This is a genomic window from Neptunomonas sp. (assembly GCF_016744175.1).
Taxonomy (GTDB): Bacteria; Pseudomonadota; Gammaproteobacteria; order Pseudomonadales; family Balneatricaceae; genus Neptunomonas.
On record NZ_JADGEV010000004.1, the window covers coordinates 1 to 57,671 of the forward strand.

At 41.8% G+C, this 57,671-nt stretch carries 56 protein-coding genes and 1 pseudogene (1 of these 57 running past the window's edge); 36 read left to right on the forward strand and 21 right to left on the reverse strand.

The genetic code is table 11. The features are described from left to right. Window positions 1-201: 201 nt before the first annotated feature. The 6 genes from QZZ55_RS02435 (at window position 202) to QZZ55_RS02460 (ending at window position 6,493) form a co-directional block, all read left to right on the forward strand. Window positions 202-498 (forward strand): hypothetical protein, encoded by a 297-nt coding sequence (locus QZZ55_RS02435; RefSeq protein ID WP_293264946.1) that lies wholly within the window; start codon window positions 202-204, stop codon window positions 496-498. Between the two features lie 112 nt (window positions 499-610). Then, window positions 611-880, forward strand: coding sequence for a hypothetical protein (locus QZZ55_RS02440; protein ID WP_293264948.1), 270 nt, complete (start codon window positions 611-613; stop codon window positions 878-880). Window positions 881-996: 116 nt separating this feature from the next. Further along, window positions 997-1,413 carry a hypothetical protein gene (locus QZZ55_RS02445; protein WP_293264950.1) on the forward strand — a complete coding sequence of 139 codons (417 nt, stop codon included), beginning with the start codon at window positions 997-999 and terminating at the stop codon, window positions 1,411-1,413. Between the two features lie 825 nt (window positions 1,414-2,238). Beyond that, entirely contained in the window at window positions 2,239-2,730 is a 492-nt protein-coding gene (locus tag QZZ55_RS02450; RefSeq protein WP_293264952.1) for a type VI secretion system amidase effector protein Tae4, read from the forward strand. 1,541 nt (window positions 2,731-4,271) lie between these two features. Continuing rightward, entirely contained in the window at window positions 4,272-5,654 is a 1,383-nt protein-coding gene (locus QZZ55_RS02455) for a sodium:proline symporter (protein WP_293264954.1), read from the forward strand. Further along, window positions 5,654-6,493, forward strand: a complete 840-nt coding sequence (locus QZZ55_RS02460) for a metallophosphoesterase family protein (protein WP_293264956.1) — start codon at window positions 5,654-5,656, stop codon at window positions 6,491-6,493. Before QZZ55_RS02455 ends, QZZ55_RS02460 begins: the two co-directional genes overlap by 1 nt. Window positions 6,494-6,559: 66 nt before the next feature. Here QZZ55_RS02460 and QZZ55_RS02465 read toward each other — a convergent pair whose 3' ends face one another. Next, the gene (locus QZZ55_RS02465; RefSeq protein WP_293264958.1) at window positions 6,560-7,627 is read right to left on the reverse strand and encodes a substrate-binding domain-containing protein; all 1,068 of its coding nucleotides are present in this window, start codon (window positions 7,625-7,627) and stop codon (window positions 6,560-6,562) included. Between the two features lie 311 nt (window positions 7,628-7,938). Here QZZ55_RS02465 and QZZ55_RS02470 point away from each other — a divergent pair, with 311 nt between their 5' ends. From QZZ55_RS02470 to QZZ55_RS02495, 6 genes are read left to right on the forward strand one after another with little or no spacing between them, the layout of a single operon-like run. Then, a complete protein-coding gene (locus QZZ55_RS02470; protein WP_293264960.1) occupies window positions 7,939-8,430 on the forward strand; it encodes a formate dehydrogenase subunit gamma in 492 nt (163 codons plus the stop codon). Beyond that, window positions 8,430-10,001 (forward strand): formate dehydrogenase beta subunit, encoded by a 1,572-nt coding sequence (locus QZZ55_RS02475; protein ID WP_293264962.1) that lies wholly within the window; start codon window positions 8,430-8,432, stop codon window positions 9,999-10,001. The genes QZZ55_RS02470 and QZZ55_RS02475 overlap by 1 nt, the downstream gene beginning before the upstream one ends. 1 nt (window position 10,002) lies before the next feature. Beyond that, a complete protein-coding gene (fdhF, locus tag QZZ55_RS02480) occupies window positions 10,003-12,873 on the forward strand; it encodes a formate dehydrogenase subunit alpha (protein WP_293264964.1) in 2,871 nt (956 codons plus the stop codon). Further along, complete coding sequence (gene fdhD, locus QZZ55_RS02485) at window positions 12,873-13,754, forward strand: formate dehydrogenase accessory sulfurtransferase FdhD (RefSeq protein WP_293264966.1); 882 nt, start codon at window positions 12,873-12,875, stop codon at window positions 13,752-13,754. The genes fdhF and fdhD overlap by 1 nt, the downstream gene beginning before the upstream one ends. Window positions 13,755-13,812: 58 nt before the next feature. Then, on the forward strand, window positions 13,813-14,052 hold the full coding sequence (locus QZZ55_RS02490) for a formate dehydrogenase subunit delta (protein ID WP_293264968.1): 240 nt from the start codon (window positions 13,813-13,815) through the stop codon (window positions 14,050-14,052). Window positions 14,053-14,071: 19 nt separating this feature from the next. Then, window positions 14,072-14,467, forward strand: coding sequence for a hypothetical protein (locus QZZ55_RS02495; RefSeq protein ID WP_293264970.1), 396 nt, complete (start codon window positions 14,072-14,074; stop codon window positions 14,465-14,467). Window positions 14,468-14,569: 102 nt separating this feature from the next. On the opposite strand, the gene metH is transcribed toward QZZ55_RS02495, so the two are convergent. The 3 genes from metH to QZZ55_RS02510 all read right to left on the reverse strand — a co-directional run bounded on the left by metH (window position 14,570) and on the right by QZZ55_RS02510 (window position 19,594). Further along, window positions 14,570-18,277: a methionine synthase gene (metH, locus tag QZZ55_RS02500; RefSeq protein WP_293264972.1), complete on the reverse strand. Its 3,708-nt coding sequence runs from the start codon at window positions 18,275-18,277 to the stop codon at window positions 14,570-14,572. 203 nt (window positions 18,278-18,480) lie between these two features. Next, window positions 18,481-18,942: a YHS domain-containing (seleno)protein gene (locus tag QZZ55_RS02505; protein ID WP_293264974.1), complete on the reverse strand. Its 462-nt coding sequence runs from the start codon at window positions 18,940-18,942 to the stop codon at window positions 18,481-18,483. Window positions 18,943-19,072: 130 nt separating this feature from the next. Continuing rightward, window positions 19,073-19,594 carry a cytochrome P460 family protein gene (locus tag QZZ55_RS02510; protein WP_293264976.1) on the reverse strand — a complete coding sequence of 174 codons (522 nt, stop codon included), beginning with the start codon at window positions 19,592-19,594 and terminating at the stop codon, window positions 19,073-19,075. A 229-nt stretch (window positions 19,595-19,823) separates the two neighbouring features. Between QZZ55_RS02510 and QZZ55_RS02515 the strand changes: the two genes are divergently transcribed. Then, window positions 19,824-20,567 carry a M48 family metallopeptidase gene (locus tag QZZ55_RS02515; RefSeq protein WP_293264978.1) on the forward strand — a complete coding sequence of 248 codons (744 nt, stop codon included), beginning with the start codon at window positions 19,824-19,826 and terminating at the stop codon, window positions 20,565-20,567. Window positions 20,568-20,678: 111 nt separating this feature from the next. Here QZZ55_RS02515 and QZZ55_RS02520 read toward each other — a convergent pair whose 3' ends face one another. From QZZ55_RS02520 to QZZ55_RS02550, 7 genes are all read right to left on the reverse strand, one after another. Further along, window positions 20,679-21,416 carry an NRDE family protein gene (locus QZZ55_RS02520; protein WP_293264980.1) on the reverse strand — a complete coding sequence of 246 codons (738 nt, stop codon included), beginning with the start codon at window positions 21,414-21,416 and terminating at the stop codon, window positions 20,679-20,681. Then, the gene (locus QZZ55_RS02525; protein ID WP_293264982.1) at window positions 21,416-21,934 is read right to left on the reverse strand and encodes a DinB family protein; all 519 of its coding nucleotides are present in this window, start codon (window positions 21,932-21,934) and stop codon (window positions 21,416-21,418) included. Before QZZ55_RS02525 ends, QZZ55_RS02520 begins: the two co-directional genes overlap by 1 nt. A gap of 42 nt (window positions 21,935-21,976) precedes the next feature. Then, on the reverse strand, window positions 21,977-23,242 hold the full coding sequence (locus QZZ55_RS02530; RefSeq protein ID WP_293264984.1) for a hypothetical protein: 1,266 nt from the start codon (window positions 23,240-23,242) through the stop codon (window positions 21,977-21,979). Continuing rightward, the gene (locus QZZ55_RS02535) at window positions 23,242-24,150 is read right to left on the reverse strand and encodes a cyanophycin synthetase (RefSeq protein WP_293264986.1); all 909 of its coding nucleotides are present in this window, start codon (window positions 24,148-24,150) and stop codon (window positions 23,242-23,244) included. The genes QZZ55_RS02530 and QZZ55_RS02535 overlap by 1 nt, the downstream gene beginning before the upstream one ends. Window positions 24,151-24,173: 23 nt before the next feature. Further along, the gene (locus QZZ55_RS02540; protein ID WP_293264988.1) at window positions 24,174-24,926 is read right to left on the reverse strand and encodes a hypothetical protein; all 753 of its coding nucleotides are present in this window, start codon (window positions 24,924-24,926) and stop codon (window positions 24,174-24,176) included. A 73-nt stretch (window positions 24,927-24,999) separates the two neighbouring features. After that, complete coding sequence (locus tag QZZ55_RS02545; RefSeq protein ID WP_293264990.1) at window positions 25,000-25,521, reverse strand: hypothetical protein; 522 nt, start codon at window positions 25,519-25,521, stop codon at window positions 25,000-25,002. A gap of 39 nt (window positions 25,522-25,560) precedes the next feature. Next, entirely contained in the window at window positions 25,561-26,025 is a 465-nt protein-coding gene (locus QZZ55_RS02550) for a YHS domain-containing (seleno)protein (RefSeq protein WP_293264992.1), read from the reverse strand. A gap of 546 nt (window positions 26,026-26,571) precedes the next feature. Between QZZ55_RS02550 and QZZ55_RS02555 the strand changes: the two genes are divergently transcribed. Together QZZ55_RS02555 and QZZ55_RS02560 are read left to right on the forward strand one after the other, a co-directional pair. Beyond that, window positions 26,572-28,464: a propionyl-CoA synthetase gene (locus QZZ55_RS02555; protein WP_293264994.1), complete on the forward strand. Its 1,893-nt coding sequence runs from the start codon at window positions 26,572-26,574 to the stop codon at window positions 28,462-28,464. A gap of 167 nt (window positions 28,465-28,631) precedes the next feature. Next, the gene (locus tag QZZ55_RS02560) at window positions 28,632-29,489 is read left to right on the forward strand and encodes a hypothetical protein (protein ID WP_293264996.1); all 858 of its coding nucleotides are present in this window, start codon (window positions 28,632-28,634) and stop codon (window positions 29,487-29,489) included. A gap of 14 nt (window positions 29,490-29,503) precedes the next feature. Here the strand turns inward: QZZ55_RS02560 and QZZ55_RS02565 are convergent, their stop codons facing one another. Next, a complete protein-coding gene (locus QZZ55_RS02565) occupies window positions 29,504-30,199 on the reverse strand; it encodes an RES family NAD+ phosphorylase (protein ID WP_293264998.1) in 696 nt (231 codons plus the stop codon). Next, the gene (locus tag QZZ55_RS02570; protein ID WP_293265000.1) at window positions 30,193-30,594 is read right to left on the reverse strand and encodes an antitoxin Xre-like helix-turn-helix domain-containing protein; all 402 of its coding nucleotides are present in this window, start codon (window positions 30,592-30,594) and stop codon (window positions 30,193-30,195) included. Before QZZ55_RS02570 ends, QZZ55_RS02565 begins: the two co-directional genes overlap by 7 nt. Before the next feature lie 121 nt (window positions 30,595-30,715). On the opposite strand from QZZ55_RS02570, the pseudogene QZZ55_RS02575 reads away from it, so the two are divergent. Further along, window positions 30,716-30,971, forward strand: a pseudogene (locus QZZ55_RS02575) (redoxin domain-containing protein); the annotation flags it as partial. 144 nt (window positions 30,972-31,115) lie between these two features. On the opposite strand, the gene QZZ55_RS02580 reads toward QZZ55_RS02575, so the two are convergent. Next, the gene (locus tag QZZ55_RS02580) at window positions 31,116-31,595 is read right to left on the reverse strand and encodes a thioesterase family protein (RefSeq protein ID WP_293265002.1); all 480 of its coding nucleotides are present in this window, start codon (window positions 31,593-31,595) and stop codon (window positions 31,116-31,118) included. A gap of 153 nt (window positions 31,596-31,748) precedes the next feature. Here QZZ55_RS02580 and QZZ55_RS02585 point away from each other — a divergent pair, with 153 nt between their 5' ends. Together QZZ55_RS02585 and QZZ55_RS02590 are read left to right on the forward strand one after the other, a co-directional pair. Then, window positions 31,749-32,396: a glutathione S-transferase gene (locus tag QZZ55_RS02585; protein WP_293265004.1), complete on the forward strand. Its 648-nt coding sequence runs from the start codon at window positions 31,749-31,751 to the stop codon at window positions 32,394-32,396. A gap of 77 nt (window positions 32,397-32,473) precedes the next feature. Continuing rightward, window positions 32,474-32,689, forward strand: coding sequence for a hypothetical protein (locus QZZ55_RS02590; protein ID WP_293265006.1), 216 nt, complete (start codon window positions 32,474-32,476; stop codon window positions 32,687-32,689). Window positions 32,690-32,790: 101 nt separating this feature from the next. Here QZZ55_RS02590 and QZZ55_RS02595 read toward each other — a convergent pair whose 3' ends face one another. Further along, complete coding sequence (locus QZZ55_RS02595; protein WP_293265008.1) at window positions 32,791-33,591, reverse strand: ion transporter; 801 nt, start codon at window positions 33,589-33,591, stop codon at window positions 32,791-32,793. A 113-nt stretch (window positions 33,592-33,704) separates the two neighbouring features. Next, window positions 33,705-34,466 (reverse strand): DUF4197 domain-containing protein, encoded by a 762-nt coding sequence (locus QZZ55_RS02600; RefSeq protein ID WP_293265010.1) that lies wholly within the window; start codon window positions 34,464-34,466, stop codon window positions 33,705-33,707. Window positions 34,467-34,692: 226 nt separating this feature from the next. On the opposite strand from QZZ55_RS02600, the gene QZZ55_RS02605 reads away from it, so the two are divergent. Beyond that, window positions 34,693-35,688 (forward strand): TAXI family TRAP transporter solute-binding subunit, encoded by a 996-nt coding sequence (locus QZZ55_RS02605; RefSeq protein ID WP_293265012.1) that lies wholly within the window; start codon window positions 34,693-34,695, stop codon window positions 35,686-35,688. On the opposite strand, the gene QZZ55_RS02610 is transcribed toward QZZ55_RS02605, so the two are convergent. Then, window positions 35,681-37,267, reverse strand: coding sequence for an ATP-binding protein (locus QZZ55_RS02610; protein WP_293265014.1), 1,587 nt, complete (start codon window positions 37,265-37,267; stop codon window positions 35,681-35,683). The genes QZZ55_RS02605 and QZZ55_RS02610 overlap by 8 nt on opposite strands. A 301-nt stretch (window positions 37,268-37,568) precedes the next feature. On the opposite strand from QZZ55_RS02610, the gene QZZ55_RS02615 reads away from it, so the two are divergent. From QZZ55_RS02615 to QZZ55_RS02625, 3 genes are all read left to right on the forward strand, one after another. After that, window positions 37,569-39,719, forward strand: a complete 2,151-nt coding sequence (locus tag QZZ55_RS02615; protein ID WP_293265016.1) for an adenosylcobalamin-dependent ribonucleoside-diphosphate reductase — start codon at window positions 37,569-37,571, stop codon at window positions 39,717-39,719. 131 nt (window positions 39,720-39,850) lie between these two features. Beyond that, window positions 39,851-40,618, forward strand: a complete 768-nt coding sequence (locus tag QZZ55_RS02620) for an NrdJb (protein ID WP_293265018.1) — start codon at window positions 39,851-39,853, stop codon at window positions 40,616-40,618. 110 nt (window positions 40,619-40,728) lie between these two features. Beyond that, window positions 40,729-41,148, forward strand: a complete 420-nt coding sequence (locus QZZ55_RS02625) for a group II truncated hemoglobin (protein WP_293265020.1) — start codon at window positions 40,729-40,731, stop codon at window positions 41,146-41,148. A gap of 41 nt (window positions 41,149-41,189) precedes the next feature. Here QZZ55_RS02625 and QZZ55_RS02630 read toward each other — a convergent pair whose 3' ends face one another. Further along, window positions 41,190-42,071 (reverse strand): LysR family transcriptional regulator, encoded by an 882-nt coding sequence (locus QZZ55_RS02630; protein WP_293265022.1) that lies wholly within the window; start codon window positions 42,069-42,071, stop codon window positions 41,190-41,192. A 141-nt stretch (window positions 42,072-42,212) separates the two neighbouring features. Between QZZ55_RS02630 and QZZ55_RS02635 the strand changes: the two genes are divergently transcribed. From QZZ55_RS02635 to QZZ55_RS02685, 11 genes are all read left to right on the forward strand, one after another. After that, window positions 42,213-42,518 (forward strand): monooxygenase, encoded by a 306-nt coding sequence (locus QZZ55_RS02635; RefSeq protein ID WP_293265024.1) that lies wholly within the window; start codon window positions 42,213-42,215, stop codon window positions 42,516-42,518. 380 nt (window positions 42,519-42,898) lie between these two features. Next, window positions 42,899-43,957 carry a TRAP transporter substrate-binding protein DctP gene (gene dctP, locus QZZ55_RS02640; protein ID WP_293265025.1) on the forward strand — a complete coding sequence of 353 codons (1,059 nt, stop codon included), beginning with the start codon at window positions 42,899-42,901 and terminating at the stop codon, window positions 43,955-43,957. A gap of 43 nt (window positions 43,958-44,000) precedes the next feature. Further along, window positions 44,001-46,271, forward strand: a complete 2,271-nt coding sequence (locus tag QZZ55_RS02645) for an EAL domain-containing protein (RefSeq protein ID WP_293265027.1) — start codon at window positions 44,001-44,003, stop codon at window positions 46,269-46,271. Window positions 46,272-46,491: 220 nt separating this feature from the next. Then, window positions 46,492-47,367, forward strand: coding sequence for an alpha/beta hydrolase (locus tag QZZ55_RS02650; protein WP_293265029.1), 876 nt, complete (start codon window positions 46,492-46,494; stop codon window positions 47,365-47,367). A gap of 123 nt (window positions 47,368-47,490) precedes the next feature. Then, window positions 47,491-47,784, forward strand: coding sequence for a hypothetical protein (locus QZZ55_RS02655; protein ID WP_293265031.1), 294 nt, complete (start codon window positions 47,491-47,493; stop codon window positions 47,782-47,784). Between the two features lie 3 nt (window positions 47,785-47,787). Then, entirely contained in the window at window positions 47,788-48,231 is a 444-nt protein-coding gene (locus tag QZZ55_RS02660; protein ID WP_293265033.1) for an RDD family protein, read from the forward strand. Between the two features lie 348 nt (window positions 48,232-48,579). Next, complete coding sequence (locus QZZ55_RS02665; RefSeq protein ID WP_293265035.1) at window positions 48,580-49,689, forward strand: high-affinity branched-chain amino acid ABC transporter substrate-binding protein; 1,110 nt, start codon at window positions 48,580-48,582, stop codon at window positions 49,687-49,689. 198 nt (window positions 49,690-49,887) lie between these two features. Further along, a complete protein-coding gene (locus tag QZZ55_RS02670) occupies window positions 49,888-51,024 on the forward strand; it encodes a fatty acid desaturase (protein WP_293265037.1) in 1,137 nt (378 codons plus the stop codon). 114 nt (window positions 51,025-51,138) lie between these two features. Continuing rightward, the gene (locus QZZ55_RS02675; RefSeq protein WP_293265039.1) at window positions 51,139-51,663 is read left to right on the forward strand and encodes an NAD(P)H-dependent oxidoreductase; all 525 of its coding nucleotides are present in this window, start codon (window positions 51,139-51,141) and stop codon (window positions 51,661-51,663) included. Between the two features lie 190 nt (window positions 51,664-51,853). Then, window positions 51,854-52,447 carry a peptide-methionine (S)-S-oxide reductase MsrA gene (gene msrA, locus QZZ55_RS02680; protein WP_293265041.1) on the forward strand — a complete coding sequence of 198 codons (594 nt, stop codon included), beginning with the start codon at window positions 51,854-51,856 and terminating at the stop codon, window positions 52,445-52,447. Between the two features lie 21 nt (window positions 52,448-52,468). Next, the gene (locus QZZ55_RS02685; protein ID WP_293265224.1) at window positions 52,469-52,861 is read left to right on the forward strand and encodes a GFA family protein; all 393 of its coding nucleotides are present in this window, start codon (window positions 52,469-52,471) and stop codon (window positions 52,859-52,861) included. A 29-nt stretch (window positions 52,862-52,890) separates the two neighbouring features. Here QZZ55_RS02685 and QZZ55_RS02690 read toward each other — a convergent pair whose 3' ends face one another. The 3 genes from QZZ55_RS02690 to QZZ55_RS02700 are packed head-to-tail and all read right to left on the reverse strand — an operon-like array spanning window position 52,891 to window position 55,380. After that, window positions 52,891-53,751, reverse strand: a complete 861-nt coding sequence (locus tag QZZ55_RS02690; RefSeq protein WP_293265043.1) for a pirin family protein — start codon at window positions 53,749-53,751, stop codon at window positions 52,891-52,893. After that, window positions 53,748-54,740, reverse strand: a complete 993-nt coding sequence (locus QZZ55_RS02695) for a glutathione S-transferase family protein (protein WP_293265045.1) — start codon at window positions 54,738-54,740, stop codon at window positions 53,748-53,750. Before QZZ55_RS02695 ends, QZZ55_RS02690 begins: the two co-directional genes overlap by 4 nt. A 40-nt stretch (window positions 54,741-54,780) precedes the next feature. Continuing rightward, a complete protein-coding gene (locus QZZ55_RS02700) occupies window positions 54,781-55,380 on the reverse strand; it encodes an NAD(P)H-dependent oxidoreductase (protein ID WP_293265046.1) in 600 nt (199 codons plus the stop codon). A gap of 126 nt (window positions 55,381-55,506) precedes the next feature. Between QZZ55_RS02700 and QZZ55_RS02705 the strand changes: the two genes are divergently transcribed. The 3 genes from QZZ55_RS02705 to dbpA form a co-directional block, all read left to right on the forward strand. Next, on the forward strand, window positions 55,507-56,418 hold the full coding sequence (locus QZZ55_RS02705) for a LysR family transcriptional regulator (protein WP_293265047.1): 912 nt from the start codon (window positions 55,507-55,509) through the stop codon (window positions 56,416-56,418). Window positions 56,419-56,426: 8 nt separating this feature from the next. After that, window positions 56,427-56,990, forward strand: coding sequence for a methyltransferase domain-containing protein (locus QZZ55_RS02710; RefSeq protein ID WP_293265049.1), 564 nt, complete (start codon window positions 56,427-56,429; stop codon window positions 56,988-56,990). A 148-nt stretch (window positions 56,991-57,138) separates the two neighbouring features. Next, window positions 57,139-57,671: the beginning of an ATP-dependent RNA helicase DbpA gene (gene dbpA, locus QZZ55_RS02715; protein ID WP_293265051.1), read on the forward strand. Its footprint extends 850 nt past the window's final position; only the first 533 of its 1,383 coding nucleotides appear in the window; the start codon lies at window positions 57,139-57,141; its stop codon lies beyond the right edge, outside the window.

A 57,671-nucleotide genomic window follows, 5' to 3' on the forward strand; every position in this document is an offset into this window, starting at 1 on the left:
ATGGTGGGATCGTGGAGATGGCCAAACTGAAAGTCACAGCTTGTCATTGTCTTCTGCTGAAATGGAACTAGTGTAAGATGTCAGTTCCAGAAGTTAACAAGTCAAAGCACTCGGATTTGGTAAAGCTGTCACTTTTTTTGCAAAAAGCGCAAAAAAACCGCCAACTTTCCCAATCCGGTGTTTGAAGCGTTAAGTGAAACCATGAATCTCAAGGATCAGAGTTTAATCACTAATTTAAGAGCTGCATCTAAGCTTCTTGTAGATGGTCAGTTTGACTGTGTGTTTTCTACGTTCTCTAGCGTTGAGCAGTTCGCGTCCGAGCTAGATTCTTTGTCCAAATCGATTGAGAATGGTACTCAAAACCCTATTGCGTGGATTAAACTATTTGCTGCACGTAAACGGGCAAAGTTATGGTTTGTACCAACAGGTGACTGGGATGACATTGCAGAGGGCGAAGAAGCTATAAAACTTGGTGGTTTAATCTATGAAAACCTCTAGAAATCACTTAACAAAAGCAAGAAGCCGGAGCGGTTTTAAGCTGCTTTCACTTCGTTCAAACAACTTAAAACACGCCCGCTGTTACTGGCGTTAAGTTTCAATAAGGAATATTGTGAAGCCTCGAAAGCAATCGGTAATCGCAGCACTTGGTATTGCTTTAGTTATAGCTTTATTTTCAAGCTGGGTACTTATTGAAATAGTGCTTTTCTTTGTAGTAATTCAGTTTGCTCGAAGAGGTGTAATTTGGCCAAAGCTAGATTTACCTGAAAATACAGTTTGGTTTGGTTTATTCTGGGGCTTATTAGTTGGTATTTTGGGTTATCCGCTTTGGTTTCAAAGTGGTTTTAGTAATTTAATTCCAAAATTATTTGGGTTGGTATAGGTGTTCCAATGCGACAGAAACTTAACCAGTACATCAATGCTTGCCCACAAAAGAGCCGGTGGGCTGGACTTTCACTACTGCGTAGTTCGGCCCATTATGTCTATAAGTGTTGAGCAATGATAGAAATTGAATTTGAAGAACCCAAACATGAGAAGTGTGAATGTTGCGGAAACACTACTACTCAATTAACTCGGTTTGTGTACCAAGATGGTGATGCGTTCGCTGTATATTATATTTTGTTTACCGAAGGGCATGAGGATAAAGTCGCTTACTCATTAATCGGCTTGGGTGAGTGGGGTGAAGGTGGTGAGCCCGAAATGCGTACAGCCTTTGCCGTCAATATTTGGGACAACGATGACAACTGGGCAGTAACAGTTACCGATAAAGAAGAATCGCCTTGGAGTCATGTAGAGTTCCTCGGCAAAATTGTTAACCGCGAAGAGGCGCTTCTGCATCATTGGATCAAAGATGTTTATCATATCACTGACCATATAGTTGCTGAAGATAAGTTGGTAATAGAGTTCTTCGCATGAGCCTTGTTTGTAATCAGGTAGCCGAGGGTCTCTAACCCTCAGCCCCCACAACACCCTGTACCCCCTTCGGGTATGCAAGCACACATCCGCACAGGGCGTTTCCTGAAAATATTTAAAGTAAGCTGGCCGATTAGCTCCGACTAACTCCAATGCTGGTTTCTGCTTTTGCGCCAATGTTTCTCAACCCGATCGGGCATGAAACAGTTGAGCTGCGCAGGCTCCTCATTGATTTTCAGGTTCGGGCCTTCACCCTATCTCACCCATTACGGTGAGCGTTTGGCTACTATGCCGTCTGCTGACTTCTGCTTAATCACTCAGCGGGTTGCCCCACAAAACGCTATCGGTTTTCATCGCGTTTGCTCAAGCAGGGTGATGAGGCCTGCTTGCAGAGCCTGTTGAAACCAGTGGCTGAGAACTGGTAATTTACCGATCGCTTGTTAAGTAGATCTCCCCAGATAAGAGCATGAACTGTCCCTGCACCCCAAGAGTACTTTGTCACTTCGCTCGGGCTCGCAACCGCATCATTTACGGAGGCCGTTAGATCACATGGCTTCGTCGTCTTGTGCCAACTCGCCTCCAGCCTACGCCTCATATGATGTTTTTGTTCATCAGCTCGCAGTTTCCCTTCGAAGGGCCTATTCTTGGTGCGTCCGGCTTCCTCCGGACCAAACCTCACGGTTAAGCCCTTGCCATTCGCTAGTAGTTAACATCTAATGGCGATATAAATCGCTATGGATGGTGACCTTCCTGCAGAGGGCTTTCACCTCATTAGTTCATGCCCATGCTGGCGGCGTTATAATTCACACAAACTTAAAGGAGTAAGTTTTGAATAAACTACCAAAATGGAATATTCTAAAATCACATTATCCAGCACAACCAGCCCCTACGGTGTTTAAACAAATAGGAGGTAAAGTTGAACTGAATTTTGATATGGGTATTTTTGGAAATGCATGTGCAACAAGAGTCTCAAAAGCATTAAATGGCTCTGGCGGATTGCACTTAATCCCTTTCTACAAAGCGATTGGCCCTAACGGAAAATTTGAGGGACAGGTTTCTTCGGGTAAAAACAAGAGATGGTATATTTTTAGGGTAAAAATATTGACTAAGTACCTTACAGAAAAATACGGTAAGCCTGACAGTTATTCCCCTTCTGAACACATATCAAAGTTAAAAAACCGTAAAGGTATAATTGTCTATGAAGTTAATGGCTGGTCTGATGCAACAGGTCACGCTGATTTATGGGATGGTAATAAATGTGTATTTAAAGGTTATGGTAGTATTTCACATAAAGTACATTTTTGGGAAACACCGCAATGAGACACCTTCAATTATTAGTTTTAGTGATTGGTGTATTTACTCTTTCATCTTGTAGTACAACCAAACCCTTACAGGAAAACAAAGATCTTTTAGAGTTCGCTAAAGCTAATTGCTTTTTTTGGTACTTCAAGTCCCAAGACATTAATACCAATGACATTAAAAAGATCACATCCGGGATTGTCGAAATGAGCACATATTCTGCAGATAAATTTCAACAAGTTGCTTTTTTAGTTAAGAGTTACTCCCCCGAAGTTTCTAGTAAAAATTATATTAATAATGAGTTGCATAAATGTTTTACCTTAGACTCTGACAAAGAGTTTATTAGTAAACTACATGGGATAAGTGAATTATAACAAGAAACTATGGCTTCAATAGCTAACTTAGGCTTTTGGCGCATCTCACATGACACCGTCTCTGAGCATCGAATTTAAGGTTACAACCATCTTTCTGATACAGGCAATAATGTCAGCTTCGGATCGAAAGATGCCATGCTCTACCGTTTGCTTTAGGAATTTAGATAGCTAGGCAAGGGGTCTTGGGAGTCAACGGTCATAACGCTATCCATTTTAAGACTGGCAAACTTAAAAAGGTTTTTTACGCGAGAATGTTTAAGATTACGTCGATACATAGCACTGCCACCATCTTCGTAGTATTACTACAAAAAATAATGCTTATGCAGTTTTTTTGTGCAAATTATGCAAACTTATACGGATTTCATGCCGACTTATACTGGAAATGACACTTTTAGTGTTAATGGATAACACAAGGAAGGGGCACTCAGCGGTTGCTTTCTTTAATTATTTCTAACGGTATTCTTTACTTCGAAAGTACTTATGCTTTTTTTCATAGTTGGAATACTTCCTCGCTCTAATAGGTCTGTGTGCATCATTCCTATGGTACTGCCAATATTGCTGCTTATATCCTTTCTTGTTGTGTTCTCTGTTATTGCGTGTTTGATATTTCACTCTGGGTGAATAAGGATAGTGTTTATAGGATCGTTTAAGTGGTCTCTTCGTAACGAGATAAGTGCTTGAGTAGTTTTGATGAGAATAGTGATGCTGCTGATATCTAGATGAGCGGCGTATTTCTCGATCGCTATGTAGGTAAATGGGCGTTCCCAGCGAAATAGATATGGCTCCATGTGAGAAGAAAAAATTCAGTGCGCCGTTGGTTACAATATCAACCTCGGCCCTTGCAGGCACAACCATCAACAGTGAAATAAATAAAGTAATGCTTAAGCGATAAGGTAAATTGTATATGCTACGCATAATGGTTACCTCCTTACTAATAGCACCTAGGTATTTAGGTGCTATTCTCAGAATATCCCTTAATAGTTACTACTGTCAGTTATAGTATTGCTAAGAAATGTAAAGTTTTGTTAAGAGGATATTCCCTATTCATTGAGACGCTTCAAGACGAAATCTGTCTTGTTATTCGTTAATCTCATAAAAAACATAATCTTAATCGCTTAACGGAACTAAAAAACGTTCATGTAATCACATCATCCAAAGGGGGTAATTTAGCCCCAATAAGGAGATTTTATGGAGCAATCGCTCGCCATTGCTGTTGGTTTTGTTGCTGTACTCTCTCTACTGCTATCGCCAAAAGCGAAAAGTGACGGGGCATTTTTTAAAGGGTTATCTCCAACAGGCGAACAACCCGGGCTATTGCTCCTTATCTTTTCACAAGTGACAACATGGATTTTTGCACGCTCCTTACTTAATGCTGCAATCCTAGGTTTCTATTATGGGGTTTGGGGCACATTAGCCTATGCCGCATACTATTTATCATTTCTTACCGGCGCTAAAATTATTGACTCGGTACGTTTTCAACACGGCTTCAGTAGCATTCAGGCGTTTCTAGATGATCGTTTTGGCGCTTGGGGTGCCCGCTGCTATAACTTTGTTGTTGGAATCCGGCTAGTCAGTGAAATTTTTGCTAACATTCTGGTTATAGGCATTTTATTTGGTGTTGCTGGCAGCAGTTCGTACATGTTTGCCGTTATTGCCTTTGCCGTTGTTACGCTTGTTTATTCAATGTTGGGAGGCTTGCATGCCTCTTTGCGTACAGATCTCATGCAGATGATACTGTTTCTTATTGTATTGGTTGCACTCACCATCTTAGTTATCGGCAGTGGTAACGCCACGTTAGACAACTTACTGTTTAAGCCTTTTGAAATCTCTGATCCTGGCCCTATTTTATTGCTGGTCGCTTTGCTGCAAGTATGGAGTTACCCAATGCATGACCCTGTCATGATGGATCGCGGCTTTTTGGCTGATCGAGACACCACACGAAAAAGCTTTTTGCATGCAGCATGGATCAGCGTCATATGTATTACTCTTTTCGGATCTTTCGGCGTAATAGCCGGTGCTCAAGCAGAATCTGGAGAAGCTATGAATACTGTTTTACTGCGTATTCTGGGTGAGGCTCCCATGTTGCTATTCAATGTAATGCTAGTGATTTCAGCTATGTCTACATTAGATAGTACGCTATCGAGTTCATCAAAATTGGTCGCTGTTGATATGAAATGGGTCACACCTAATGTGAAAAATGGTCGGATGACGATGGCTACCTTTATGCTGGTTGGGTTGCTATGTGTTTTCTTAGGCAATAAAGATCTGTTTAGTGCCGTTGCTGTGAGCGGTACAGCTTCTATGTATCTTGCACCGGTTATTTTCTTCTCTTTATGGGGCGGAAAAACTGATATTCCAGTATGGAGTTATCTGGCCACATTCATGCTCGCATTAACGGGAGCAACGCTCTATTTTGTTGAGTCAGCAGGGCATACACAGCTACTTGGTGAATATCATAAGTACACTAAATTATTGTTTATTTCGGCTTCAATCTTAATAGCTGGTTGCTTGTTCTTCTGGCTAGGTTCATTAAGTAATTCACAAAAACAACGTGTAGAAGTAGCAGTATAATGACAATATTTACCCCAACATCAACACACCCTCTTCTTGTTTTTGGAGGGGCTTATAGTAATGTTCAAGCCACTAAAGCATTAATTGATGAAGCTCAGCGGTTAAGCATTCCGCCAAGTAATATTCTGTGCACAGGAGACCTTGTTGCTTATTGCGCCTCACCTCAAGAAACAATAGATTTAATTAAAAACTGGAAAATTGCTGTGGTTATGGGGAACTGCGAAGAGTCATTCGGCAATGATGCAGACGATTGTGGCTGTGGCTTTGAGGAGGGGACTGCTTGTGATTTACTCTCAGAAGGCTGGTTTAACTTTTCCAAGCCCCGAATTAGCGTAGCGAATAAACAGTGGATGAAAGCGCTGCCTCGTTCTATTGAGTTTAATTTTTCAGGGTTTCGTTGCGAGGCAATACACGGTGGAGTTGATCAGATTAATCAGTTCATCTACACCTCTGATGATAAGGAAATCGTTCAGCAATTAGATAAAGCGGGTGTTGATATCGTCTTTGGTGGTCATTGCGGAATCCCATTTGGTAAGCGCTCGCAAAACAAAACGTGGCTAAATGCCGGAGTTATTGGGATGCCCGCTAACGATGCTACTCAAGACGGCTGGTTTATGCTGGTGACATCTGCACAAGATGGCTTGAACGTTGAGTGGCGCCGCTTGCCATATGACGCACAGTCAACCGCCGATACTATGCAAAGAGAAGGCTTAAATACTGGCTATAAAGATGCTTTGCTGACAGGTATTTGGCCAAGCATGGATGTGTTACCAGATAAAGAGCGAGCTGCTTCCGGGCAACGATTGAGTGTAGAAAGTCTTTATTTGTATCGTAAATAGATAAATAGGGCATGCCTAGTCAAGCACCCCAGAAAAAGCACATACCTTTCAGGGTGTTTAATTTTTTTAACGTGGCATAAAGACTGATAAATCTTCTATTTTGCCGCTTAGCTCACTTTTATAGCCTGCAAGGTTCTGCACTTTATTATTGAATAGATCACTTTTTATGATCTCTATGAATTGGCTCACAGCGGCCTTTTGAAGGCTTTTTTGGTGACAAACAAACACATAATCTTCGCTACATATAGGAATAAATCCTAGCCCAAATTGATGCGCTGCTTGCTCAACACCAAAGCCCACATCAGCCATACCTGCAGCAATATACGCAGCCACCGCTGAATGAGTGAACTCGCGATTGTTATAACCTTGGATATTTTCGGCAGAAATGCCCTCATTAGTAATAAGTTGATCCAATAATGCACGTGTGCCTGAGTCTTCTTGACGATTAATAAACCTTATATCTTTGTGTTTTAAATCGTGTATTGAGTGGATGTTTAAGGGATTGTCTTTTTTGATCATTAACCCTTGCTGGCGTGATATAAAACGAATGATTTTGTGAGAGCGGGGCTTTAAAAGTTGCTGATAGCGTTCAATAAGAGAGGGGATAACAACACCGGCAGGCATATGAAATCCTGCAATATCGCAAGCATCACGGTTGAGTGCAGTCAGCGCCTCTAAGGGGCTGCTGTATTGCAGGTCAAGCTGTAAACCGGCACAAACATCAGGCAAAAGGGCTACGGCATAACCGTGGCTTGCTTGGATACGCAGCAGGGGAGTGAGATTAACGAGTACTTTTTGTATTTCTACATTGAGTTCTGATGCCAGGTTAGCCATTTGTGGCTGAAAACGAGCCATCACGCGCTGCTCGGCCCACAGCAGTTTTTCTCCTAAGGGAGTCAGTGTTGCTCCTCTGCCTTTTTCGAGTTTAACCAAGGGAGCCCCAAAAAAGTCAGCCCATTTATTGAGCATATTCCAAGCATGACGGTAAGAAATACATGCAGACTCAGCAGCGGCTGTCAGTTTTTTGTGTAAGTGAATGGCTGCCAATAAACGAAATAGTTGTGGATCTAATGTATTTCCAGCCTCATCACGGAATGCCCAAGTAGGGTCTATATGTATTCTTTTACCGGTCATTTACATATCTCATTCTTACAAGATTTATTAAATAATAAGTGGTTTTAAATAGGTAATTAAATGCATATATGATGATAATTTATCGATTTATCAGCGTTTAATTAGTGTATTTTCACATAAAATCATAATATGCACAAAAATTCATATTTTTTGTATCTCTTGGGAATGGTAATTTATCAGGTAGATAGTATGACCGGTGGTTTTATAGGGATTTAGTTATGAAATATTCTCCCCACAAGAAAGCCTGTCTGTAATAAAGCTATTGACCTAATAACAAGATTTTTGACAGAAACTGAGCAGGTACCAAACGTATGAGTGACAAGGCCAAATGGGATCCCCAGGCAGTACAGGGCATCATTGCATCGCTGCAACACAAACCCGGTGCTTTATTGCCCATTTTGCATGGCATACAGAATGCTTTGGGTTATATCCCACCGGATTCAGTGCCAATGATTGCTGATGCTCTACAGCAGACTCGTGCTGAAATACATGGCGTTATTACTTTTTATCATCATTTTCGTTTAACACCTCCTGGGCGCATCAAGCTAGAAGTTTGTCGTGCAGAAGCCTGTCAGGCGCGAGGGTCTCGTAATCTTGAGTCTCATGTTAAAGAGAAATTAGGTATCGACTATCACCATACAACCTTGGATAGAGAGTTTAGTTTGGAGCCAGTTTACTGTTTAGGAAACTGTGCTTGTGGTCCAACGATCCGTGTTGATGACGATATAATAGGCCGTATCACACCTGAAAAGTTTGATCTCCTTGTTGATGAGCTAACAACCACTGCGTTGGAGATAAGATAATGAGCCATAAAATTTTTATCCCACGTGATACAACTACGCTAGCGCTAGGCGGTGAGAGAGTCGTCAAAGCCATTCTAAAAGAAGCTCAGGAACGCAAATTAGATATAGAGATTGTTCGTAACGGTTCACGCGGCATGTTCTGGCTTGAGCCTCTTGTAGAGGTAGAAACAGCTCATGGACGTGTTGCCTTCGGCCCTGTAGAAGCGCGTGATGTTACCGCTTTGTTCGATGCGGAGTTTTTCAAGGGTAGTACTAGCCATCCTTTAGCACTGGGAGATCCTGAAGAAATTCCCTATCTAAAAAAACAGCAGCGTTTAACGTTTGCCCGTGCGGGTATTACCGATCCGGTTTCTATTGAAGATTACAAAGCACACGATGGCTTCAAAGGTTTAGAGCAGAGCCTAACACTACCCGGTCAAGCTATTGTTGATGAAGTCAAAGCATCGGGGTTGCGTGGTCGTGGTGGTGCCGCATTCCCAACAGGTATTAAGTGGCAAACTGTACACAACTGCAGCGCTGACCAGAAATATATTGTCTGTAATGCAGACGAGGGAGACTCAGGAACATTTGCCGATCGCCTTGTTATGGAAGCTGATCCGCTTATGCTAGTGGAAGGGATGATCATTTCAGGCTTGGCGGTTGGTGCAACGCAGGGGTATATCTACTTACGTTCTGAATACCCTGTCGCTCATCAAGTGATGAATGAAGCCATTGCAAATGCTTACGCCTCAGGTTATCTAGGTGATGATATTCAAGGAAGCGGCAAAGTATTCGATTTAGAAGTGCGCTTAGGCGCGGCTGCTTATATTTGTGGTGAAGAGACCTCTTTGCTTGAAAGCCTTGAAGGTAAGCGTGGTTTAGTGCGCTTTAAACCACCACTGCCTGCAATAGAAGGGTTGTTTGGTAAACCAACGGTCGTTAATAACGTACTGTCGTTGGCGGCTGTACCTTTTATTATGGATAAGGGTAGTCAAGCTTATGCTGATTGCGGCATGGGGCGCTCTCGCGGAACGTTACCCTTCCAGCTAGCTGGAAACCTTAAACAAGGTGGACTAGTTGAGTTAGCGTTTGGTCCAACACTACGAGAGCTCATTGATGATTTTGGTGGAGAAACCGAATCTGGGCTGCCAATGCGAGCAATTCAAGTCGGTGGTCCATTAGGCGCTTACCTACCAGAGAGTCAATGGGATACGCCGCTAGATTATGAGGCCTTTTCGGCTATTGGTGCAGTGCTTGGACATGGTGGCATTGTAGTGTTTGATGAATCAGTTGATATGACTGAGCAAGCACGTTTCTCTATGGAGTTTTGTGTTGCAGAATCATGCGGTAAATGTACACCTTGTCGAATAGGCTCGACGCGCGGTGTTGAAGTGATTGATAAAATAAGATCAGGCAATAATGTAGAAGCCAATTTGGCACTATTGGATGACTTATGTGAAACCATGATTGATGGATCTTTATGTGCCATGGGCAGCATGACGCCGATCCCTGTTAAAAGTGCATTTCAATACTTTTCAGAAGATATAGCACTCGCCAATGCATCTTCTTCAGCTCAGGCGGAGGCTAAATAACATGTTGCAACATTTTGATCCTAATAAAGATTACGGTACACCCGCACGCGTTTCTGAAAATCTAGTTACGCTTGATATTGATGGTGTTACTGTCACAGTGCCTGAAGGCACTTCTGTGTTGCGTGCCGCAGCATTGGTTGATATCAACATTCCTAAATTATGTGCCAGTGATAACTTAGATGCTTTTGGGTCATGCCGACTTTGTGCGGTACAGATTGAAGGCCGTCGAGGCTATCCTGCTTCTTGTACTACGCCGGTTGATGCCGGAATGAAAGTAGTCACACAAAACGAAAAAATTGCAAAGCTGCGCCGTAATATCATGGAACTGTATATTTCAGACCATCCATTGGACTGTCTAACCTGTCCTTCAAATGGTGACTGCGAACTACAGGATATGGCCGGCGCCGTTGGCTTAAGAGAAGTCCGTTATGGCTTTGATGGCCATAACCATCTAGACGCAGAAAAAGATCTATCCAATCCTTATTTTAGTTTTGACCCTAGCAAATGTATTGTCTGTTCGCGCTGCGTTCGTGCCTGTGAAGAGGTCCAAGGGACATTTGCGTTAACGGTCGATGGCCGCGGTTTTGACTCTAAAATTGCAGCAGGACAGGACGACTCATTTCTTAATTCTGATTGCGTCTCGTGTGGAGCTTGCGTACAAGCATGCCCAACCTCAACTTTGATGGAAAACAATGTCATAGAGATGGGACAGCCCGAACATAGCGTTGTGACAACCTGTGCATACTGTGGTGTTGGCTGTTCTTTTAAAGCCGATATGAAGGGTGACCAAGTTATCCGCATGGTGCCATACAAAGGTGGGGAAGCTAACCAAGGGCACTCGTGTGTTAAAGGCCGTTTTGCTTTTGGTTATGCAACACATAAAGATCGCATTAAAACCCCCATGATTCGCGATAGCATCAACGAAGCATGGCGTGAAGTCAGCTGGGAAGAAGCGATTGGCTTTGCTGCAAAACGCTTAAAAGAAGTTCAAGCGACCTATGGTCGTGAGAGCATTGGTGGCATCACTTCTTCACGTTGTACTAACGAAGAAACCTATTTAGTACAAAAGCTGATCCGAGCTGGGTTTGGTAACAATAATACAGATACCTGTGCGCGTGTTTGCCATAGTCCTACGGGTTACGGTCTTAAGACTACACTGGGTGAATCTGCGGGGACGCAAACCTTCGATTCGATTAAATATACCGATACGATGTTAGTTATCGGCGCAAACCCAACCGATGCGCATCCAGTTTTCGGCTCAATGATGCGTCGTCGTTTGCGCGAAGGTGCGAAGTTAATTGTTGCTGATCCACGCAAAATTGATCTACTAAAAACGCCTCATCTCAAAGATGCGATACATCTGCCGTTGCGCCCAGGTACAAATGTCGCTTTAGTGAACTCACTTGCACATACCATTATGAGCGAAGGCCTTGAAGATAAAGCGTTTATAGACTCACGCTGTGACGATAAAGCATTTATCAAATGGCAGGCATTCATTACAGAAGAGCGTAACTCGCCAGAAGCCATGCAAAGCATTACGGGTGTTGATGCGGAGGATGTTCGAAAAGCAGCTCGCGTGTATGCCAATGCAGGTAATGGTGCGATTTTTTATGGATTAGGTGTAACTGAGCATAGCCAAGGGTCAACCATGGTTATGGGGATCGCAAATTTAGCATTAGCAACTGGCAACATTGGCCGTGAAGGTGTAGGCGTTAACCCACTGCGTGGCCAAAATAACGTACAGGGCTCTTGTGATATGGGATCTTTCCCTCATGAGTTGCCAGGCTATCAGCATGTTGCTGATGATGAAGCACGCGGCCGGTTTGAAGCGGCATGGGGTGTTAAGTTAGATGATGAACCCGGTTTGCGTATACCTAATATGTTTGATGCCGCATTGGCTGGAAGCTTTAAAGCGTTATATGTACAAGGTGAAGACATTGCACAGTCAGACCCAAATACACAACATGTAGAAGCTGCACTCAAAGCGCTGGACTGTGTGATAGTGCAGGATATATTCCTTAATGAAACTGCAAAATTTGCCCATGTTTTATTGCCGGGATCTACATTCCTTGAGAAAAACGGCACCTTTACCAATGCCGAGCGTCGCATTAATCGTGTTCGCAAGGTTATGCCTGCTTTAGCAGGGAAAGAAGACTGGGAAGTAACAGTAGCACTGTCTAACGCGTTAGGTTATGAAATGAATTATAGTCATCCATCTGAAATCATGGATGAAATTGCGAGCCTCACACCGAGCTTTACTGGCGTAAATTATGAGCGTTTAGAAGAGCTCGGAAGTATTCAATGGCCGTGTAATGATCAGCACCCTGATGGGATGCCGATCATGCATGTAGAAGACTTTCCTATTGGTAAAGGTAACTTGGCCATTACGGAATATGTCGCAACCGATGAGCGCGCGACGCGACGCTTCCCGTTGTTGTTGACGACGGGCCGTATTCTTTCGCAATATAATGTTGGCGCACAAACACGTCGTACAGAAAATCAGACGTGGCACAACGAAGACGTCTTGGAGCTTCATCCACATGACGCAGAAGAGCGTGGCGTTAATGAAGGTGATTGGTTAGGTATTAGCAGTCGTGCAGGGCAAACAGTATTACGCGCAGTTATTAGTGAGCGTATGCAGCCCGGCGTTGTATATACAACCTTCCATCACCCTGGCAGTGGCGCTAACGTCATTACGACAGATAGTTCGGACTGGGCGACTAACTGCCCTGAATATAAGGTCACGGCAGTACAGGTTGAGAAAGTAACGCAACCGTCTGAATGGCAAAAGAACTTTGAAGACTTTAATACTAAGCAACAAGATTACCTTAAAAAGGGGCGTCGCAGCCGTACTGAAGAGGTCAGCCCGTAATGGCTGCATGCCCGCAAATGGTCGTTTATAAGGGCAGTGAGCCTAGCGCAGAATCAAAACCGGAAATTAGTCTGCAAGCCAGTATTTCTGTTAGCCGCTGGGAGCGGGGAGTTCAAAGTCTTGCTCACGACAATGTCGCTGAAGAAGTGGCGGTTGCTTTGGTCTATAACGGCATTTCACATGTCGTTATGATGACCAGCCCAAATGATTTAAAGGATTTTGCGTTAGGCTTCAGTATTACAGAAGGTATTTTGACAAGTGCTGATGAGCTATATGACATTGAGCTACAACAACACGATACGGGTGTTGAGGTGCAGATGGACATTGCTTCTGGGCGTATGATGCAGCTGAAACAGCAGCGACGAAACCTAACAGGCCGTACAGGGTGCGGCTTGTGCGGTGCTGAATCTCTAGAGCAGGCGGTACGACCTATTAAGGTGCTGAAAAGCCCAAGTAAAGTCACTGATGAAGCCATTCAAAACGCAGTGCTCAAATTAGATGAGAACCAACCACAGCAAGCGCTTACCGGTGCTTGCCATGGTGCAGCTTGGTGCAACAAACAGGGCGATATATTAATGGTTCGTGAGGATGTGGGTCGCCACAATGCGCTGGATAAGCTTATTGGTGCATTAGTGCGTGAGGGCATCGATATGAAGCAAGGGTTTGTGCTGATATCAAGCCGTGCCAGCTACGAAATGGTACAGAAAATAACCGCCGTAGGTATTAACACGCTTGTAGCCGTTTCTGCGCCGACGGGGCTTGCCCTGCGTTTGGCCAGAGAAGCCGGTTTGCAGCTCATTGGCTTTGCCCGCCCGCAACGGCATGTGGGTTACAGTCCTGAGCCAATGAATAGCCCTGAGCCAGTAGAATCAAATGATTAATGGCCCAGCAAAATTTCTCTATTTATTATTTAAGATTGGCAGTTGGAGCAAACAGAATATGAGTCACTCGCAGTTAGATCAGCTAATTATCATGGCAAACCAAATTGCTGATAATAACCACCTAGATACAGATGCTGAGTCCATTGAGTTTATCGCAACGCATATAAAAAAATTCTGGGCTCGTTCCATGAAAGAAGAGCTTATAGCATATGCTCAAGAAGGAGGCGATAAACTAAATGTATTGGCAACACAGGCAATAATGGTATTGTCTGAGCAATACACCTCACGTAGCACCTAATGCATTAGTCGGAGTTAATATGCCAAGACGTATGACTGAAACGAAAGAAGGCACTCATCAAACGATGATAAATATGTCGTTTGAAAGTCGAGTAGTTAGTTGGTTGATGCAAGACGGTTGGCAGGTTTTCTCCCCCGTATTAGATAATGGTCATCAGACTGATATTCTTATTTCAGATGGCCCTAATTATCACCGCATTCAAATTAAGACTGTTGAAGCTTCAGGTGATGATCATGTTATGCATAATAAATGGAATGGCAGCAACGTCGATGTTGTTGTTATTTTTGCGCGTAACTCAAATTGGGGTTATGTGGCTCCGGCGTTTGAAGAGGATACTCGTCCTCTTAACCACCCTGAACACCAAAAGTTTATGCAATCTAAAAATGAATTCTTGAAAGCCTTTCATAAGCTGTAGTTATAAGGTGCTTTAAACAGTTTCAAAAGAGATAGGCAACTAAGCGCTAGCCTTTGCCTACCTCTTAATTAATGCGCGCTCAAGAGCGCGCATTAATCAATACTAGCCCTCCTCAGGCTCGTACCCTAAGTTTGGTGACAACCAACGTTCAGCATGTGCCATCTCCATACCCGTACGCTTAGCGTAGCTTTCAACCTGATCTTCACCAATTTTTGCTACCCCAAAATACTGTGAGTCGGGATGGCTAAAGTACCAACCACTCACCGCTGCTGTTGGTAGCATTGCATAAGACTCAGTGATGGTAATTCCCGTACGGGCCTCTACATCCAGCAATTCCCACAATAAGCCTTTTTCTGTGTGATCCGGGCAGGCAGGGTAGCCAGGTGCTGGGCGAATACCTTGGTACTTTTCTTTTATCAGTGATTCATTATCGAGGTTTTCATTCGCACTGTAGCCCCATGTCTCTTTACGCACCAGTGCGTGAAGATACTCAGCAAAAGCTTCAGCTAAACGGTCTGCTAATGCTTTCACCATAATGCTGTTGTAATCATCATGATCCGCTTCGTACACCGCAGCCAGTTCATCAACACCAAATCCAGTAGTGACTGCAAACGCACCAAAGTAATCAGCTTTTCCGCTCTCTTTAGGTGCGATAAAATCAGTTAGGCACATGTGAGGTTTGCCGGCAATTTTCTCTGTCTGCTGGCGTAAATGATGCAGAGTCATTAACACTTCTGAACGTGTTTCATCGGTATAGAGCTCGATATCATCGTCGCCAATGCTATTGGCCGGGAACAACCCATAAACTGCACGCGCATGCAGCTTATTGTTGTTGATCAGATCATCAAGCATCAGTTGAGCGTCGGCAAATAGCTTTGTGGCTTCTTTGCCAATTATCTCATCGTTTAAAATACGCGGGTAGCGACCGGCTAGTTCCCATGAATGGAAGAAGGGGCTCCAGTCGATATAGTCACGTAAAATATTTAGGTCGAGATTTTCTAGAACGTGTACACCTAATTGCTGAGGGATTGGAGGCGTATAATTTTCCCAAGCAATCTTTAGTTTATTAGCGCGAGCCGCTTCTAAACCGATCCGGCGTTTCTCATTTTGACGAGCGGCATGGCGTTCACGTACTGCTTGATAATCTTCCTTTATCTCATTGATATAGCTTTGTTTTCTTTCTTTTGAGAGCAATGCAGAAGCCACGCCAACAGCGCGTGATGCATTGGTGACATGTACTACTTGGTCACGTTTATAAGCTGGCTCAATTTTAACCGAGGTATGTGCTTTTGATGTAGTAGCGCCGCCAATCATCAAGGGGATACTAAAGCCTTGTCGCTCCATCTCTTTGGCAACATGCACCATCTCATCGAGAGAGGGTGTGATCAAACCTGAAAGACCAATTAAGTCTGCATTGGATTCGCGTGCAGTAGTAAGAATCTTTTCTGCAGATACCATAACGCCGAGATCAATTATCTCAAAGTTATTACACTGAAGAACAACCCCAACAATATTTTTACCGATGTCATGCACATCGCCTTTAACGGTTGCCATGACTACTTTACCGGCAGAGCTCGATTCGTTGTCGGCTTTACTGGCTTCGATAAATGGCATTAGGTACGCCACTGCTTTTTTCATTACGCGAGCAGACTTAACGACCTGAGGCAGAAACATTTTCCCTGATCCAAATAGGTCGCCGACAATGCCCATACCATCCATTAGTGGGCCTTCGATCACTTGAATTGGGCGCTCATAATTCTGGCGACATTCTTCAACATCGTCATCGATAAAGTCGGTGATTCCTTTGACCAGTGCATGCGATAAACGTTTATTTACTTCCCAAGAGCGCCACTCTTGAGTTTCAGGTGCTTTTTCTTCCGAACCATCACCGCGGTATTTATCAGCAACTGCCAGCAGACGCTCAGTCGAGTCTTCACGACGATTCTGAATAACGTCCTCTACTAACTCTTTGAGCTCTTCTGGTAGGTCATCATAAATTGCAAGCTGACCTGCGTTAACAATACCCATATCCATTCCTTGTTGAATGGCATGGTAAAGAAACACACAGTGAATGGCTTCGCGTACTGGGTTGTTACCGCGAAACGAAAAAGAAACGTTAGATACACCACCCGATATTTTTGCGTAAGGTAGGTTCTCTTTGATCCAACCAGTGGCTTCAATAAAATCAAGGGCGTAGTTGTTGTGTTCTTCTATACCGGTAGCGACCGCAAAAATATTAGGATCAAAGATGATATCTTCAGGTGGAAAACCGACTTCATCGACTAATATGCGATAAGACTCCGCACAGATTTCGATTTTCCGCTCGCGAGTATCTGCCTGTCCCACTTCATCGAACGCCATAACGATAACGGCAGCACCGTAGCGTCGTACTAGCTTAGCTTGGTGCTTAAACTTCTCGACACCTTCTTTCATCGAGATAGAGTTTACAATCCCTTTGCCTTGAATACATTTAAGGCCTGTTTCGATTACTTCCCATTTGGAAGAATCAATCATGATAGGAACACGAGAAATATCAGGCTCAGAGGCAATTAGTTTTAAGAAACGTTCCATCGCCGCTTCTGAATCAAGCATGCCTTCGTCCATGTTGATATCGATGATTTGAGCACCGTTTTCAACTTGTTGACGTGCAACAGCTAGCGCCGTTTCATAATCGCCTTCTTTAATGAGGCGTTTGAAGACGGCTGACCCGGTAACGTTAGTTCGCTCCCCAACGTTAACAAACAAGGTATCAGCGCCCACATGCATAGGCTCTAAACCCGCTAAACGCATTTCGACCGGCAAGTCGGGAATTTGGCGAGGAGGGTGCTTCTCTATAGAGTCACGAATCACACGAATATGTTCTGGTGTAGTACCACAGCAACCACCCACAATATTCACAAAACCTGAACTAGCCCACTCACCAATCTCATCGGCCATCTCCTCTGGAGATTCATCATACTCGCCAAAAGCATTCGGTAAACCGGCGTTGGGGTGAACAGATACATGACATTGTGCGATACGGGAAAGCTCTTCAATATACTGGCGTAGTTCTTTAGGTCCAAGAGCACAGTTAAGGCCGATCGCAATCGGATTAGCATGACTAACCGAATTCCAGAAGGCTTCTGTCGTTTGGCCAGATAAGGTACGCCCTGATGCGTCTGTAATGGTTCCTGAGATCATTACAGGCAAGCGTATATTATGATCATCAAAGTACTGTTCAACGGCATAGATAGCGGCTTTAGCGTTAAGCGTATCAAATACTGTTTCGATCAAGATGATGTCTGAGCCACCTTCGATCAAGCCATCAATAGATTCAGTGTAGGCTTCAACAAGCTCATCAAAAGATACATTACGATACCCAGGGTCGTTTACATCCGGTGATATGGAGCATGTGCGGTTTGTAGGGCCTAGCACACCAGCAACATAGCGAGGCCGGTCTGGTGTTTCTCGTTCAATCTCATCACATGCTGCGCGAGCAAGTCTTGCAGCTTCTACGTTAATCTCACGGCTGAGAGATTCCATGTTGTAATCAGCCATGGCAATCTGTGTTGCGTTAAAGGTATTGGTTTCAACAATGTCTGCACCGGCATCAAGGTAATCACGATGAATGTCTTTAATGATCTTTGGTTGAGTTAATACCAATAAGTCATTGTTGCCTTTAACATCGGAGGCCCAGTCTGCAAAGCGTTCACCACGATAGTCAGCTTCTTCCAGTTGGTAGCCCTGGATCATCGTACCCATACCTCCATCAAGAATCATGATGCGTTGTTTGAGTGCTGCTTCGAGTTGTTGTGTGATCGTCTGAGCCATCGAATCTAATCCAATACCAATAATAAAAGTGCATATGATAAAGCAAATTACGATTAGATTTACTGAGTTCAATTCAATTTAACGTGAATCACACTCATATGGGCATAATTGATAGCTAAAGATTAAGTTAGAAGGAAGTCGTATGGGGAAATTCGAGGCTAAATTGCTTTAACCTCATAAGAGACAGAGCAAGTAAATATTGTTTATTGCGTATTTAGAGTTAGCCAAGCATGATCAGCTTCTTTTTTATAAGCTTGCCAATCACCACTTAACCACCGTTGCCGACCTCTTTCAGCGTAAAAAAGATGTAGGTTCTCGCCAAAGAACTCCCATACAGTGCCGTCGGTAGAGATTAATCCTTCACCTAAGCTCAAAGCATTAGAACAGAAACCGTTATAGAGAGGGCGGTAACGTTCAGGGTCAGCTGCAAATTTATCTGCTGACGCTTGAGAGGCAAATAGCCACTCAGCATTATTCCACTTAACTACAAAGCGTTTTTTACCAATGACTTCTTTATGTTGGGTGCGTACGTCATCAGAATGGTATTCAACAGTATCGTGCCCGCCAATCGCTTTGGATCCCCAGTAACTTTTACTAACGGGCTCTGCAGCAATACTCCCAAAACTAGCAAACATTAATGCTAGAGCCATTAAATATTTTATCATCCTGTTTATCCTTAATTGGTTCTTTGACTCAAGCGCATAGTATGTAACGTGAGTGGCTTTTTGGCCCTTATTTCACTTTAAAGCCAGTTAAGACATTGGCCTATTAGCGAAATAAGGTAATGTGTCACTCTTAATAATGTTTTCTAAGGAAGTCTTCGTTAGTGAAGACAAAATCATTTTGTGTGGCTATAGAGTGGCAGCCGCTACAAAAAGCATTCGTTTCTTCTAATTTTCCATTATAACCTGCAACCCAGCCCCAGTTTTTAGCATCAGGCGTCGCGCCATCTTGTAGTTTAACCATAATTGTTAAATCTGTCGGTTTTTGTGCTTTAAAGGCGGCAAGGTTATCAAATTGCTCTTTTACAATAACGGTACCTGCTGGGTAGTTATAAGGTGCGCTACCTAGAATAACGGCTTTACCAATATCATTAACATAGACATCTCGGTAGCCATCTCGCCCCTTATGGACGCCGCTGACAAAACCAGTAGGGTCTCCGGTTCCGGTTCTGTTTTCTGTAATTTTTGTCCAGTTTTTGAAATTTGCCCACCGACTGTCGGTGTTACCTGAATAATCTGGTGCGGAAGCGCAAGCAACAATTAAGGTGCTGATGGATAGAACTAACCCTGCTTTGAGGTAGGTACTGGGTTTCATATTATTATTCCCCTGTTGTTTTGTCTGTCTAAATCCGTGCTCTGTATAAGTATAGAGCCTCAAAAATAATTATTAAGGTGAATATTAATACTCTTTTATGAAATGAAACTGAAAACCAGTGAAAAACAGGTTTGGCTTTCGGGTGAATTAGTAGGGTTTGCGAGGTTTTATATTTTTTTTATGCTTGTATAATCGCAGCTCAATTTATGGACGAAATATAAGGAAGTATATGAAAAAGGGGTTAATGTCACTCGCAGCAATCGTTGTATTGAGTGGGTCTGTTACAGGGTGTATCAATGGAAATCTAAACACGGCATCTCTTGGCGCAGGAATGGATGCTTTTAAAGCGGTTACTCTCTCTGAAAGTGATGCGAAAGCACTTGCAGCTCGGGCGACTCAGCAAATGGACCAAACTAATAAAGTGTTGTCCGCTTCTAGTAAGCACAGTAAACGACTTACACGTTTAGTTAAGAAATTCCGTAATGAAGATGGTCTAGCACTTAATTTTAAAGTGTACGGAAGTAATGAAATGAATGCGTTTGCCATGGCTAACGGAACAGTACGAGTTTATCAGGGGTTAATGAATAAGCTGACTGATGATGAGCTGCGTTTTGTTATTGGTCATGAAATTGGCCATGTTAAATTAGGACATTCGCTTAAAGCAATGCGCACAGCATATGCAACTTCTGCATTGCGTAAAGGCGCTGCAAGTCAGGGCGGAGACGTAGCAAGACTTTCGGGTTCTCAGCTTGGAGCACTAGGTGAAAAGCTAGTCAATGCTCAGTTTTCACAATCGCAAGAAACTGATTCAGATACTTACGCGGTTAAGTTTATGAAAAAGTATGGATTTAATCCGCGCGCAGGTTTGAGTGTAATGGAAAAATTCCAGAAGATGGATGGTGGGAAAAGCAGCATGCTCTCTAGCCACCCGGCATCTGGTGCACGTGAAAAACATATTGCGCGTCTTTTGTAATTCATCATACTTAATATGACTCAAAGCGACTTTGAGTCATATCTTCGCTAAACAAAATTTAATAAGCCCTATGATAAATTTAGGGCTTATTTTCTGACTGAACATGACTCTCTAGTGAGTACTTCTTAACGCTACTTTTATGTTATGCGCATTTTCCTGTTCTGTGTGCGACATTAACAGGCAGGGGGAGCCGTTTTGATAATCAAAACTTGCGTATTCGTTGGTCACTAAAATGTGACTGAAGCTAACCGTTTTTGCATCACGCCGGTGCATGCAAACTGATTGATGCCCTTTTGTGGGGTGATGTCCTTGGTGGTATTCAATGTGTTGTTGTGCAGTATTCATTGAAGTTGATGATGTGTACCTATTAATACGTGTAGCTGAAACTTTCTCAAACTCAACAGAAGAGGAGGTTAGCGGGCTACTAACGTTTAACGTTAAAAGTTTTTTACCGTCCCATTGATAGCGTTTAATGTCGGCCCCATCAAATGACCGTTCAAAAGCAAGAATTGTAAAGGGGGCGTAGCAATTAAGATTGAGACATTCTATTTCTGTAGTGAATGCACTAATGGTATTTAAGTAGGAGAGTGATTTCAATAGATGCCCACGACTGCTCAAAGGCCCTCTTGGTATATCACCTTGGTAAAAGTTTAATAAACAAAGGCTAAAACCCCACTCATTTACGGAAATCCAGCTACCGTCCCCATCGGGGTCTAGCGGCATTAGCGCGGTAACATTGTTTGTCTCATAATGACTTGGAGGGAGTGCCTTGCTACGGCTTCGTTGTTCATCACGGTTAAAAAAAAGATGATAACCATTCTGATTGATTAGCCAGCTAACGGTGCACACTAAGACTGGGCCTGCTCACGGTTGTAGGTTGCCGTAGCGGGTGCAACACCATAATGGTTACCTATGCTGTACCCCTGTACTTTTGCAATCGTCACCATTAAAGCTAAATGATGAATAGTATGGTTGGATGCAAAAAATAGTTCTCTTCCAAATGAGGTTTCTAGTAACGAACTGTGTTGTTCAGAGATAGCTATTTCTGTCTTAATTTTAACATGTCGGTTTATTGTTTCGGGGCTTAAGGCAACAAGCCATGCTCTTATATCATTCAGTGTACATAAGGCACTATGTCGATTTGTTTCTACCAAGCTACCTCGTAGACGGATGTCATAATCTACAACATCATCTTCCATGTTTCTGATAAGCGCATGATAAATATCTAGGATGTGTCTAAGATGCTGACCAATACTACTTTCAAATAAATTCGATGAGTTATCTTGATAAACGCTATCATTAATACTCTCAATAAAGTCATTAAGCTGATCAAATATTTCTATACTGCTATCAATTACTTTCTGCATGAAATTCTACCGTTAAACGAGTCTTTATAAATTAAGAGGGCGTTAAGTTTTGGATGTTCTTAATGATGCATTAGCTACAGCACTGGTGCTAATGCTGGACTCCTTAGGGGCTGTATAAACCATATAGATCAATGCGATAGGGGTTAAAACTAAATACAAGGTTGCTAATGAGGACTGAATGTCTGAGAAGTAAGAAGCAAGCAGTGCTGCAACCGAATAAAATATAACAATGCCTGTTTGAGATAGGTAGCTCTTCGCTAGCAAGTAGTTTAAAGGGCGTTGCTCTCTTGCATGGTCAAAAAAACGTTTGTTAAAGCTTAACCGGAAGAATGTCGTTAAAAATGCGATTAATAAGATGGCAGGGTAGATCATGTGATTTGGTAATGACGGGTCTAATAAGCTGCGCAGCCACCAAGATAAAGCATAAAAAATAACGGCAAATGTATACACTTTGTTACGGTCAAGGCTATCAATTTTGTTTTTTAATACATAGAAAATAACGGACAACAAAACGGTAAGTGTAACAATAATAACGCCTAATTCTTTAACGTTTTCCTGAGAAATCAAAAATAGAGAGACTACCCAAAAATAACTTTCAAGGAAAAGAAATACGCCGTCAAGGTAAAACACAACGGAGGAGTTGTGAGAGTCCTTGAAGCGAAAGAGGGATGTTTTTTTTGATTCTGTCGTGCCTATTTTTACAGGCAGAACTTGGCTAATGGTAAAGAAAGTGCTCATTCGGCTTGGCTGAAAAAACCAGATAAGGCCTGCTAACGATATAATAGAACTGACTAGCCATAACGAATGCTTTAGATTGTCTTCTAGCATAAAGGCGCCGACTAAAATCCCTAGTTTCAAGACAACAACCACTAAAATTTGGAAGTTACCAAATTGCTTTCCTGTATCGTTTGTGGGTGAGGTCTGGTTGTTACGTTTGTTTGAATCCGATGTCATGGTACTGAACAGCATTCTTTGTGTTGTCCAGTAGAAGCAGTTATATACACCATTAAATAATGCAGCAATGGCCCACGAAATAGGCGAGTCACTAAAGAGTAAAACGCCTACAAGAAAGACTTCGCTAATAAAAGATAAAGCAACAATCCAGCGCCACTGAGACTGATTAAATAGAGCTTCCCATATTTTCAGTGAAACAATAAACCCGAATCCGGTGAGAGCAATAAACAACGCAATTCCTTCAATTGATACACCTTGCTTCAGTAGCAGCACGGGAATAAAGAAGGGCAGTAATCCAATCAGAAATGAGTGGACGCCTGCAAACTGAAAAAAGCTCGAAGATACGGTTTTCATTAGAAAATATCTGCGTTGCTGATTTCTATTTGATCGAGCTTACTAAAGTATGGGCTTAAATCTTCTTTTTTACCGTAGCGTGGATAATCATGCATTTTCAAATAAGGACGTGAGTTTACTTCTAAAAAAATACATTTTTGATCTTGATAAGAATGATTGATCCCTTTTTCGAAAATAACATCGATGCCCAGTATGTTGGCATCGAACATATTTAATACATCTAAAAAAAGCTGTTTGTTGTCTTCTGGAATAGTCTCTTTATCAATAGTTCGGACGGTGCCGCCTGGCGCTAATGATATTCGGTAAAAAAGGACAACATCTTTGCCTTCTTCTGGAATGCTTTCTAGCGTGTATTTACTTTTCTTTATATAGTTAATGGTTTGCTCATTCTTTTCAATGGGATAGATGCAAGGGTGCAGCTCCATTGCTTTTCGAATAGCATTTTCTTCATCAATAAGTTCGCTAACTGTGTGTATGCCGTCACCAGTAATTGTTGGCGGGTAACGCTCAATTACTGACATGAGTTCCCCTTTAATGGCTACTACACGGTAGTTATGCCCCTTTAAGTACTGCTCCACTACCGTTGTAGGCCACCAAATTTTTGCTAGAAAAATAGCCTTCCATAGTTCTTTGAAATTGTTGATAGGAAAGTAGCTGCCGCGAGAATAACCACTAACATTGGGCTTGATGACTAAAGGAAAGCCATGTTCTTTGGCAAAACGATGTGCTGCCATTGGGTTTAAGAATATTTGTCCTTTGGCATGAGGAACATTACCTTGACTAAACACAGCACGAGCTTGTTCTTTAGAGCGGCAGCTTTTTCTTACTTCTAAATTGTTATAGCTGCTGCAGCCGTTCATATAGCGCTGACTTATCCAGCTATAAATTATCTTTTTTATATTTTGCATTTGGTGTGCTCGTCTTAATCAATTCACTTGGTGCGTTGTATGAAACCTAATTTTTTAAAGAATAAAAAAGGCTCATTTTGTTCTGCCGGTATAGTTCTTGTTACTTTTGCCAGCAACCAAGTACATTGAGTAGCTAGGCTTAGTTTCTTCTTTAGCGATGTGTTTTTAGTAAGCAACACAAGTGGCATAGGAACAAACAGGTTTATTTCGATAACTTTAAAATCACCTTCAATCAGTTTTGTCAGCGAATCAGCTCGAACGCCAAAGCGTGAAATTCTAAAGTCACCAATTGTTCTCAGGTTCTCCCAGAGAGCATTGCTACTTTCTTTGCTAAGGAGCTTGGTTACATCTTGATACTCAGTTTGCTTATTATAAATGCCGTTTATTGGGAAGTTATCACTGCTGTGGTTTATTACCTGTGTAACTGACAGCATTGCATAACGGTCAGATGCTATATCTGAGGGTATAATGAAAACCTCAAATTCAATTTTTCCTTTAGCGGCTTCCTGAATGAGATAATGAGACTGCCCCGTTGCTCTTTGGCAACGAATATCATCTAGTTCGTTACGGTTATCTGCTCTTAGAATTCCCTTAGAGTTTTGCCCCCATTCAGGTTTAACAAATACGGGGTAGGATTCTGGCTGTTTATCGCCAGAATCCAGCCATTGGTCTAAGCGCCATTCTATGGGTATCAGATCATTAATATCCTGCTTGGAATATATGCCTTTGCCTTTATTAAAATAACTAGCGTTTAACTGGAAGTAATGCCAGGGCATTACTCTCAAACGAAGGCACGAGACTATATAAGAAGTCACCAATAGAATTCTAATCATCATAATTATCTAAGACTTACAGAGTGATGTTGCGGTTAGTATTGCTAGTACGCCAATGCGCAAAGTTTACAACGGCCATGGCCAATCCTAAAATAAGGATAGAAACAGCAGCATAGAACAGTGATCCATGGTCACTAACGCCATTATGCAACACTTCTATCCCCAGTGGTGTTGCTAAGTGAAAAAAAGCTGCTCCGCTCATAATCCCAGCGGCAAGCACTCCTCCTATACTGTGAATCAATGCTCTTTCTGGCGCTTTGCCTATGGCGTTTAACTTTTTGAGGATAAAGAACACAATAGGAAGTAATAAAAAAATTGAAACTATTAGTTCAGCACTACCAACAGCATAAGCGCCGTATTCTGCAAACCAAAGTCCTAATCCATTTGATAGGGTATTACTCATCCACGCACCGATAGTTGAAAATATGTGCTGAGTGTCTGGATGGCCGGAAAACTTATATGGCAAAGAGCTCAAAAATACTTTGCATGTCCAAGCAACAACTACCCAGCTAAAAATTGTAATAATTCGAGATTTCATACCGTATCCTTAATGTTATTATTGGCTGTATTAATGAAGTTACTTAATGACTTTTGGCCAGTTTTTGTCAGCAGAACTAATAAAGCCTTCTTTGTCTTTTACCCATTTTGACTGTACTTCGGCATCGTAATTAAGATATAGCTTGCCTTTATGAACAGTCCACTGCAGCGGATCACCCTTTGCAGTATCGTTATTGGCTACAGCCCATGCGCAGTAACCACCATACTGAGGCGCATACTTTTCAGGGTTACCTTTGAATGCCGCTAGATTATCGGCATTTTTAAAACGCCATTGAGCGCCTTTGTATTCTGTTGTGAAACGCTTGCTACCCTCGACTGCTTTATTTTCAGTGAAGTAAGCAACGGTGTCATAACCTGCAACAGCAAGGTCGCTGAAGTAAGACGTGTAGATAGGGGACTTTGCACTTGCATGTAAAGACATAACCATCAACATTGCTGCGATAATTGAACCCCATGCTTTTTTATATGAAAGTAGGTTGGTCATTTGTGTGCCCTCGAAGTCTATAAGCTTGTCATGTAAGTTTTCTTTACAACCAATCGCCTATCTTGGCTGTAAAAAGTAAGCCAACTATATATTTTGAATCTGAAATCAACCTGAAAAAAATAGCTATTTTAATCCATTTGGTAAGCTTAGGCCTATGAATAGTTTGTTGTTTTAGTGAATAACAATACTCATATTATAGGTGTTGTTGGTTGCGTCAAAGGAAGCCGCTAAAAGAAGAGGGGAGTTGATGGTTTGTTGTTTGTGATGGCCAAAACTCTATATATGCTATTTTGTAGACCTTTAAACGATAAAAAAAGACATTATATGGAGGTATTGTCGACAATCCTGTTTTTTGTTGATTATCAAACCCCATGAAAAAGTAGATTTTTTACGTAAAATAGCCATATTCGCCTTATGTCGTAGTTAAATCCGTGTTTTTTTTAGTTAAAGTAGATGGATCTTGTAGGCCGACTGTCAACAATAACTATAACGGCTCACATTGACGTAGTCCTGAAAATTAACTTATAAGCACAAAGGGCCCGCGCTATGTCCTACCAAGCAGAATATGATAAATCGATAGAAACTCCAGAACAGTTTTGGGGAGAAAAAGCAGAAGGGATTGAGTGGTATAAAAAGCCTCAGCAGATCCTGAGTAAAGACGACAACGGTATTGATCGCTGGTTTGCTGATGGAGAGATGAACACCGCATACCTTGCGCTGGACTATCATGTAGATAATGGACGTGGTGATCAAAATGCCATGTTCTTTGATTCACCTGTTACTAATACTAAAACTCGGTATACCTATAAAGAGTTGCGAGATGAAGTGGCAAAATTTGCCGGTATTTTAAAAGCACAGGGTGTAGAAAAAGGCGACCGTGTTGTCATTTATATGCCAATGATCCCAGAAGCAGTTATTGCTATGCTGGGTGTTGCTCGCCTAGGTGCCGTTCATTCTGTTGTGTTTGGTGGTTTTGCTCCTCATGAACTGGCTGTGCGTATCGACGATGCCGAGCCTAAAGTGGTTGTTACTGCATCGTGCGGAATCGAAATATCAAAAGTGTTGCCTTATAAGCCAATGCTTGATGAAGCAATTGTTAAATCCGCGCATAAGCCGAGTAGCTGTATTGTGTTTCAGCGCCCTCAAGTAAAGGCTGAAATGATTGAAGGCCGTGACATTGATTGGGCGACGGCTATGGCCTCTGCTAAGCCCGCAGACTGCGTACCTGTTAAAGGTACTGATCCTCTCTATATACTTTATACATCAGGAACAACGGGTAAGCCTAAAGGTGTCGTACGTGATAATGGTGGCCACGCGGTTGCACTGAAATACAGTATGAAGGCTATTTACAACATGGAAGCGGGTGACGTTTTCTGGGCCGCTTCAGATGTTGGTTGGGTCGTTGGGCATTCATATATTGTATATGCACCGTTATTGGCTGGATGCACTACTGTTGTCTATGAAGGTAAACCAATTAAAACACCTGATGCAGGTGCATTCTGGCGCGTATGTGAAGAGTACAAGGTTAAAGCTCTGTTTGCAGCACCAACAGCTTTTCGTGCTATCCGAAAAGAAGATCCAGACTCTGAACTGCTTAAGCCTTACGACCTTACTCACTTAAAAACCATTTTCATGGCAGGAGAGCGTCTAGATCCGCCAACGTATGTATGGACAACAGAAACAATTGGTAAACCGGTTATTGATCACTGGTGGCAAACCGAGACGGGTTGGGCTATCTGTGGAAACTTAACGGGCATTGAGATGAAAGAGCCTAAACCAGGTTCGTCTACGCTTCCGATGCCAGGCTTCAATGTGCAGGTTGTAGACTCTGAAGGCAATGAGTTACCGGCAGGGGTTCAGGGTAACATCGCTATGAAGTTGCCTTTGCCGCCAAGCTGTTTGCCAACGGTATGGGGTGATCATGAGCGCTTCCGCACAGGTTATTTAACTGAGTTCCCAGGCTATTACTCAACAGGTGATGGCGGTTATAAAGACGAAGAGGGCTATGTATTCATCATGGGTCGTACCGATGATGTAATAAACGTAGCAGGGCACCGTTTATCAACAGGTGAGATGGAAGAGATCGTTGCAAGTCACCCAGCCGTTGCTGAGTGTTGTGTAATCGGTGTTAATGATCCGCTTAAAGGCCAGCAACCCATTGGTATGGTGCTGATCAAGAACGGTATCGAGGTTGACGAGAAAGAAATTGAAGCAGAGCTGGTAGCGATGGTTCGTAAAGAGATCGGTGCTGTTGCTTGTTTCAGAAAAGCAATGGTCGTTCAGCGTCTTCCTAAAACTCGCTCTGGAAAAATTCTGCGTAAGTTGTTGCGTCAGATTGCCGATGGTTCTGAGTATTCAGTGCCTTCTACAATCGATGATCCAGCTAGCTTACCGGAAATCGAGGAAATTATGGATCGTCACGGCCTCGTGACGAGCTAATAATACCTCACCTAAGACCCTTAGTAGTTTTTTAGGCAGCCTTTTGGCTGCCTTTTTTGTGTCTTTTCTGTCCCTATTGGTTTTTATTTTTTTGGCTCTGTGTCTTATTAAATAATTGCCCTAGTCTTTATATTTTCTGATGGCTTTAGAGACGAGGGTATTAGTAAATGAGGATCGTTAAGGTTTCGCAACTACTGGACGACAGAGAGCGTAATTATCTTCTCTATAACGGTGATGTGATTATATTTGAAAAAATACCCGCCATACTGGAACTAAACGGCTATCTAGACAGGCTTGTCCAAGATGTCTTTGGAGGGTTGTCTAAATGCTCTATGTTAAATGAATGTAGCAGTAAGCAAGACAGTTCTGTCTTTGGGGTCAACATAGAGCGGTTACAAAATAGATTCCGTAAGGAACCAGCGTTTGCAGATTTGTTTAGATCAGCACTTAAGCAGACAGGTATGGATATTGAGCGTAACTATGCGGACGTACTATTTTTGCGATGTGTGGCCCCCTTGCTAAAAAAAAATATCCACCGGGGTAGAATTGCCCATCACAGGGATACGTGGGGGAGTAACATCCAGCAGCAAGTTAATTGGTGGAGTTCTCTTTATCCTACCTCTGATGAGAATACACTTGTGTTTTATCCGGAGTATTGGGATACACCTGTTGAGAACAGTACGAGCGAATGGTCGTACAGTGATTTCTGTAAAGCTCGATCCTTGGCAAAGCAAAAGGGCTTATCGCATATAAACTACCCTTATGCGCCTGAAGTCACACAGAGTGTTTTGTCTAATAAGTCTTTGAGTATCGTAACTTCTCCAGGTGATCTTGTGTGCTTCTCAAGTGCTCATTTACATGGCAGTACTGAGGCACCTCGTGGGAGTTGCAGATTTAGTATTGAGCTTCGTACTTTTGCAGAGCGTAGTACTGACTTAAATATACCGCCTAAAAATATTGATAATGCTAACGGAGAGCCTAGGTATGACTGGTTTAAGCGTCTCAGTGATAAAAAGAAATACTAATCTAGGAAAAGCAATTACAGCGTCGAGGACAGCTTGTTGACGCCTGTTATTGATCCATTCCATACCATTTCGTAATGCGTAGCTTGTTGTATCGATGTTACATGTGATGGCGTCATTAAGGCCCAGCATATGGCGCTTTGTCGCCTGACGGAGTGATACCTGATTCCCATGCTTTTGTTATGCTTGATTGCATGGCCTAAAACACGAGCTTCGCTGTAATCGGTTGGAGAATAGATGGGATTAGTAGATGAAAGAGTCAGTCCGTCTAGGATGTCTACTTCATCAAAATGGCAAATTAATCCACGAAAAACAAAACGTTCATAGTTTAGCTCTGGAACTCTGCTCCAATAGGCATGCTGATGATGTTTAACCTCAGCGATGGCGGTTTCCATACTATCGGCTAAATACAGTATTCCAAATGCTCCGTTACTAAAACGAGAGCCGTCCGGATTTACATGGGTAAACGGTGCTGTAGCGTATGAACACCCAGGAATGCCGAATGGGATTTCAGTGCGGGGGATTAACTGTAAGTCACCTACTTCATTCTTAAGACGTGGGTTAGTTAATGTTTGCAGTGCATAGAGGCTATTGAATTCATTAGCGTCGGCAACATCATCAAATAGACTAATAGGAGGAAACTTTGAGTTAATTAACCGGTAGCTTTTAATTTTTTTGCTGGGTAAAGCGGGCAGTTGTTCAATGTTTACCATTGGCTTCCTCGCATGCTATCGATTCTACGAAATGTTTCATAAACCGCAACAAAGTCGCCATTACCCATCACTTGGAGCGGTGAGCGGCCTGCAAAAAAAGGGTTATGATTAATCATGCTCATAAAGCCGTACAGGTTATCAGGGTTATCAAATATCAGTCGTAATGCTGCATGAATGTTGAGAATAAAGCTAATGCGAGTAATTTGGTCGCGGTCTAAATTTACTTCTTGCATTTGCGCTTTCTTTTTAGCGCGTGCATATGTGCTGTGGGAAACGCGCAAAATAGCTTCACCTTGCTCGCCGCTTGCCCCCCATTTTTCCATAATTGTAACCGCTGCTTTTAAGCCTGTTGCTGCCATCGCTTTATCTGGTGCAGATGATTGTAAATTAAGCATAGTAACTCCTCTGTATCTGGTGATACTTTATCATTAAATTTGTCTCTTTGGATATAGTAAGGGTGCTTTTAGTAAATCGAGTGTTCAGTGGCCATCGTGTTTATTTTGTCGTGATAGATATTTCTTTTATCCAGCGAATTTTACTTTCGCATGTCCCACTGAACTGAACTAGGTGATCTTGCTGATTACTACGAACAGATGTGGGATATAGGCGTTGAAGTATATTCAGCTTCAACGGATACCCACTTTATAGGGCTAGCAGAACGTGGGAGGCTTGTTATGCTACACATTCAGGAGAAGTGTTCCCTGCAACATGGAAAGAAGGAGAAGCAACGTTAGCATTTTCGCTTGATTTGGTCGAAAAATATAAGAAATAGATTCGACTAATCAGTTGCTTACATTGATTTCTTCATGTGAAATAGATGTAGGTTTTTGCGTTTTTTTGCTATATAAAAGTATTTAAAACGGTCATCAATGTGCTCATTGATGGCCGTTTCTATTTTAAGAATATCTTATTGACGTTAAGCGGAACAGCCTTGCTCGGGCATAGCAATAGAATTACCCGCCCCTTTAGGCCAGTCCATAATGGAGTGGCTTAATTGCAATGCTTCTATGGCTTTACGAATAGGCTCTGGCCATATTGCGCTGTGGCGGGTTTGCATATCTACGCCTACCAATAAGCATTCAACGGCAGCGAGTATTTCAGTGCTGTCTTCATTTCGTAACTCGTGCCAGATCCGTAAGCGCTTTTTGTCACTGGAGAGCAATTGGGAGTGCGCGACCACTTTTTGGCCTTGCTGCACTTCTTTTAAATAACGTAAATTGTTCTGCACTGTGAAAGCACTAAATTGATGGTGTGTCCGTCCTGCTTCATCCAGACCGGCGGCATCCAAAATTGTATCGGTTGCCAATGACAGCATGACGAGATAATAACCTTCGTTAAGGTGCCCGTTGTAATCGCAATAGCTTTCAGGAACGGGTGGATATTGGGTGGTTAACATGACGGAATCCTTCTTCTTCGGCCGATATGATTCATCAAGACTAGAGAGTTAACGACTTGATAAAGACGCATATCAAGTTTTGGATGCGTATAATGCTACGAACACGCGCCTGTTTCCAGTCCATGTTAGTAGAAGATGAAAGAATCCGAGCTTATGCCAATATCACATGATGTAACTACTTTACCCATTTTATACTCTTTTCGGCGTTGTCCTTATGCAATGAGAGCTCGTTTAGCTATCACTAACAGTAAAATTAATGTGGAACTACGTGAAGTTATATTAAAAGACAAACCAGCGGCTCTCCTTGCGCTCTCCCCAAAAGGAACTGTTCCGGTTTTACAATTGGTTGAAGGACAAGTATTAGAGGAGAGCATTGATATTATGTATTGGGCTTTACAGCATCATGATCCGGATCAGTGGTTGCCGCCATTACTCATAGAATCAATTAAGGCCCTCATTCAAGAGAATGATGACGAGTTTAAGTTTTGGTTAGACCGCTATAAATATGCAGATCGCCATCCCGAGCACTCTTCTGAATTTTATAGAACCCATTGTGAATGTTGGTTTGTTAAGTTGGAGAACCTTTTGGTGACTAATAAAGGTTTTTTACTGGCAGATCATTATACATTGGCTGACATGGCGCTGTTTCCGTTTGTTCGTCAATGTGCACATGTAGATCGGGAATGGTTCCTTCAAACTCCTTACATACATTTACAAGCCTGGCTAGATACACTTATTGGTTCCCCACTCTTTACTACCGTCATGCAAAAGCACCCTCAATGGAAGGAAATTCACGTATAAGCTTTACAAGCAATCTATGAATATCCCTGCTAGAGTTAATACATTGCTAGGACAGCAATGCTATACAGGGAAAAACTATGGATTGTGAATCGTGTAAAAGTAGACTTTTACAGCAGGGAGCCGCCGAGGCAGTTACAGTGATTGAGTTGTTAGGTGATCACTCAAACAACGCATGGTGCAAAGTATGCGAAGATATCGTCTGCATGCCTTCTGATATTCCGACGGGTATCTATGCGGATTATGTTTTGTGTGATGAAGACGGACTATGTCTGTTGCAATTAATAGATGAATAAGTTTATTAGGTTGCTGCAGCATACCTAATAATGCAGCTGTAAATGCTTTAAATCTAGCTACGTTTTCTATCATGAAACGAAGCTACACTTCTCTTATATGGCTATGGCCTGTGTTTAAGCATCTCTTTTAGTTCTTGTATTTGGTTTGATAAATCTTGGATCGTGGGCTCTCCATCGGCTATTGCTTGTTCTTTTATTTCTTGTGCGTGCTCCTCCTCCATCACATTCACAATAATACCAATGACCATGTTTAAAAAAGCAAAAGTGGTTAGAAATATAAAAGATAAATAGTAGAGCCAACTAAAAGAATATACGACCATTGTTTCGTACATGACATCTGTCCAGTCTTCAAAGGTCATTACCCGAAATAGAGTGAGCATAGAAATTGAAATATCGCCCCACAATGTCGCATTGATAGAAGCAAAAAAAGATGACCCAACAGCTGCGTAGATATAAAAAATTATAAACATCAGTAAGATAACGTAACCTAGCTGAGGTAACGCCTTTATTAGAGAGTTAAGCAACAGGCGCAGTTCCGGAATAACTGAAACCATACGTAAAACACGAAAGATACGTATTAAACGGCCAATAAGCGCTAGCTCGCTGTCTTCAACAGGCATAAGGCTAATAGTCACAATTAACGAGTCAAAGGTGTTCCAAGCATTTTTAAAGAAGTATTTTTTCTGTGGTTCGCCTATAAATCGAATAGACAATTCAATTAAAAAAAACAGAGTGATGCCGATATCTAGCCACCCGATTACCAATAGAACATTCTCGGGAATGTCATAAGTTTTTGCACCGATGACAAGAGCAGAGAATAAAATGACAGCAACGACAAAAAATTCAAAAAAACGATTATGTCGCAGTTTGTAAAAATTGGACTGAAGGTTTTCTGTGTTCATGATTAAGAGATTTAAAATAGTAATATGAGTAAAGGGGGGTACTGTAAAGTGAAAAAATCTATGCTACACATCCTATAAACAGAGAGGGACCTCTCTGTTTGTATCTTTGGAAACTAGTGGTTCCACAGTTTTTTTAGTAGGTCTGTTGTGCGGGCAGCAGGGTTTTCGCGAATAAGTTTTTCTTCAGTCGCCAGTTTCAAAAATAATCCATCTAATGCTGCATTGGTTACATGATTAGTTAAGTCACCATCAACCTTCTTTCCAATTAATGGTAACTCTGCCGCTTGAGTAGCTAGGTTGTTGTAGTATTTAGTGGCGCCCACTTCACCTAAAGCACTGTCAATTTCGGGTTTAAATAAAGCAGCTATTTGAGGGCCCGCCTTTTGGCGAAAGTACTGAGTAGCCGCGTCATCAGAGCCTTCGTAAATCTTACGAGCGTCTTCAAAGCTCATATTACGAATGTTATCAACTAAAATAGCTGTTGCTTGAGGAGCGGCGCGCTCAGCAGCACGGTTGATGGATTGCTCAAATTGATCTACTTGTTTGCTCATGCCGAACTTTCGTAATGGCCCTGCTAGCTGGTCTAGCCCAGCAGGCATAGGTACACGTATTTGTGGATCATTAAGGAATCCACCATCAGCTGAAATAAGTTTAATAGCACGCTCACTACCTACGACTAACGCTTCTCTTAAGCCGTTAATCAGTGTGTCTGATGAAAGTGATGAGCCACTAACTGCTGAATTGCTTGTCGAGGGTTGCTTAATGAGTTCTGCACCAGATTTTTTGGCACTTTCAACTAAATCGTTCCAGCCCGCATAGCTGTTTGTAGCGATGGCAGCACTAAGCAATAGAGTGGTTATTGTTAATTTACGCATGATGAAAGCCTCCATCCTTGTCTAAAGATAGCGCTAGTGTAACGGATTATTAGGATGCAGTTGTCACATATTTATAAGAAACTTGTTTGACGGGAGGGTATATAAATCTAAAGTTTAAACTGAATGAAAATAGTTAGAAATGTCATTGAGCGGCTATGTGTACTACTTAAGTTATCTATCTGATACACTCTTCGATCGAAAATTTTTCGCGTTTTTGAGAATGAAAATGATGCATCAGCTGCAGTATTTTGGGTGTTGTCTGTTACTGGGTTTTACCTTGGCTATTTCACCTGTATACGCTGAAAATCAAGTTATCACCCTAGGAACAGGTGGAGTAACAGGCCTATATTATCCTACCGGTGGCGCTCTTTGTCGGTTAATCAATCAAACTCGTCAAGAGCATGGTATCCGCTGTGCGGTGCGTAGTACGTTAGGCTCTGTTACTAATCTGGACCAGGTTGCTAATTACGAACTCGATATGGGCATTGCAGAAGCAGGTCAGCTCTATAGTTTTGTGAATAAAGCAGAACAAAAAACAGCAAAAAGCCGTGATAGAAAATCTTTGGTACCTTTGCGCATACTGACTAGTTTATATCCTGAGTACATATCGATTCTGGTAAGGTCTGATGCAGGAATTCAGCACTTTGGAGACCTGAAGAATAAAAGAATAAATATTGGAAAACTGGGAACCAGTCAGCGTTATACTATCGAACTGCTAATGAAAGCTCATGGTTTACGCGTTAGTGATTTTAAAGAGGTGACTGAGTTAGAGCCTTCCGAGCAGGCTACTGCGCTTTGTGATAATCGCATTGATGCAACACTCTATGTGGTAGGTCATCCAAGTGGAACAATAAAAGAAGCGTTAAGAGATTGTCGTAGCCAACTCATCGGATTGTCAAAGCAAGATAGAAACACACTGATTCATCATAACCCTCACTACCGGGAGATGAGCGTTGCAGGTGATGTGTATTCTCAAGATGCCCCTGCGGTATTAACCGTTGGTGTAAATGCTACCTTGTTTAGCCGGGCGGACTTACCTGATGATGTAGCCTATGCGGTAGTCAAATCACTGTTTGAGCAATTTGATAGCTTTAAAAAGCTCCATCCTGCATTTCGTTTTCTTAACCCCGAACAGATGATGGGCTCATCTCATTTGCCGTTGCCATTGCATCCGGGTGCGGCTAAATATTTTCAGGAAGTTCTGCAACGGGAGCCTAAGTAATAACAGAGGTTTTTTGTTCAAGTACTATCGGAAGCTCCAAACGAAAATGTGCCCCATGGGTGTTAGCTAAACAGTAAATATGACCTTGTAGTAACTGACTTACTATATTAAATGCGATATGCATGCCTAAGCCACTACAGCCTTCATTTCGTTTTGTAGTCATGAAAGGCTCAAAAACTTTATGTTTCCAGTCTTGCGGTATACCAATACCATTATCACAATAATCAATTATGATGCGGTCAGCTTCTTGGCTAACATCAATAGTGATAATCCCTCCGAGACTATCTTCAAACCCATGAATTAAAGAGTTAAGAATCATGTTGGTAAACACCTGATAATAACAACCCGGATAGCTATCAATCATGAGATGTTTAGGGCCAGTAATAATAATTTCGGGCTTACACTGTTTAAGGCGTGGGTTGAGTGATAATAGAATTTCATCAAGGTACTGGATCAAATCAAAGTGACGACATTGTTCACTTGATTGATCTACAGACACTAGCTTAAATGCATTGATTAACTGAGCCGCGCGTTCTAAGTTTTGGCAAATTAAACGGCTGCTTTCGACTGCTGTATTGGCTAATGGGTCATTTGGCGTATGTTGTTGGTATAGATTAGCTTGGTCGGCCAGAAATGATGCCGCAGTAAATCCAATGCCGATCGGTGTGTTTATTTCATGTGCAACCCCAGCAACTAAACCGCCCAATGCTGCCAGCTTTTCAGATTCAACCAATTGTTGCTGAGTGGAGCGTAAAGTGGCCAATGTGTCGTGTAGTTCTTGGTTACGTTCTTCCAGTTCTTTGGTACGGTCAATGACGCGTTGCTCAAGCTCTGTATTAAGTTTTGCCAGAGAGCGCTCTGCATCTTCACGCTTGCTCATATCATGTAGCATAGATCGGCGCATAGTGTTCATCGCATCAACCACCTGACTTAGTTCATCATCTTGATGCTTGCTGTTTCGTTTCAGTTCAAGCGGCGTATCCAAATGATCTAATTTAAGACGGCGTGCATAAGCTGCCATACTGCCTAAGTGTTGAGTAATAAGCCGGTGAAAGAGAGTCAGTATAAAAATGGAGACCAGAAAAGTCTTAATGCCCTGAGAGGCAAGTATAACCAGCACTTTATCAGCTAAGCGTTGATAAACCTCATCTAAACTTAGAATCAACGTAAGTTCACCAACCGAGATAGTGCCTCTGCCTGAATCATGATGCTCTAGAGCATAGTGGCGTTCGACAATAGCACCAGATGTCGGCTTATTACCTGCAACATAAAAATCATTAAAGGATGAATTGATCTCCAAATATCGGACATCAGGTAATTGCAACAAACCATCAAGTTGTACTTGGATTTGTGCTGGGCTAATTTCCCATAAGCTATTCGCAAGACTGTTTCGAGAACTGACTTCAATCTGCAATAAGCGCTCATCAATAGCCGATAGCTCATAACGATAATCAAGCCACAGTTGTGTGCCAGTAGCGATTAGCGTGATGATCGAGCTGTAAAGCAAAATAGCCGTAAGTAAGCGTATTCCTAGCGGTTTCTGATGGCGAAGTTGGCGCAAGCGTTGCAGCAGTCGCATAGTACTCAATCTTTAAAGACGAATGATCTGCTTATCATAACCGCACAAGCGCAAGACGAAACCCCTTCATTGAATTTGTGTTAGTAAAACATGAGAGAGATGTATTCAATGACGAATAACAACATGAGTTGGATAGGTCTGATTTTGTTTGATAATAGATTGCATAGCTAGTGTAATTATCGCTTCTTGATACAAATCAAATACTACATGTAGTGTTTTTAATAGGATTAAGGTCAATATGTAGTTATTTGTGCGCACCTGTTGTCTATTAAAGGTGTCTTTTATATCAGAGGAACAATGCATGGCCGTCACGTTAGAGAGCTCAGAACCTTCAGCAGTAGATATTGCCCTACAAGATACCTCCCTTGACATCTGGGATACAAAATATTGCTTGAAGTCGAAACAGGGAGTTATGCTTGATAACACCATTGATGATTCATTTATCCGTGTTGCTAAAGCTTTGGCAGCCGTAGAGAGTGATGAGAAAAATCAATCATATTGGTATAAGCAATTTCTATGGGCATTACGCCATGGTGCTGTTCCTGCAGGGCGTGTGATTTCCAATGCCGGCGCACAACAACACAAGCCTGCTACTTCTACAATTAACTGCACGGTTTCTGGCACTATCTACGATTCAATGGATGATATTTTAGGGAAGAACCATGAAGCAGGACTTACGCTAAAAGCAGGTTGCGGGATAGGGTATGAATTTTCTACATTAAGGCCTAAAGACGCGTTCGTGTCTGGTGCGGGGGCTTATACCTCTGGGCCGTTATCTTTTATGGATATCTTTGATCGCATGTGTTTTACCGTATCCTCAGCGGGTGGCCGTCGTGGAGCACAGATGGCAACGTTTGATGTGGGTCATCCGGATGTACTCGAGTTTATAAAAGCTAAACGTGAAGATGCGCGTTTAAGACAGTTTAATCTTTCACTACTTATTACTGATCAGTTTATGAATGCTGTCAATGAGGATAATGATTGGCCACTGGCATTTCCAATGACAGAAAAAGAGCAGCAAAGAGACTGCATCAACCTTAATGATTCTCAGCAAGTACTGTGGCGTGAATGGCCGGTTCAACAAGGCTATATTACTAATAACGAAGGACTGGTTGCTTGTAAAATTAGTAAAAGAGTGCGAGCTACTCATTTATGGAACGCCATTATGAGTTCCACGTACGACTTTGCTGAGCCCGGTTTTATCTTGATCGATAAAGTAAATGAGCAGAACAATAATTGGTTCTGTGAAAATATCCGCGCAACGAACCCATGTGGTGAACAGCCACTACCGCCATATGGCAGTTGTTTGCTAGGTTCTATTAATCTTACAAAATTCGTAATAGATCCGTTTACCAGCCAAGCTCGATTTGATTGGGAAAATTTCACACACACCGTGACTATATTTACTCGTATGTTGGATAACGTTGTAGAAATTAACGGTTTACCGTTAGAGGAACAGCGTCATGAAATTAATCATAAGCGCCGTCATGGTATGGGTTACCTTGGACTGGGTTCTACTATCACTATGCTTAAAATGCAGTATGGGGATGCCGCATCAGTCTCCTTTACTGAACAAGTAACTAAAGAGTTAGCCATTACAGGTTGGCGTGCAGGGGTTGAATTAGCGAAAGAGAAGGGTCCCGCGCCTATCATGGATGAGCAATTTGCAGTAACGGGCGAAATGTTACGCAAACGTCCTGAGATGCTTGATGACGGGTATAAAGTAGGGGATAGCGTTGCTGGTAAAGTGCTTCATGCCCGTTACAGCCGTTATATGCAAAAGATAGCGAGAAGTGAACCAGAGCTTGTGAAGCAACTAGCAGAGCATGGTTGCCGGTTTACGCACCATAGTTCGATTGCCCCGACAGGAACCATTGCTTTATCAATCGGTAACAACGCGAGTAATGGCATTGAGCCGAGTTTTGCACATCACTACTCACGTAATATCATTCGCCAAGGGAAAAAAACTAAAGAGAAGGTCGATGTGTTCTCTTATGAGCTTTTAGCTTATCGCCATTTGGTTAATTCAGAAGCAATGCCTTACAGTGAGAATAAAGACAAGCAGCTCCCAGACTACTTCATCTGTGCTGATGATATTCACCCAAAACAACATGTCGATATACAAGCCGCAGCCCAAAAATGGATTGATTCCTCCATATCAAAAACAGCCAATGTACCCACTGAATATCCTTACGAAGAATTTAAGGATATATACCTTTATGCGTATGAGCAGGGGCTAAAGGGTTGCACTACCTTTCGTTTCAACCCTGAAGCCTTCCAAGGTGTCTTGGTGAAAGAGCAAGACCTTGAGAAAACCTTATATCAGTTTACGTTGGAAGATGGCAGCACCGTTGAGCTGAAAGGTAATGAAGAGGTCGAGTATGACGGTGAACTTCACACAGCAGCCAATCTTTTTGATGCGCTGAAAGAAGGTTACTACGGTAAGTTTTAAATGTTTTAACTAGATAAAACAATAGTTTGATGGGTTTTGTTAGCTTGCTAGATTAATGCTAAAAGCCCATTTGTAAACATGAGTTGCTTGCATAAAAAATCTCTACTAGCAAGCTACTAAGAGGATGTGAAATGTCATCAACAGAACAGAATAAAACCATCAAGATTGATCAAGCGATCATTGGCTATAAAGTAATTACTGCACAAGATGCCGCCGCAATTGAGGCTCAGAGCACTATCAAAGTAGCAGGGCCAATGATAGAGCAGCAACCTGAACCCAGCCTAGAAACGGTGCATGAAAATCTAAGCCGTCCGGATTTTCTTATGGGTTCAACCTATAAAATTAAAACGCCTATGTCTGAGCATGCACTGTATATCACCATCAACGATATACTTCTTAATCAAGACACACCGCATGAGCAGCGTCATCCATATGAGATATTCATTAACTCTAAAAATATGGATCATTTTATGTGGGTCGTTGCATTAACGCGTGTCATTTCTGCTGTTTTTCGCAAAGGCGGTGATGTCACTTTTATGGTGGAAGAGTTAAAAGCGGTGTTCGACCCTAAAGGAGGTTACTTCAAGAAAGGAGGGAAGTTTATGCCTTCATTAGTAGCAGAGATCGGCGAATCAATTGAAAACCACCTAAAAATGATCGGATTAATAAAAGATCCAACAATCGACTCGCATCAGCAAAAAATTCTAGATGAAAAACGTGCAGAGTTTGATCGAAGAAATGCCACACAAAAAGAATTAGTAAGTAGCAGTGCAGTAAATGATGATAATGGCGGTTTTCCTGCTAACGCTCAGCTGTGTAATAAATGCCATACAAAGGCCGCTATATTAATGGACGGCTGCTATACCTGTTTGAGTTGTGGAGATAGTAAGTGCTCATAGTTTGCGATATTCAAATTTCTTCTTAGCTATTCAGTAGCGTTGCGTTCTGCTGGTGGATATTATGCACTAGCAGACGTTAACTCATAAATTGAACAGGCCGCGGTATATAAATGAATACAAAAAGTTGCGAATATGGAGTAGATGATAATTCATACAAGATGGCAGGGGAGTTAACAGGCATAACACAACTGGTTGATGACTTTTACGATAATATGAGTGAATTCCCAGAATCTAAAAGGATTCGGGATATGCACCCTAGTGACTTAGGTGAGTCGCGAACAAAGCTGGCTTATTTTTTGTCAGGTTGGCTTGGCGGCCCAAGGTTATACTCGCAACATTTTGGCGGAATGAGTATTCCTGCATCGCACCAGCATTTACTTGTAGGGGAGGCTGAGAGTGAAGCATGGCTATATTGCATGCAAAAAGCTATTGATGTGCAGCCGTATGAGGAAGCCTTTAAAGTCTATTTAATCACACAGCTACGTGTACCAGCAGAACGAATCAGATCGGTATGCGCAAGAAATTTTTGAACTAATAAAGTAGGGACGTGCTGAGTCATGTAGAAAACAAGCTACCTCTCACTTTTTGATAACAGTAACAACTGATATAACTTCTTAGCAGCGGGTCCCGTTTTTGCACCTTTAGGTAAAGTAAGATGCAATGGAACTTGATAAGAACTTGAGTGCTCCACATTTAGGGTACGCATATCGGAGTTGCTGCGACCTTCAATAAAGTGCGTTGGAAAACGGCAGTAACCTAGTCCTTGTTTTGTTGCTTGCCAAGCATGATCGAAGTTATCTACTGTTATGCGTTGGTTCGATTTTAACCATCCTACATCCCTGTTACCTGAGTTTCCTAAATCTCGAATCACAACTTGTTTATTCATAGCTAGGTCAGCTAAGCAAGGTTCTGGCTTACTGGCTAATGGATGAGTATTAACTACCACTGGTAGCAAACTAGCAATGCCAAATGCTTCACAGGGGTAGTTAGTAATAGGGAGGGTAATAATCGAAATGTCAGCGATTTCGTCTGTGACCATTTGAGTTGTTTTTGATAGAGATGTTTCTACAATTTGAATAGATGTCGTGTTGTTATGTTCAAGGAATTTTGCCAGAGGTCCATATAACCACTTTCGGTCACACAAGTGATCAATAGCAATAAGGATCTCAGACTCAAAACCCTGTGATAGTTGAGTACTGATTTCTTCCAGCACTTTTGCCTGCTCAAGCATCGATTGAGCTCTTCGTAATAAAGATTTTCCGTCATCAGTCAGTACGGCTCTACGCCCTTCTACTTTTACAAGGGATATATCAAGCTGGTCCTCTAGTTTTTTTATGGCATAAATCAAGGTGGTATGGCTTTTATTCATTTGCATTGCCGCCGCTTGAATGCTCCCAGCTTTATCTATTTCAAATAAAGTTAACCATTGCTCTAATGTTGTTTTAAGTCTCATATGTCTAATTAACTCACAGTAATGCGCAATTTTATGAACTTTAATGTTCAATTTATCTGGATATTATAGAGCATAACCCCACGGACAAAGCATGTGATACACATCTGGAGGCTTGGGGTAATTAAATAATGGGAGAAAAAAATGAATGTATTATTACAAGTAGATTTTGATTACGCAGGCCCGTTTGGTGAGACAATGGCGGGTATGCTAGATGGCTTGGCAGAGTCTATTAACCAAGAGCCGGGCATCATTTGGAAAATTTGGACTGAAAGCGAGCAGGGCCAGTTAGGTGGCGGTATTTATCTTTTTGAAGACAATACTTCTGCCAGCTCTTATTTAGCAATGCATACCGCACGCTTAAAAGAGATGGGTGTTAGAGATATAAGAGGGCAAATTTTTGATGTGAACTCCACTTTATCAAAAATCAATAAAGGCCCTATCAGCTAAGCCCAAAAGCATAGTAGTCGAAGGGGGCCATACAGATAGAAGGCCCCAGTCTTTATTGCTAGCGATATTAGCTTCTGGTATTTGGTTTGTTAAGTTGAATTTGATTTAAAAGTAAATTACTACCTGAGCTCACCTGCACGAAATACGACCCATCCGTGTATTTTGATACTGACACGTAATACGTCAAGCATCTATCTCTAGATCCTCTTAACAATGTTGACATCAAAAAACTACGGAGCCCTTCAGCTTAAAGGAAAAACACTGCTAAGCTTTATATAGCGTTTAGTTGTAGAGGTTTATAAGTGTTGTTACCCATAGATGTAGGAGTCGAAATCGGTATATTTTGATTCTTAAAATAGTATGTTGAGTCGGAGTTAAAAATGCTAATTAAATCATCGATATTATTTACATTGTTTGCGTTGGTTAACTTAACCGCCTGTACTCAAGATGACAAACCTCAAGCTATTGCTTGGGAACTACAATCTCAGGCGACTGAAAATAGTATTGATTACAAAGAACTAAAAATATTTACCGACAACATAAAAATGATGAGCGGTGGACGCTTGGTGATTACTCCTCACCCCGCTGGCATACTGGCAAGTGGGCCTGATATTTATAATGCAGTAAAAGAAGGCAGAGTTGAAATGGGCAACGGTTGGCCTAACTGGTGGTCGGCTGTAAACCCAGCATGGGCATTAATGAATGCAGGCCCTTTTGATTTTATGAATTTAGATAGCTCTATGATGTTCTTCCTTGCCGGAGAGGGAACAGCGTTAGCCAATGAGCTCTCACTGCCTGATGGTATTCTTTGGCGGCCTGCGTGGTGGCCGGGTATGGAGTTCGGTTTACTATCTAAAACAGAGATCAAAGGTTTAAAAGACCTTAAATCCAAAAAAGTTAGAATTGGACCAGGGCTGCCAAGCGAAGTTTTGGCCGCTGCTGCCGGTGCATATACGCTCCCAACAGTGCCGGAAGAAATTCGTCCAGCATTAGAGAAAGGCGATTTAGATGCTGTGGAATGGACGACTGCTGGAGGTGCGTGGAACTTAGGACTTAATGATATTAGTAGGCATGCAATTGTGCCTGCTGTTTGGCAGCCATCCGTACTGGCCGATTTTTTAATCAATAAACAAGCTTATGATGCACTTCCTTCGGATCTTCGGGCTATTCTTGAAACCGCAATAAAATCTTATACATTAACAACTACGATGAAGGCTAAGGTAGAAGATTTTGAGGCACTAAATCTGTTCATCGAAAATGGCGTTAAGATTAACACATGGAGCCAAGAGGACTTAGAGCGTTGGAGAGTCGTTTCAAAAAGTGTGTTAGATGAATATGGGTCACGAGACCTTTTAAGTAAAAGAATTATAGATAGTAAGAGGGCATTTAAGAAAGAATATAGAGAGTATTATCAATGGTTTGGCCCTTATGATAATTGAGAAATTGTCTGTTTGCGTTAAAGTAGAAAAACGGTAACGGGTAATGATTAGCCGATTGACGGTTCGTTTATTACTGATTCTAAGCGTTATTACTATCTTAGTAATGACAGCTTTCGTTATGGTGCGGTTTGATGCTGCATCTAGCTTAATGCAAAGCAACTTGGAAGAACGGAGTCATGCGGTAGCTGAACGCGTCGCAAATTCAGTGCGGCCAACGATTTGGAATATCTATAAGAAAGCTTATGATCGCTCTTACACCGTAGAATTAGCCTCAGCTATTTTAGATTCAGAGATGTCTTCATCATTTGTGGAAGGAATCAAAGTCTTTGGGAACTTTGGCCATCTGTATATGGGACGAATTAAAATCAATGACAAGATTGTTAGCTTTGATAAAGTGTTGCATTCTCGTATTTGGATAGACAGCCCTAACCGCCTTAAATTACCGATAAAAGCGGGTGAGGTTAGTATCGGTAATGTAGAAATCAGTTTTAGCGATAAGGTATTTACCGATAATTTGTACCGTAACTTGATCGTTGAGATTACTCAGGTTGCTATTGTTAGTTTAATGTTTGTAGGTTCCCTGTATCTTTTACTGCGTTTTGCCTTGGTAACCCCAATGCAATCGTTACAGGTAGCTGAACAAGCACTCGATGCCATTAATGAAGCTGTTTTTGTGGTTGATAAATATGGCCGAGTCCTCGATGTTAACCCTGCTTACAGTAAAATCACCTATTATTCTGAAAATGAACTCATCGGTTCAACTCCTGCAATTCACTCAAGCAATGATACGTCTATCGATTTTACGATGCTGATATCCAATAGCTTTATAAGTAAAGGGAATTGGTCTGGAGAGGTTATTGGGCAGAAAAAGGATGGGACTGAGTTTCCTGGTTGGCTAAGCTTAAACCGTGTTGATAGGAAAAGTAAGACGATTAAGTATGTTGGTGTGTTAACTGATATTGCTGAGAAAAAAGCAGCAGAAGACAAGCTGCACACACTTGCCTATTTTGATTCATTAACCGATGTGCCTAACCGACATGCTTTTCTTGTGCGTTTTGATCAGCAACTTGAGTTAGCTAGGCGTGATAAACATAGAGTAGGTTTACTGTACCTAGATCTTGATAATTTTAAATGGGCTAACGATCAGTATGGGCATGCAGTAGGGGATCAACTTTTAATAAGTGTGGCAGGCCAGTTTAAGGAACGACTGCGTGAGTCTGATATGCTTTACCGTATTGGTGGCGATGAATTTACAGTAGTTATTTCTGATTATAAAAATGAGGATCAGCTTGTACGTTTAGCAATGGATTTAATTAAACAAGCAAGCAAAGAGTATTTGATTGAAGGAAAGTCCATTAATTTAGGTGCAAGTGTTGGTATCTCGACTTTTCCTAAAGATTCAGATAATGCTAAAGATCTCATTATTCAGGCGGATACTGCTATGTATCAGGCAAAAGAGGCGGGGCGTGGTCAAGTTCATTTTTTTTCATCTGAACTGGATATGCAACGTCAGGAACAGCAAAGCATCGAACAGCAACTTAAGGTCGCCATTGCTGAGAATCGTCTGCAACTTTATTACCAGCCAAAAGTAATCTGTAGTCAAAGTAAGATGACATGTAATAGTGCGGAAGCATTAGTGAGATGGATTGAAAATGATAGGGTGTTATTTGCTCCCGATCAGTTTATCGCTATTGCAGAACAAACTAACTTAATTTGCGAGCTCGGTTATTGGGTGATTCACACTGCCTGTGAGCAGTTATCTACTTGGGATAAATCAGGGTTTGATAATCTAAAAATTGCAATTAATTTATCCCCTCGGCAGTTACGAGATGAGAAATTATATGATTACCTATTAGAGCAAATGACACTGTTTGATATTGGTCCTGAGATGCTAGAGCTGGAAATTACAGAGCATGCAGTGATAGAAAATATAGAAGAATCACTTCAAACGCTCGAAAAGTTAAAAACATTGGGAGTGTCTATCGCAATGGATGACTTTGGTACTGGTTACTCATCGTTAAGCTATTTAAAACAACTTCCTATCGATGTTCTGAAAATTGACCGCTCATTTATTCAAACGATACCCAGTCATCAAGGTGATATAGCGATTGTTACGGCTATATTCTCTATTGCGAAGGCATTGAATTTAGCCGTTGTGGCTGAAGGGGTTGAAAATCTGCAACAGTTGGATTTTCTTACTTTACATAACTGCGATATGGTTCAAGGCTATTATTTTGCATCGGCATTAAGCAATGAAGACTTCATAGATTGGTTAGAAAATAACTGCACTGATAGATGCACTATTTCAACTTGAAGTATCAGAAAATAGATGGCTTTTACGATAATGCTTTAAATGTTCTGTAATCGTATGGGATTGAAATAGGCCATGCTTTTTGTCTAATGCACCGTACTTTTCCTAACAAATATTACAGTGAGAAGCCCCTTTTATCATTATTTCCCTTTCCAGTGGTTGGAATTCTAAACTGGAAGAATTAGCCTAAAGTCCATTGCGCGAAATGAAAGGATTAATATAGATGATATTTGGACAAGGGTTTACTAAAAGGCGTGTGAAAACTTCCTCAGCTGAGATTAATCTAGTTGAAGGAGGGAGCGGCGCTCCTTTGCTTCTTTTACATGGCTACCCACAAACCCATGTAATTTGGCGAGATATTGCTAAGAACCTCATGAATGATTTCCATGTTATCTGTCCTGATTTGCGCGGTTATGGCGATAGCTCAAAACCGCCAAGCGCAGATGATCACTTGCCTTATTCAAAGCGTGTGATGGCTCAGGATATGGTTGAAGTAATGGACTCTTTGGGATATCAGGAGTTTTTTGTGGCAGGTCATGACCGGGGGGCGAGAGTGGTTCACCGACTTGCACTTGATCATCCTAAGAAAGTAAAAAAGGCATGCGTAATGGACATCGCACCGACTCATCATATGTTTAAAAATACTGATCAAGCCTTTGCAACGGGGTATTATCACTGGTTTTTTCTGATTCAGCCTAACGGACTTCCTGAACATATGATTGGTGCTGATCCCGCTTACTACCTAACTGAAAAAATGAAACGCTGGAGTGCCCCAGGAGCCGTATTTAACGATCAGGCAATGGGTGAATACATTCGCTGTTTTAGTTCACCCGAATCGATTCATGCCAGTTGTGAAGATTATCGTGCTGCCGCGAGTATTGACCTACAACATGACGAAAATGATTGTGATATCAAGCTTATGTGTCCGCTTCTTGTTTTATGGGGCACTCAAGGGTTTGTACACCATCATTATGATGTGCTGAATGTATGGCGTGCTAAGGCTCAGCACGTTGAAGGAAAGGGAATAGATTGCGGTCACTTTTTGCCAGAGGAAGCGCCGGTTGTCGTTTGTGATGAAATGCTTAGGTTCTTTGTTTAGCATCAATGAGAAAGGAACTGAACTGCTGACCATTCACCCACACAAGGATGAGTGGTATTGTGGCGGGTACATGGCGCTGGATACCAGCGTTACTTTAATAAAGCAGTAAATAATAAGGTTTAGATGATGGAAATTGCCATAGATATCCAAAAAAAACTTGAGCTTGATTTTGGCTCAGAATTGTCTTTCGCTAAAGATGAAATTGAAGCGCTGTATGCTGCTACAAACTGGCAAATTAGCGACAAAATGATTCGTTCAATTATCTATTTGGCCAAGGGTGATTTCACATTATTGAAAAGCACTATAGAGCTTGCGAGAAAAGATTATAAAGACGTGCTGTGGCAAGCGGAATACAACCGTGGGGATGATCAGCTAAGGGACTTTAATAAAACTTTTGAAGAGCTTGGTTTTGTATAAGTAATGAAATCATTGAATAATAATTACGCGGGCTTTTGGATACGGTTTGGTGCATCGATTATTGATATGGTTATTATGGTGCTCGTGATATATGTACCGTTGAGCCTTATTTATGGTGACCAATATGGAAACGAAGATCAGCTGATTCATGGTGTTTGGGATGTTCTGTTGGGGTACGTAGTTCCCATTTTTGCAACCATTTGGTTTTGGCTTAAATATATGGCGACACCAGGAAAAATAGTGACGAAATTAAAAGTTGTTGATGCGGTTAGTGGACAAAAAATGAGCACGACCCAAGCAACTATTCGCTACTTTGCTTATATACCAGCGGCAATTCCTTTAGGGTTAGGGTTTATTTGGGTTGGTATTGATAAAAAGAAACAGGGTTGGCACGACAAACTAGCTGGCACTGTGGTTGTTCGAAACAGAGAAAATGAATTAAGTTAAATAGTAAAGAGATCTAACATGCCATGTAAGCAGAGTGTTGTAAGTTCAGCCTCTTCTTGAGATCTATTTTCTAAAGAATCGTATTGCCTATTCTCGATAGGGTTACATTTTTAAACGTCTACGACCTATGAGTGATTACTACTTTGATCTTGATTGTTGCGGTATGAAAGACAATGACTATGGTTGTTTGATTCATAAAAAAAATTGCGTTAAATCAGTGTTTTTTTCTCTTGAAAAGTACATTATCCTCTGCATTCATTACAAAGATGTAACCGGGAAGCCACAAGCCTCCTGATTATTAACGAAGGCAAGCTTATCCTGCTTGCCTCATGCTTTAAGGAAACACCCATGAAGCTTGCTAAAAATATTTGTACAACTTTACTCTGCACCGTAATTAGTGTTTCGGCCCAGGCCACAGAAATGCTCGAAATTGGTATTGCTGGCCCATTTTCGGGCCCTGTTTCTCAGTATGGTCAGATGCAGCTGCAAGGCGCTTACGCAGCAATAGAAATGATTAATGATACTGGTGGTGTTAATGGTCAGCTGATTAAAGCCGTTGAATACGATGATGCTTGTGAGCCTAAACAGGCCGTTTCCGTTGCGAACAGAATTGTTCAAGATGGTGTTAAATATGTTGTAGGGCATTTATGTTCAAGTTCAACGCAACCAGCAACTGATGTTTATCAAGATGAAGATATCATAGTAATAACCGGCTCTACTAACCCAGGTATTACACGACGTGGTTATCAAAATATATTCCGGACTATAGGACTTGATTCAGAGCAAGGTAAAACTGCAGCTGATTACATTTCAGAAACATTAGCACCTAAACGCGTAGCCATTATTCATGATAAACAACAATACGGGAAAGGCGTAGCTCTTATTGTACGCGATCATTTACTAGCTAATGGCGTTAATGTAGTGAGTGTAGATGGCATAAATCATAGTGAGAAAGATTTTTCTGCTCTTGTTGGTAAATTGAAGCGTCAGGGGGTTGATCTGGTCTATTATGGCGGGTATCACCCTGAATTGGCACTCATTATGCGCCAAGGGAATGAGGTTGGCTTTAAACCCACTTACATGGGGCCCGAAGGGCTTGGTAATAAGGATATCGCCTATCTAGCAGGCGAGGCTGTAGAAGGTTTATTAGTGACCTTACCAGCGCGCTATGATTTGATGAAAAAGAATCAACCTGTAGTTCAACACCTAAAAGAAAAAGGAATTGATCCTAAAGGTCCGTTTATTTGGACGAGTTATGCAGCGGTGCAAGCCTTAGTCAATGCCATGACACGCGCAGGAGAGCAAGATACTAAAAAGGTTGCGCAAGCGCTTCATTCTCATACAATCGATACGGTTATAGGGCCTATAAGTTGGGATGAGAAAGGGGACTTGAATGGATTTGAGTTTGGTGTTTACGAATGGCATGCTGATGGAACAGGTACACGCGTTCAAAAGTAAGTTGATAATCTAAACACAGATACAATTTAGTAACAGTGAGCGCCATAAGGATTTTACTTATGGCGCTTTTTATTGTCTCGTTTTTAATATAGTAATGGATTTTAATAGCAGTTTTTGTATATTATTTTAGTAGCTATTAACTTCCTACGAATTTATTAAATCACATGACATTGTAGCAGGTATGCTCGGAGATTTTTTATGGATGAATATAAGAGTATTGGTGGATATGTATCTACTAACAGACATAGATTTGAAAACTATCCCTTCCAATTTCTTTGGGTTTTCTTATCCGGAAAAGAAATTATAAATCGTAAGCGTTTTTTTAAGCCCAGCAGTATTACACACTTGTGGACAGCTTTTATTTATTTGGCAGTGGGCGCTATAGGTGTTGCAGTGTTTTTAGAATCAAAAAATATTGTATATTTACTATTATCTCAACTATTTATTGTTGGTGGTTCTCGGTACATGATCACTACAAATATGCATATGATGTCTCATGGTGTCTTTTTCAATAAAAAAAAAATAGACTTTATTTTTTGTGAAGTACTCACGACCGTTTTTTTTGTACAAAGTTGTCAAAATTATCGAGCAGATCATCTCAACCACCATGGGAAAAGTTTTGGTTCTACCGAGGATGGTGATGCTCAACAAGTGGTTGATCTAGGGTTTGTCTCCGGGAAAAGCAAAGCTCAACTTTGGCTCCATCTTCTGGTCTTGTGTGTAAGCCCATTGTTCCATTTTCAATCCCTCAAGAGTCGCTTTATTGATAACTTTTGGCTTTGTAGTAACACTCGAAAAGTAATGAGTGTCTCGTGGCTTCTGATACTAGGAATAGGTGCTGACTATATTGGTTTTGAGTGGTTATTTTGGGCCTACCTATTCCCCGTGCTTTTCTTATGCCAAATTGCGACTTTACTCCAATTAATATGTGAACATATTTGGATCTCAACGACACTTACGCCCAAGCAATGTCATGTTCAATTAACGAACGGCCGATATTGCGGCACTGAATTCCCTTCTACTAAATCATGGACCCCGTTGTTCTTATTTGATTGTTGTATATGGTTACTGCGTAATATATTAATTGAGTTGCCTATCAGAATAGCCGTGTTTCAGGGTACTGTGCCGTCTCATGATTGGCATCATCAGTTTTGTGGAAGCAGGAAATGGCCCGACAGTGCCATGCTCCGAGAAGAGCATATTCAAAAGCAGTTAGCTGAAAAAGGGGTGTCAACATATACGGAAATATGGGGAACGATTGAGATTATTGATAATGTCTTTACGCATATCAGCCAGTCCATTGCATACCCTGAAAAACCTTGCGGTATCAATTAATGGCGATTTTGTTTTATTCTAAGTAAGGCTCGGATTATTTAATCAGGTTAACTGTTTTACCTTGTCGATAATGTATATATGAGTATTCTCATTAAGAATAAAAATGGAGACTTCATGAAAGTATTAGCATTTGCAGCCAGCAGCAGTACAACATCAATCAACAAACGATTAGTCACGTATGCGACTACCTTGATGGCATCTGCAGAGATAGAAATCTTGGATCTGAACGACTATGAGCTTCCATTGTTTAGTGAAGATAAAGAGAAAGTGTTGGGAAAGCCTAAATTAGCCCAAGATTTTTTAGATAGCATAGCTGCTAGTGATGCGCTTATTGTATCTTTTGCTGAACATAACGGATCATATAGCGCTGCCTATAAAAATTTATTTGATTGGTGCTCTAGAATCAATCCAAAAGTATTTCAAAATAAACCTATGGTGCTTTTATCGACCTCACCTGGTGCGCGTGGTGGGGCCGGTGTTTTAGCGTTGGCTGAGAACTCTGCACCTTTTTTTTCCGGTGATGTGAAAGCCAGTTATTCATTACCTAGCTTTTATGAAAATTTTGATCTTGAGGGCTCATGCGTGAATAACGAAGATATAAAAGTACTGATGCAATCTGCTATAGATAAGCTTAAATAACAGCCAAATAAGATTGACATAAAATTCACATGGAAATCATTCGTTCAGTATTTATGCTGTTGCATAATCAGTGAAAGGGAAGGTTTTGTAACAACATTTGTAACATCGTAAGCAAACTGTTGTCCGAGTCTTTATATTGATATCGCTGTAATGGCGGTATCTCACCGGAAACTTTGAAGAGAGATGTTACATGAAGAACAATCTTATGTTACTTGCTGTTGTGACGGGTTTACTTTCATATGGGGCACATGTAAATGCAGATAAAACTGTACTAGCAGGTGGTTGTTTTTGGTGTATGGAATCAGATTTTGAGAAGCTAGAAGGTGTGACCGATGTTGTTTCTGGCTTCACTGGTGGGACGCTAAAATACCCAACGTATAATGGTAATCATAAAGGACATTATGAAGCTGTTGAAATCACTTACGATCCTAAAAAGGTTAGCTATAAAGAGTTATTGGCACATTATTGGGTAAATATTGATCCATTCGACTCACGAGGGCAGTTTTGCGATAAAGGGTTTAGTTATTTGAGCGCTATATTTGTGGCAGATGGTAAAGAACGAGCATTGGCTGAGGCATCAAGAGAAGAAGTCGTTGCACAATTTCCCAATCAAAAAGTAGTAACCCCCATTCTTGCGGCATCCACCTTTTACCCAATTCAAGGGAGAGAGAGCTATCACCAAGATTACTACAAAAACAATCCGCTACGATATAAAGCGTATCGTTGGAATTGCGGCCGTGATCAGCGTTTAAAGACAATTTGGGGTGATAAAGCAACGCATTAAGAAGGAGCAAAGCTTGTGACAATGAAAGGAAGCTGTTTGTGCAAGGCGGTAGTTTACGAAGTTGATTCGCTGGATATGCCGATAAGCCATTGTCATTGTTCTACGTGTCAAAAAGCGCATGCTGCCGCGTTTGTAGCCACAGCCGGTGTAATGAGGGAGCATTTTAGATGGAGTAAAGGAGAAGAGGTTAGAGCCTTTTTTGAGTCATCTAAAGGGAAATACCGGCATTTCTGTTCTCAGTGTGGCTCACATCTTATGGCTGAACGCGAAGGTGCACCTCATGTGATTCTTCGTGTGGCAACATTAGATAATGATCCTGGCGTAAAACCGCAGTCCCATATTTGGCAATCGCATGATAAATCATGGCTGGAATATAAAGATGTTCCAGCCTATGAAGAATGGCAAACGGATTAGATGAGTGCTTGCTACCGTTGAGTTTATCGTTAATCCGTTAGTGTATTGTTTTGATAATCTTCAATCGCTTGATCCACTTCTTTCATGGTGTTCATCACGAATGGACCATACTGCGCGATAGGTTCGCCTATCGCTTTACCCGCTATTAACAGCAATCGTGCCTCAACTTCTGGTGCGTGAATAGTCACGCTGTCTCCTGACCCTAAAACGGCTGCGTTGTTATGACTGAGCGCTTGTTTGTTGATTTCTGCTTGTCCTTCAAACAGATAAATGAAGGCACTTAAGCTGCTGCTAACAGGTAGGCTAAGGTGCTCACCTTTTGGTATTTGAATATCAAGGTAGATAGCTTGTGTGCTGCCTGCAGCAATAGGCCCGGTAGCAAGCTTATCTTCTAACTGATATTCACCCGCAATGACTTTAATGGTGCAACCATTACCAAGTGTTATGACCGGGACTTCTTCGGGTTCTATATTCTGATAAGCGGCCGGCTTCATTTTTTCGCTAGCCGGTAAGTTAATCCATAATTGAAAGCCACGCATTAAGCCTTCTGTCATCTGAGGGCGCTCCTCGTGAATAACGCCTCGTCCAGCTGTCATCCATTGCACACCACCTGCACGTAAGTCTCCTTCATTGCCCATATGGTCTCTATGGATCATGTGTCCATCTAGCATATAGGTGACGGTTTCAAAGCCTCGGTGGGGGTGAGGAGGGAAACCTGCAATGTAGTCATCAGGGTTAGTTGAAGAAAAAGCATCAAGCATCAAAAAAGGATCAATACGCGATGCTGAGTTTTTACCTACACTACGCTTAAGTTTTACACCTGCACCATCTTGGCTATCTACGGCCGCAACGATACGAGTAATCGTTCTTTGTTGTGTTGAGGTGCTCATAGAGTATCCCTCCCATGGGGTGCGTTTAGGTCAAATTCTGGTCCAACAGGAATGATGCCTGTCGGATTAATCATTTTGTGGCTGGTGAAGTAGTGCTGTTTGATATGGTCAAAGTTGACGGTTTCTGCAATGCCATTTATTTGATAAATATCTCTTACGTATCCAGAGAGTGCTGGGTAGTCGGCAATGCGCTTACGGTCGCATTTAAAATGGCTGACATAGACAGGATCAAATCGTATGAGCGTTGTAAATAAACGTATGTCTGCTTCTGTTAGCTGGTTGCCTAATAAATATCGTTGTGTGCTAAGACGCTCCTCTAAATCATCAAGAGCCGCAAATAACAGGGTTACTGCTTTATCGTATGCGTGTTGGCTTGTGGCAAATCCGGCCCGATAAACGCCGTTGTTAACGGTGTCATATATCCAGCTGTTTAGCTGATCAATTTCAGGGCGAAGGGCTGAAGGGTAATAGTCTGTCTGTGTTGCGCCCAAGTCATTAAAAGCACTGTTGAACATACGTATTATTTCTGATGACTCATTATTAACGATACGCTGCTGTTGCTTATCCCAGAGAACAGGGACCGTTACTCGGCCGCTATAATTAGGTTGCTCATGGGTATAAAGCTGATAAAGATAATCAGATGAGAGTTGTGAGTCTCCTATTGTTGTCGATGTGTCATTAGAAAAGGTCCAGCCGTTGTGTTGCATTAACGGATGAACAATGTCGACGCTAATGATATTTTCTAATCCTTTTAATGCACGCATAATTAATGTGCGGTGTGCCCAAGGACATGCCAAAGAAACATACAAATGATAACGTCCTGCTTCTGCTATAAAAGGAGCGTCCGCATTTGCATTATCTGTATTTGTTCCCTGGTTTTGCTTGGTAATCCAATCTCGGAACTGCGACTCATGGCGAATAAACTCACCATCATTCGTTTTAGTGTCATACCATTGATCGTGCCATTCACCATTAATTAACAGTCCCATCAGATTACTCCCGGCTACTTCTTGTTAAGTTTTACGCTGTTTAATTAACAGCGGCAGTAATTTGAGTTTTAGCGGCTGCTAAGGATGTCTCAGCAACGGAGCCCATATTAAGGCCTTCTGCATAGATGGTATCGATACTGCTGAGGCCGATAAAATTAAGAAATTGCGTCATAAACGGGACCTGAAAATCTATCCCCGAATCACGATACATGCCACCACGCGTTGCAAACAGATAAACAGGTTTATCTTCCAATAAGCCAACTGGGCCAGTATCAGTGTATTTAAACGTGATCCCAGCGCGTGCAATGTGATCCAGATAAGCTTTCATCTGCGATGGAATGCCGAAATTGTACATAGGCACACCGATGACGATTAAGTCGGCTTCACAGATTTCATTTATCAAAGCATCAGAATGATCGGTTATGACTTGTTGCGCTGTAGTTCTCTCCGCTTCAGGTGTCATGAAAGCCGTTAGGATAGAGGCATCAAGATGAGAAGTGCTATTGCTAATGACATCACGCACAACCACTTGGCCATCGGTCTGTTTGTTCTGCCATTGTTCGATAAACTCAGTTGCTAGCAGGTTAGATTTTCCATCGTCACCAAAAAGGCTGCTCTTGATATGTAGTAGTGTTGTCATCTGGGTGTTCCTATTTATTGATATCTGAAAAATGTTTTGTTTGATGGGATTGATTTTATATTCATTAAAAAGATTATAAACGGGTATAATTAGTGCATTATTATCTGAAAATTAGATGTGAATAGAATGAATACACTCGTTACCTTAGAGCAGTGGCAAGCGTTAGTGGCCGTCGTAGATAGTGGTGGTTATGCGTCGGCAGCGGAGTCCATGGATAAAAGCCAGTCATCAATCAGTTACGCTATTCAGAAGCTTGAAACTAGTTTGAGCATTCAAGCATTTAAGATAGAAGGGCGTAAAGCGGTATTAACGCCCGCCGGAAGAACGTTATATAGGCGTGCCAAAGTGCTGCTAGAAGAAGCACAGCAAATGGAGTCTATGGCTCAGCAGTTTTCATCGGGCATAGAGGCTGAAATAAAAATAGTAGTTGATACCTTATTTCCTGAGTGGGTTTTGCTGGACGCAATACAAGACTTCGTGAGTGATCATCCGATGACAAGGATTGAGCTAAAAGAAACGGTCTTAAGCGGGGCTGACGAGGCTTTAATTAATAAAGAAGCGGATATTGTTATTTGTGGCTATGTGCCTCCAGGCTTTTTAGGAGACCCGCTAATGCAAGTGACCTTTCGTGCAGTTGCAGCTCCCAACCATCCTTTACATCAGTTAAACCGCACTTTAGATTATCAGGATTTGCGCTTGCATAGGCAGCTAGTTGTAAAGGATTCAGGTAGTCGTGGAACCGATTCTGGTTGGTTGGGGGCGCAACAACGCTTGACGCTCAGCCATATAGGTACTTCTATACGCAGTGCTGTGATGGGGTTGGGTTATGCTTGGTTTCCTGCTTTAAAAATCAAAAGTGAGTTAGATAGTGGGCAATTAAAGGCATTGCCTTTAGCTTCAGGTTCAGAGCGCTTGATTGAACTCTACCTTATATATCGTGAAGGTAGTTATGCTGGGCCTGCTACTATGCAACTGGGTAGTTTGATTAATAAAAAAGTAAAAAAAGCATATGCATCTCCAAACTCGTCTATACATTAAGGTTTGATATGTCGTCAGTACGTGAAAAATGGAATCGTCGTTATGCTGAAAAAACCGGAGCACTAGCATCTGTACCTGCAGCAATAACACAAGGGTGGCAGCAGCTAAAACCTGGTTCAGTATTGGATTTGGCGTCAGGTGATGGAGGTTCTTCTTTATTTCTGGCGCGGCAGGGCTTTGCAGTTACCGCTGTAGATATCGCTGAGGAGGGACTAAAACGGTTAGCACTTAGTGCGAAAGAGCATCAGTTATCGATTCGCACGTTGCAATGTGATCTGGATGATGTGCGGGCATTAAAACAAATAGGCCGGTATGATAACATCGTAATTAACCGTTTTAGACCGTCCGCGATGTTGTTTTCTTGCTTGCCTGACTTACTTACCCTTCAAGGTAAGTTAATGCTCAATAGTTTTAATATGCAACAGCATCAAGAAAAAGGTTTTTCAGAGCGATTTTGTTTAGTACCAGGTGAATATCTTGAAGTGACATCCAATTTTCGTGTTGAATATTACCGTTCACTAGAGCGCGGTGGTGATTTTATGGATGAGTATTTATTCATACGTGTGGATTAGTGCCCTAGGTGTGCTTCTTGTATCAAATAAGTGAAATTACTTGTCGCAAAGCAGTACTTATAAATCAGCGTAAAATCCTTAAATCTGCTATTATGTGCGCCATTTTGGTCATCTTTACTTTGAAACAGACCACGCACAGGACAACACATTGAGCTCTTTAGATTTTTCGACCCTAAAATTAAAACCTGCACTACTTCAAAACTTGGATTCCATTGGTTATACATCAATGACACCCATACAAGAGCAAAGCTTGCCGCATATTTTGGTAGGCAAGGATGTTATTGCTCAGGGGAAAACAGGTTCAGGTAAAACCGCTGCTTTTGTTTTAGGGATGCTAGAAAAGCTAAATGTGAAGCGCTTTAGAATTCAGGCGTTGGTGCTTTGCCCTACACGTGAGTTAGCTGATCAAGTGGCTAAAGAAGTGCGCACACTGGCGCGTACTATCCATAATATCAAAGTGCTCACACTGTGTGGTGGTACTCCTTTAGGCCCGCAGATCGGTTCGCTAGAGCATGGCGCACATATTATTGTGGGCACACCCGGGCGTATTGAAGACCATATCAATCGTAAAACACTTAATCTTGAGCATGTCGAAACACTGGTACTGGATGAAGCTGACCGCATGCTTGATATGGGATTTCAAGATGCGCTGGATGCTGTTATTGATCAGATTCCTTTGGA

Coding starts and splice junctions, on each gene's coding strand:
- QZZ55_RS02620 (WP_293265018.1), top strand. CDS start 39,851: ATGTCATCAACAGAACAGAATAAAACCATCAAGATTGATCAAGCGATC.
- QZZ55_RS02525 (WP_293264982.1), bottom strand. CDS start 21,934: ATGCAGAAAGTAATTGATAGCAGTATAGAAATATTTGATCAGCTTAAT.
- metH (WP_293264972.1), bottom strand. CDS start 18,277: ATGGCTCAGACGATCACACAACAACTCGAAGCAGCACTCAAACAACGC.
- QZZ55_RS02670 (WP_293265037.1), top strand. CDS start 49,888: ATGGATGAATATAAGAGTATTGGTGGATATGTATCTACTAACAGACAT.
- QZZ55_RS02700 (WP_293265046.1), bottom strand. CDS start 55,380: ATGACAACACTACTACATATCAAGAGCAGCCTTTTTGGTGACGATGGA.
- QZZ55_RS02435 (WP_293264946.1), top strand. CDS start 202: ATGAATCTCAAGGATCAGAGTTTAATCACTAATTTAAGAGCTGCATCT.
- QZZ55_RS02490 (WP_293264968.1), top strand. CDS start 13,813: ATGAGTCACTCGCAGTTAGATCAGCTAATTATCATGGCAAACCAAATT.
- QZZ55_RS02585 (WP_293265004.1), top strand. CDS start 31,749: ATGCCAATATCACATGATGTAACTACTTTACCCATTTTATACTCTTTT.
- fdhD (WP_293264966.1), top strand. CDS start 12,873: ATGGCTGCATGCCCGCAAATGGTCGTTTATAAGGGCAGTGAGCCTAGC.
- QZZ55_RS02635 (WP_293265024.1), top strand. CDS start 42,213: ATGAATGTATTATTACAAGTAGATTTTGATTACGCAGGCCCGTTTGGT.
- QZZ55_RS02625 (WP_293265020.1), top strand. CDS start 40,729: ATGAATACAAAAAGTTGCGAATATGGAGTAGATGATAATTCATACAAG.
- QZZ55_RS02545 (WP_293264990.1), bottom strand. CDS start 25,521: ATGAAATCTCGAATTATTACAATTTTTAGCTGGGTAGTTGTTGCTTGG.
- QZZ55_RS02555 (WP_293264994.1), top strand. CDS start 26,572: ATGTCCTACCAAGCAGAATATGATAAATCGATAGAAACTCCAGAACAG.
- QZZ55_RS02470 (WP_293264960.1), top strand. CDS start 7,939: ATGAGTGACAAGGCCAAATGGGATCCCCAGGCAGTACAGGGCATCATT.
- QZZ55_RS02565 (WP_293264998.1), bottom strand. CDS start 30,199: ATGGTAAACATTGAACAACTGCCCGCTTTACCCAGCAAAAAAATTAAA.
- QZZ55_RS02710 (WP_293265049.1), top strand. CDS start 56,427: ATGTCGTCAGTACGTGAAAAATGGAATCGTCGTTATGCTGAAAAAACC.
- QZZ55_RS02650 (WP_293265029.1), top strand. CDS start 46,492: ATGATATTTGGACAAGGGTTTACTAAAAGGCGTGTGAAAACTTCCTCA.
- QZZ55_RS02685 (WP_293265224.1), top strand. CDS start 52,469: ATGAAAGGAAGCTGTTTGTGCAAGGCGGTAGTTTACGAAGTTGATTCG.
- QZZ55_RS02580 (WP_293265002.1), bottom strand. CDS start 31,595: ATGTTAACCACCCAATATCCACCCGTTCCTGAAAGCTATTGCGATTAC.
- QZZ55_RS02665 (WP_293265035.1), top strand. CDS start 48,580: ATGAAGCTTGCTAAAAATATTTGTACAACTTTACTCTGCACCGTAATT.
- QZZ55_RS02630 (WP_293265022.1), bottom strand. CDS start 42,071: ATGAGACTTAAAACAACATTAGAGCAATGGTTAACTTTATTTGAAATA.
- dctP (WP_293265025.1), top strand. CDS start 42,899: ATGCTAATTAAATCATCGATATTATTTACATTGTTTGCGTTGGTTAAC.
- QZZ55_RS02570 (WP_293265000.1), bottom strand. CDS start 30,594: ATGCTTAATTTACAATCATCTGCACCAGATAAAGCGATGGCAGCAACA.
- QZZ55_RS02550 (WP_293264992.1), bottom strand. CDS start 26,025: ATGACCAACCTACTTTCATATAAAAAAGCATGGGGTTCAATTATCGCA.
- QZZ55_RS02515 (WP_293264978.1), top strand. CDS start 19,824: ATGAAAAAGGGGTTAATGTCACTCGCAGCAATCGTTGTATTGAGTGGG.
- QZZ55_RS02610 (WP_293265014.1), bottom strand. CDS start 37,267: ATGCGACTGCTGCAACGCTTGCGCCAACTTCGCCATCAGAAACCGCTA.
- QZZ55_RS02530 (WP_293264984.1), bottom strand. CDS start 23,242: ATGAAAACCGTATCTTCGAGCTTTTTTCAGTTTGCAGGCGTCCACTCA.
- QZZ55_RS02455 (WP_293264954.1), top strand. CDS start 4,272: ATGGAGCAATCGCTCGCCATTGCTGTTGGTTTTGTTGCTGTACTCTCT.
- QZZ55_RS02590 (WP_293265006.1), top strand. CDS start 32,474: ATGGATTGTGAATCGTGTAAAAGTAGACTTTTACAGCAGGGAGCCGCC.
- QZZ55_RS02615 (WP_293265016.1), top strand. CDS start 37,569: ATGGCCGTCACGTTAGAGAGCTCAGAACCTTCAGCAGTAGATATTGCC.
- QZZ55_RS02660 (WP_293265033.1), top strand. CDS start 47,788: ATGAAATCATTGAATAATAATTACGCGGGCTTTTGGATACGGTTTGGT.
- QZZ55_RS02675 (WP_293265039.1), top strand. CDS start 51,139: ATGAAAGTATTAGCATTTGCAGCCAGCAGCAGTACAACATCAATCAAC.
- QZZ55_RS02505 (WP_293264974.1), bottom strand. CDS start 18,942: ATGATAAAATATTTAATGGCTCTAGCATTAATGTTTGCTAGTTTTGGG.
- QZZ55_RS02475 (WP_293264962.1), top strand. CDS start 8,430: ATGAGCCATAAAATTTTTATCCCACGTGATACAACTACGCTAGCGCTA.
- msrA (WP_293265041.1), top strand. CDS start 51,854: ATGAAGAACAATCTTATGTTACTTGCTGTTGTGACGGGTTTACTTTCA.
- fdhF (WP_293264964.1), top strand. CDS start 10,003: ATGTTGCAACATTTTGATCCTAATAAAGATTACGGTACACCCGCACGC.
- QZZ55_RS02705 (WP_293265047.1), top strand. CDS start 55,507: ATGAATACACTCGTTACCTTAGAGCAGTGGCAAGCGTTAGTGGCCGTC.
- QZZ55_RS02690 (WP_293265043.1), bottom strand. CDS start 53,751: ATGAGCACCTCAACACAACAAAGAACGATTACTCGTATCGTTGCGGCC.
- QZZ55_RS02645 (WP_293265027.1), top strand. CDS start 44,001: ATGATTAGCCGATTGACGGTTCGTTTATTACTGATTCTAAGCGTTATT.
- QZZ55_RS02535 (WP_293264986.1), bottom strand. CDS start 24,150: ATGCAAAATATAAAAAAGATAATTTATAGCTGGATAAGTCAGCGCTAT.
- QZZ55_RS02540 (WP_293264988.1), bottom strand. CDS start 24,926: ATGCCCTGGCATTACTTCCAGTTAAACGCTAGTTATTTTAATAAAGGC.
- QZZ55_RS02460 (WP_293264956.1), top strand. CDS start 5,654: ATGACAATATTTACCCCAACATCAACACACCCTCTTCTTGTTTTTGGA.
- QZZ55_RS02465 (WP_293264958.1), bottom strand. CDS start 7,627: ATGACCGGTAAAAGAATACATATAGACCCTACTTGGGCATTCCGTGAT.
- QZZ55_RS02445 (WP_293264950.1), top strand. CDS start 997: ATGATAGAAATTGAATTTGAAGAACCCAAACATGAGAAGTGTGAATGT.
- QZZ55_RS02695 (WP_293265045.1), bottom strand. CDS start 54,740: ATGGGACTGTTAATTAATGGTGAATGGCACGATCAATGGTATGACACT.
- QZZ55_RS02510 (WP_293264976.1), bottom strand. CDS start 19,594: ATGAAACCCAGTACCTACCTCAAAGCAGGGTTAGTTCTATCCATCAGC.
- QZZ55_RS02495 (WP_293264970.1), top strand. CDS start 14,072: ATGCCAAGACGTATGACTGAAACGAAAGAAGGCACTCATCAAACGATG.
- QZZ55_RS02655 (WP_293265031.1), top strand. CDS start 47,491: ATGATGGAAATTGCCATAGATATCCAAAAAAAACTTGAGCTTGATTTT.
- QZZ55_RS02560 (WP_293264996.1), top strand. CDS start 28,632: ATGAGGATCGTTAAGGTTTCGCAACTACTGGACGACAGAGAGCGTAAT.
- QZZ55_RS02600 (WP_293265010.1), bottom strand. CDS start 34,466: ATGCGTAAATTAACAATAACCACTCTATTGCTTAGTGCTGCCATCGCT.
- QZZ55_RS02595 (WP_293265008.1), bottom strand. CDS start 33,591: ATGAACACAGAAAACCTTCAGTCCAATTTTTACAAACTGCGACATAAT.
- QZZ55_RS02605 (WP_293265012.1), top strand. CDS start 34,693: ATGATGCATCAGCTGCAGTATTTTGGGTGTTGTCTGTTACTGGGTTTT.